This is a genomic window from Vreelandella jeotgali Hwa (assembly GCF_000334215.1).
Classification (GTDB): Bacteria; Pseudomonadota; Gammaproteobacteria; order Pseudomonadales; family Halomonadaceae; genus Vreelandella; species Vreelandella jeotgali.
This window is the reverse complement of record NZ_AMQY01000010.1, coordinates 172,053-225,908: the sequence shown is the minus strand read 5'-3', so window position 1 is coordinate 225,908 and position 53,856 is coordinate 172,053. Positions and strand designations below refer to the sequence as shown.

64 protein-coding genes, 1 pseudogene, 1 CRISPR repeat array and 1 riboswitch (2 of these 67 running past the window's edge) are annotated in these 53,856 nt (G+C 62.0%); of the genes and pseudogenes, 13 read left to right on the top strand and 52 right to left on the bottom strand.

Features of this window, described 5'->3' with window-relative positions; all coding sequences use genetic code 11:
- On the bottom strand, positions 1 to 268 hold the start of the coding sequence (locus tag C793_RS0103285; RefSeq protein WP_017429531.1) for a sodium-dependent transporter. It extends 1,073 nt beyond the left edge of the window; 268 of the gene's 1,341 nt are visible here — the first part of the coding sequence; it begins with the start codon at positions 266 to 268; the stop codon falls past the left edge of the window.
- A gap of 240 nt (positions 269 to 508) precedes the next feature.
- Between C793_RS0103285 and prlC the strand changes: the two genes are divergently transcribed.
- The 4 genes from prlC (at position 509) to C793_RS0103265 (ending at position 6,624) form a co-directional block, all read left to right on the top strand.
- Positions 509 to 2,557 carry an oligopeptidase A gene (gene prlC, locus C793_RS0103280; protein ID WP_017429530.1) on the top strand — a complete coding sequence of 683 codons (2,049 nt, stop codon included), beginning with the start codon at positions 509 to 511 and terminating at the stop codon, positions 2,555 to 2,557.
- 72 nt (positions 2,558 to 2,629) lie between these two features.
- On the top strand, positions 2,630 to 2,884 hold the full coding sequence (locus C793_RS0103275; protein WP_017429529.1) for a YheV family putative zinc ribbon protein: 255 nt from the start codon (positions 2,630 to 2,632) through the stop codon (positions 2,882 to 2,884).
- A gap of 490 nt (positions 2,885 to 3,374) precedes the next feature.
- Positions 3,375 to 4,349: a TAXI family TRAP transporter solute-binding subunit gene (locus C793_RS0103270; protein ID WP_156804873.1), complete on the top strand. Its 975-nt coding sequence runs from the start codon at positions 3,375 to 3,377 to the stop codon at positions 4,347 to 4,349.
- A gap of 94 nt (positions 4,350 to 4,443) precedes the next feature.
- The gene (locus C793_RS0103265) at positions 4,444 to 6,624 is read left to right on the top strand and encodes a TRAP transporter permease (protein ID WP_017429527.1); all 2,181 of its coding nucleotides are present in this window, start codon (positions 4,444 to 4,446) and stop codon (positions 6,622 to 6,624) included.
- A 96-nt stretch (positions 6,625 to 6,720) separates the two neighbouring features.
- Here the strand turns inward: C793_RS0103265 and metF are convergent, their stop codons facing one another.
- Positions 6,721 to 7,563 (bottom strand): methylenetetrahydrofolate reductase [NAD(P)H], encoded by an 843-nt coding sequence (gene metF, locus C793_RS0103260; RefSeq protein ID WP_017429526.1) that lies wholly within the window; start codon positions 7,561 to 7,563, stop codon positions 6,721 to 6,723.
- A gap of 258 nt (positions 7,564 to 7,821) precedes the next feature.
- Here metF and C793_RS0103255 point away from each other — a divergent pair, with 258 nt between their 5' ends.
- Positions 7,822 to 8,760, top strand: a complete 939-nt coding sequence (locus C793_RS0103255) for an AEC family transporter (protein WP_017429525.1) — start codon at positions 7,822 to 7,824, stop codon at positions 8,758 to 8,760.
- A 27-nt stretch (positions 8,761 to 8,787) separates the two neighbouring features.
- On the opposite strand, the gene pncB is transcribed toward C793_RS0103255, so the two are convergent.
- The 3 genes from pncB to C793_RS0103240 form a co-directional block, all read right to left on the bottom strand.
- Positions 8,788 to 9,987 (bottom strand): nicotinate phosphoribosyltransferase, encoded by a 1,200-nt coding sequence (pncB, locus tag C793_RS0103250; RefSeq protein WP_017429524.1) that lies wholly within the window; start codon positions 9,985 to 9,987, stop codon positions 8,788 to 8,790.
- 235 nt (positions 9,988 to 10,222) lie between these two features.
- Positions 10,223 to 10,582, bottom strand: a complete 360-nt coding sequence (locus tag C793_RS0103245) for a hypothetical protein (RefSeq protein ID WP_017429523.1) — start codon at positions 10,580 to 10,582, stop codon at positions 10,223 to 10,225.
- A gap of 261 nt (positions 10,583 to 10,843) precedes the next feature.
- Entirely contained in the window at positions 10,844 to 11,170 is a 327-nt protein-coding gene (locus tag C793_RS0103240; protein ID WP_017429522.1) for a GIY-YIG nuclease family protein, read from the bottom strand.
- 193 nt (positions 11,171 to 11,363) lie between these two features.
- Between C793_RS0103240 and C793_RS0103235 the strand changes: the two genes are divergently transcribed.
- On the top strand, positions 11,364 to 11,891 hold the full coding sequence (locus C793_RS0103235; RefSeq protein ID WP_017429521.1) for a YqiA/YcfP family alpha/beta fold hydrolase: 528 nt from the start codon (positions 11,364 to 11,366) through the stop codon (positions 11,889 to 11,891).
- 66 nt (positions 11,892 to 11,957) lie between these two features.
- Here the strand turns inward: C793_RS0103235 and C793_RS14555 are convergent, their stop codons facing one another.
- Positions 11,958 to 12,185 carry a hypothetical protein gene (locus C793_RS14555; protein WP_017429520.1) on the bottom strand — a complete coding sequence of 76 codons (228 nt, stop codon included), beginning with the start codon at positions 12,183 to 12,185 and terminating at the stop codon, positions 11,958 to 11,960.
- Here C793_RS14555 and C793_RS13475 point away from each other — a divergent pair.
- A pseudogene (locus tag C793_RS13475) lies at positions 12,081 to 12,826 on the top strand (ChaN family lipoprotein). The gene C793_RS14555 and the pseudogene C793_RS13475 overlap by 105 nt on opposite strands.
- A gap of 30 nt (positions 12,827 to 12,856) precedes the next feature.
- Here C793_RS13475 and C793_RS0103225 read toward each other — a convergent pair.
- The 10 genes from C793_RS0103225 to C793_RS0103180 form a co-directional block, all read right to left on the bottom strand.
- Positions 12,857 to 13,402 (bottom strand): DUF4124 domain-containing protein, encoded by a 546-nt coding sequence (locus tag C793_RS0103225; protein WP_026106082.1) that lies wholly within the window; start codon positions 13,400 to 13,402, stop codon positions 12,857 to 12,859.
- 18 nt (positions 13,403 to 13,420) lie between these two features.
- On the bottom strand, positions 13,421 to 14,827 hold the full coding sequence (gene glnA / locus C793_RS0103220) for a glutamate--ammonia ligase (RefSeq protein ID WP_017429517.1): 1,407 nt from the start codon (positions 14,825 to 14,827) through the stop codon (positions 13,421 to 13,423).
- A 197-nt stretch (positions 14,828 to 15,024) separates the two neighbouring features.
- Positions 15,025 to 16,151: direct repeats of the CRISPR family, unit length 29 nt; unit sequence CGGTTCATCCCCGCGAGTGCGGGGATCGG.
- Positions 16,152 to 16,261: 110 nt separating this feature from the next.
- Entirely contained in the window at positions 16,262 to 16,555 is a 294-nt protein-coding gene (gene cas2e / locus C793_RS0103215; protein WP_017429516.1) for a type I-E CRISPR-associated endoribonuclease Cas2e, read from the bottom strand.
- A gap of 4 nt (positions 16,556 to 16,559) precedes the next feature.
- On the bottom strand, positions 16,560 to 17,495 hold the full coding sequence (gene cas1e, locus C793_RS0103210) for a type I-E CRISPR-associated endonuclease Cas1e (RefSeq protein ID WP_017429515.1): 936 nt from the start codon (positions 17,493 to 17,495) through the stop codon (positions 16,560 to 16,562).
- A 9-nt stretch (positions 17,496 to 17,504) separates the two neighbouring features.
- The gene (gene cas6e, locus C793_RS0103205; RefSeq protein ID WP_017429514.1) at positions 17,505 to 18,194 is read right to left on the bottom strand and encodes a type I-E CRISPR-associated protein Cas6/Cse3/CasE; all 690 of its coding nucleotides are present in this window, start codon (positions 18,192 to 18,194) and stop codon (positions 17,505 to 17,507) included.
- Complete coding sequence (gene cas5e / locus C793_RS0103200; protein WP_026106081.1) at positions 18,194 to 18,946, bottom strand: type I-E CRISPR-associated protein Cas5/CasD; 753 nt, start codon at positions 18,944 to 18,946, stop codon at positions 18,194 to 18,196. Before cas5e ends, cas6e begins: the two co-directional genes overlap by 1 nt.
- Positions 18,947 to 18,958: 12 nt before the next feature.
- On the bottom strand, positions 18,959 to 20,047 hold the full coding sequence (gene cas7e / locus C793_RS0103195; protein ID WP_017429512.1) for a type I-E CRISPR-associated protein Cas7/Cse4/CasC: 1,089 nt from the start codon (positions 20,045 to 20,047) through the stop codon (positions 18,959 to 18,961).
- A gap of 55 nt (positions 20,048 to 20,102) precedes the next feature.
- A complete protein-coding gene (gene casB / locus C793_RS0103190; RefSeq protein ID WP_017429511.1) occupies positions 20,103 to 20,765 on the bottom strand; it encodes a type I-E CRISPR-associated protein Cse2/CasB in 663 nt (220 codons plus the stop codon).
- Positions 20,762 to 22,540 (bottom strand): type I-E CRISPR-associated protein Cse1/CasA, encoded by a 1,779-nt coding sequence (casA, locus tag C793_RS0103185; protein WP_026106080.1) that lies wholly within the window; start codon positions 22,538 to 22,540, stop codon positions 20,762 to 20,764. Before casA ends, casB begins: the two co-directional genes overlap by 4 nt.
- Positions 22,541 to 22,624: 84 nt before the next feature.
- The gene (locus C793_RS0103180; protein WP_026106079.1) at positions 22,625 to 25,285 is read right to left on the bottom strand and encodes a CRISPR-associated helicase/endonuclease Cas3; all 2,661 of its coding nucleotides are present in this window, start codon (positions 25,283 to 25,285) and stop codon (positions 22,625 to 22,627) included.
- 206 nt (positions 25,286 to 25,491) lie between these two features.
- Here C793_RS0103180 and C793_RS14260 point away from each other — a divergent pair, with 206 nt between their 5' ends.
- From C793_RS14260 to C793_RS0103165, 4 genes are read left to right on the top strand one after another with little or no spacing between them, the layout of a single operon-like run.
- Complete coding sequence (locus C793_RS14260) at positions 25,492 to 25,674, top strand: hypothetical protein (protein ID WP_083871889.1); 183 nt, start codon at positions 25,492 to 25,494, stop codon at positions 25,672 to 25,674.
- Positions 25,674 to 26,384: a metal ABC transporter ATP-binding protein gene (locus C793_RS0103175; protein ID WP_017429507.1), complete on the top strand. Its 711-nt coding sequence runs from the start codon at positions 25,674 to 25,676 to the stop codon at positions 26,382 to 26,384. Before C793_RS14260 ends, C793_RS0103175 begins: the two co-directional genes overlap by 1 nt.
- Entirely contained in the window at positions 26,377 to 27,258 is an 882-nt protein-coding gene (locus C793_RS0103170; RefSeq protein WP_017429506.1) for a metal ABC transporter permease, read from the top strand. Before C793_RS0103175 ends, C793_RS0103170 begins: the two co-directional genes overlap by 8 nt.
- 52 nt (positions 27,259 to 27,310) lie before the next feature.
- The gene (locus tag C793_RS0103165; RefSeq protein WP_017429505.1) at positions 27,311 to 28,270 is read left to right on the top strand and encodes a metal ABC transporter solute-binding protein, Zn/Mn family; all 960 of its coding nucleotides are present in this window, start codon (positions 27,311 to 27,313) and stop codon (positions 28,268 to 28,270) included.
- Positions 28,271 to 28,281: 11 nt separating this feature from the next.
- Here C793_RS0103165 and gloA read toward each other — a convergent pair whose 3' ends face one another.
- A complete protein-coding gene (gloA, locus tag C793_RS0103160; RefSeq protein WP_017429504.1) occupies positions 28,282 to 28,815 on the bottom strand; it encodes a lactoylglutathione lyase in 534 nt (177 codons plus the stop codon).
- Positions 28,816 to 28,939: 124 nt separating this feature from the next.
- Positions 28,940 to 29,040, top strand: a riboswitch (TPP riboswitch).
- 27 nt (positions 29,041 to 29,067) lie between these two features.
- Between gloA and thiM the strand changes: the two genes are divergently transcribed.
- Together thiM and thiE are read left to right on the top strand one after the other, a co-directional pair.
- The gene (gene thiM, locus C793_RS0103155; protein ID WP_017429503.1) at positions 29,068 to 29,886 is read left to right on the top strand and encodes a hydroxyethylthiazole kinase; all 819 of its coding nucleotides are present in this window, start codon (positions 29,068 to 29,070) and stop codon (positions 29,884 to 29,886) included.
- On the top strand, positions 29,876 to 30,544 hold the full coding sequence (gene thiE, locus C793_RS0103150; protein WP_017429502.1) for a thiamine phosphate synthase: 669 nt from the start codon (positions 29,876 to 29,878) through the stop codon (positions 30,542 to 30,544). Before thiM ends, thiE begins: the two co-directional genes overlap by 11 nt.
- Positions 30,545 to 30,551: 7 nt before the next feature.
- On the opposite strand, the gene C793_RS0103145 is transcribed toward thiE, so the two are convergent.
- The 35 genes from C793_RS0103145 to rpoC all read right to left on the bottom strand — a co-directional run.
- Positions 30,552 to 31,424, bottom strand: coding sequence for a DMT family transporter (locus C793_RS0103145; RefSeq protein WP_017429501.1), 873 nt, complete (start codon positions 31,422 to 31,424; stop codon positions 30,552 to 30,554).
- A 44-nt stretch (positions 31,425 to 31,468) separates the two neighbouring features.
- A complete protein-coding gene (locus tag C793_RS0103140) occupies positions 31,469 to 32,872 on the bottom strand; it encodes a serine hydrolase (protein WP_017429500.1) in 1,404 nt (467 codons plus the stop codon).
- A 156-nt stretch (positions 32,873 to 33,028) separates the two neighbouring features.
- Positions 33,029 to 33,412: a 50S ribosomal protein L17 gene (rplQ, locus tag C793_RS0103135; protein ID WP_017429499.1), complete on the bottom strand. Its 384-nt coding sequence runs from the start codon at positions 33,410 to 33,412 to the stop codon at positions 33,029 to 33,031.
- 39 nt (positions 33,413 to 33,451) lie between these two features.
- On the bottom strand, positions 33,452 to 34,447 hold the full coding sequence (locus tag C793_RS0103130; protein ID WP_017429498.1) for a DNA-directed RNA polymerase subunit alpha: 996 nt from the start codon (positions 34,445 to 34,447) through the stop codon (positions 33,452 to 33,454).
- 106 nt (positions 34,448 to 34,553) lie between these two features.
- Positions 34,554 to 35,174: a 30S ribosomal protein S4 gene (gene rpsD / locus C793_RS0103125; RefSeq protein WP_017429497.1), complete on the bottom strand. Its 621-nt coding sequence runs from the start codon at positions 35,172 to 35,174 to the stop codon at positions 34,554 to 34,556.
- Between the two features lie 12 nt (positions 35,175 to 35,186).
- Positions 35,187 to 35,573, bottom strand: a complete 387-nt coding sequence (rpsK, locus tag C793_RS0103120; RefSeq protein WP_017429496.1) for a 30S ribosomal protein S11 — start codon at positions 35,571 to 35,573, stop codon at positions 35,187 to 35,189.
- Between the two features lie 39 nt (positions 35,574 to 35,612).
- On the bottom strand, positions 35,613 to 35,969 hold the full coding sequence (rpsM, locus tag C793_RS0103115; RefSeq protein WP_017429495.1) for a 30S ribosomal protein S13: 357 nt from the start codon (positions 35,967 to 35,969) through the stop codon (positions 35,613 to 35,615).
- A gap of 135 nt (positions 35,970 to 36,104) precedes the next feature.
- Positions 36,105 to 36,218 carry a 50S ribosomal protein L36 gene (rpmJ, locus tag C793_RS14255; RefSeq protein ID WP_083871888.1) on the bottom strand — a complete coding sequence of 38 codons (114 nt, stop codon included), beginning with the start codon at positions 36,216 to 36,218 and terminating at the stop codon, positions 36,105 to 36,107.
- A gap of 47 nt (positions 36,219 to 36,265) precedes the next feature.
- The gene (gene secY / locus C793_RS0103110) at positions 36,266 to 37,597 is read right to left on the bottom strand and encodes a preprotein translocase subunit SecY (protein ID WP_017429494.1); all 1,332 of its coding nucleotides are present in this window, start codon (positions 37,595 to 37,597) and stop codon (positions 36,266 to 36,268) included.
- Positions 37,598 to 38,032, bottom strand: coding sequence for a 50S ribosomal protein L15 (gene rplO / locus C793_RS0103105; protein ID WP_017429493.1), 435 nt, complete (start codon positions 38,030 to 38,032; stop codon positions 37,598 to 37,600).
- Positions 38,033 to 38,035: 3 nt separating this feature from the next.
- Positions 38,036 to 38,218, bottom strand: a complete 183-nt coding sequence (gene rpmD / locus C793_RS0103100; protein WP_017429492.1) for a 50S ribosomal protein L30 — start codon at positions 38,216 to 38,218, stop codon at positions 38,036 to 38,038.
- A gap of 6 nt (positions 38,219 to 38,224) precedes the next feature.
- Positions 38,225 to 38,725, bottom strand: a complete 501-nt coding sequence (rpsE, locus tag C793_RS0103095; protein ID WP_017429491.1) for a 30S ribosomal protein S5 — start codon at positions 38,723 to 38,725, stop codon at positions 38,225 to 38,227.
- Positions 38,726 to 38,736: 11 nt separating this feature from the next.
- Positions 38,737 to 39,087, bottom strand: coding sequence for a 50S ribosomal protein L18 (gene rplR, locus C793_RS0103090; protein WP_017429490.1), 351 nt, complete (start codon positions 39,085 to 39,087; stop codon positions 38,737 to 38,739).
- Positions 39,088 to 39,096: 9 nt separating this feature from the next.
- Entirely contained in the window at positions 39,097 to 39,627 is a 531-nt protein-coding gene (gene rplF / locus C793_RS0103085) for a 50S ribosomal protein L6 (RefSeq protein ID WP_017429489.1), read from the bottom strand.
- 9 nt (positions 39,628 to 39,636) lie between these two features.
- Positions 39,637 to 40,029 carry a 30S ribosomal protein S8 gene (gene rpsH / locus C793_RS0103080; RefSeq protein WP_017429488.1) on the bottom strand — a complete coding sequence of 131 codons (393 nt, stop codon included), beginning with the start codon at positions 40,027 to 40,029 and terminating at the stop codon, positions 39,637 to 39,639.
- 33 nt (positions 40,030 to 40,062) lie between these two features.
- Positions 40,063 to 40,368, bottom strand: a complete 306-nt coding sequence (gene rpsN, locus C793_RS0103075; protein ID WP_026106078.1) for a 30S ribosomal protein S14 — start codon at positions 40,366 to 40,368, stop codon at positions 40,063 to 40,065.
- A gap of 11 nt (positions 40,369 to 40,379) precedes the next feature.
- Positions 40,380 to 40,919, bottom strand: coding sequence for a 50S ribosomal protein L5 (gene rplE / locus C793_RS0103070; protein WP_017429486.1), 540 nt, complete (start codon positions 40,917 to 40,919; stop codon positions 40,380 to 40,382).
- Between the two features lie 18 nt (positions 40,920 to 40,937).
- A complete protein-coding gene (rplX, locus tag C793_RS0103065; RefSeq protein WP_017429485.1) occupies positions 40,938 to 41,252 on the bottom strand; it encodes a 50S ribosomal protein L24 in 315 nt (104 codons plus the stop codon).
- Positions 41,253 to 41,266: 14 nt separating this feature from the next.
- Positions 41,267 to 41,638, bottom strand: a complete 372-nt coding sequence (rplN, locus tag C793_RS0103060; protein WP_017429484.1) for a 50S ribosomal protein L14 — start codon at positions 41,636 to 41,638, stop codon at positions 41,267 to 41,269.
- A 51-nt stretch (positions 41,639 to 41,689) separates the two neighbouring features.
- Positions 41,690 to 41,950: a 30S ribosomal protein S17 gene (gene rpsQ / locus C793_RS0103055; RefSeq protein ID WP_017429483.1), complete on the bottom strand. Its 261-nt coding sequence runs from the start codon at positions 41,948 to 41,950 to the stop codon at positions 41,690 to 41,692.
- A 1-nt stretch (position 41,951) separates the two neighbouring features.
- The gene (gene rpmC, locus C793_RS0103050) at positions 41,952 to 42,143 is read right to left on the bottom strand and encodes a 50S ribosomal protein L29 (protein WP_017429482.1); all 192 of its coding nucleotides are present in this window, start codon (positions 42,141 to 42,143) and stop codon (positions 41,952 to 41,954) included.
- Positions 42,143 to 42,556, bottom strand: a complete 414-nt coding sequence (gene rplP, locus C793_RS0103045) for a 50S ribosomal protein L16 (protein ID WP_017429481.1) — start codon at positions 42,554 to 42,556, stop codon at positions 42,143 to 42,145. The genes rpmC and rplP overlap by 1 nt, the downstream gene beginning before the upstream one ends.
- A gap of 15 nt (positions 42,557 to 42,571) precedes the next feature.
- A complete protein-coding gene (rpsC, locus tag C793_RS0103040; RefSeq protein ID WP_017429480.1) occupies positions 42,572 to 43,270 on the bottom strand; it encodes a 30S ribosomal protein S3 in 699 nt (232 codons plus the stop codon).
- Positions 43,271 to 43,281: 11 nt separating this feature from the next.
- Positions 43,282 to 43,614, bottom strand: coding sequence for a 50S ribosomal protein L22 (gene rplV / locus C793_RS0103035; RefSeq protein WP_017429479.1), 333 nt, complete (start codon positions 43,612 to 43,614; stop codon positions 43,282 to 43,284).
- Between the two features lie 17 nt (positions 43,615 to 43,631).
- Positions 43,632 to 43,907 carry a 30S ribosomal protein S19 gene (gene rpsS / locus C793_RS0103030; RefSeq protein ID WP_026106077.1) on the bottom strand — a complete coding sequence of 92 codons (276 nt, stop codon included), beginning with the start codon at positions 43,905 to 43,907 and terminating at the stop codon, positions 43,632 to 43,634.
- Positions 43,908 to 43,940: 33 nt separating this feature from the next.
- On the bottom strand, positions 43,941 to 44,774 hold the full coding sequence (rplB, locus tag C793_RS0103025) for a 50S ribosomal protein L2 (RefSeq protein WP_017429477.1): 834 nt from the start codon (positions 44,772 to 44,774) through the stop codon (positions 43,941 to 43,943).
- Between the two features lie 17 nt (positions 44,775 to 44,791).
- Positions 44,792 to 45,088 carry a 50S ribosomal protein L23 gene (rplW, locus tag C793_RS0103020; protein ID WP_017429476.1) on the bottom strand — a complete coding sequence of 99 codons (297 nt, stop codon included), beginning with the start codon at positions 45,086 to 45,088 and terminating at the stop codon, positions 44,792 to 44,794.
- Positions 45,085 to 45,690 carry a 50S ribosomal protein L4 gene (gene rplD, locus C793_RS0103015; RefSeq protein WP_017429475.1) on the bottom strand — a complete coding sequence of 202 codons (606 nt, stop codon included), beginning with the start codon at positions 45,688 to 45,690 and terminating at the stop codon, positions 45,085 to 45,087. The genes rplW and rplD overlap by 4 nt, the downstream gene beginning before the upstream one ends.
- A 14-nt stretch (positions 45,691 to 45,704) precedes the next feature.
- On the bottom strand, positions 45,705 to 46,343 hold the full coding sequence (rplC, locus tag C793_RS0103010; RefSeq protein ID WP_017429474.1) for a 50S ribosomal protein L3: 639 nt from the start codon (positions 46,341 to 46,343) through the stop codon (positions 45,705 to 45,707).
- Positions 46,344 to 46,503: 160 nt separating this feature from the next.
- Entirely contained in the window at positions 46,504 to 46,815 is a 312-nt protein-coding gene (gene rpsJ, locus C793_RS0103005) for a 30S ribosomal protein S10 (RefSeq protein WP_017429473.1), read from the bottom strand.
- 172 nt (positions 46,816 to 46,987) lie between these two features.
- A complete protein-coding gene (tuf, locus tag C793_RS0103000) occupies positions 46,988 to 48,181 on the bottom strand; it encodes an elongation factor Tu (protein ID WP_017429472.1) in 1,194 nt (397 codons plus the stop codon).
- A gap of 29 nt (positions 48,182 to 48,210) precedes the next feature.
- Entirely contained in the window at positions 48,211 to 50,334 is a 2,124-nt protein-coding gene (gene fusA, locus C793_RS0102995; protein ID WP_017429471.1) for an elongation factor G, read from the bottom strand.
- A gap of 135 nt (positions 50,335 to 50,469) precedes the next feature.
- Entirely contained in the window at positions 50,470 to 50,943 is a 474-nt protein-coding gene (gene rpsG / locus C793_RS0102990; protein WP_026106076.1) for a 30S ribosomal protein S7, read from the bottom strand.
- 174 nt (positions 50,944 to 51,117) lie between these two features.
- Complete coding sequence (gene rpsL, locus C793_RS0102985; protein ID WP_026106075.1) at positions 51,118 to 51,492, bottom strand: 30S ribosomal protein S12; 375 nt, start codon at positions 51,490 to 51,492, stop codon at positions 51,118 to 51,120.
- A gap of 160 nt (positions 51,493 to 51,652) precedes the next feature.
- Positions 51,653 to 53,856: the 3' portion of a DNA-directed RNA polymerase subunit beta' gene (gene rpoC, locus C793_RS0102980; RefSeq protein WP_017429468.1), read on the bottom strand. Its footprint extends 2,011 nt past the window's final position; 2,204 of the gene's 4,215 nt are visible here — the last part of the coding sequence; its start codon lies off the right edge, out of view — the gene reads right to left on this strand; its stop codon occupies positions 51,653 to 51,655.

Below are 53,856 nucleotides of genomic sequence, written 5' to 3'. Positions count from 1 at the left end.
AGTGGCGCGACGCGCCGGCCTCCACGGCCAGCGCCCCCAGCGAGCCCATGGGGCCGCGTCGTCCGGCGCGGCCGACAAGGATTTCCGCCATCATCACCGGAATCCCCAGCAGCAGCACAAACAGCACGTACACCAGCAAAAACGCCGCGCCGCCGTTCTCCCCGGCAATGTACGGAAAGCGCCAGATATTGCCCAGGCCGACGGCGGCTCCCGTCACGGCAAGGATGAAGGCACGCTTTGACCCCCAGCGCTCAAGCGTTTCGCTCATGACATGATTCCTTGTAAATGAATAGCTTGATAATGGATAACTCGATGATGGATAGCCGGTTAACGGCTCAAGGCAGCCGGCGCCTGCCGCTGCTCCGAACCGACCGTCGGGAGGGCTCGCAAGCCTAGCAGGCGCCCCGCCTCAGGCCAAACCGGGGATTGAAACCGGCCGGGGCCGCCCGCACGTTCAGGGACAATGCTTTCTATATAATGCCGCCCGCGCCGGCCAATCGAGGGACGTATGACCGCCAACCCGCTGCTTGAAACCCACACGCTGCCCCCGTTCGGCGAGATTCGCGCCGAGCACGTCGAGCCGGCGATTACCGCGCTGATTGACGAAAGCCGCGATGCCATCGAAGAGCTGGCCCGGCAGGCGCAGGAACTCCCGCCGACCTGGGACAACTTTGCCGCGCCGCTGGAGGCCATCAACGACCGCCTGGTTCAGGCCTGGGCGCCGGTCTCGCACCTCAACGGCACCATGAATACCCCCGAGCTGCGCGACGCCTACCAGGCCTGCATTGCCGGCCTGTCCGAGTTCAGCACCTGGGTGGGCCAGCACGCCGGGCTGTTTCACGCCTGGCAGGCGCTGCGCGACGGCCCCGCCTGGGAAACGCTGAATGAAGGCCAGCGCCGTACCGTGGACAACACCCTGCGCGAGTTCCGCCTCGCCGGCGTGGCGCTGCCGCCCGAGCCCAAGGCGCGCTACGGCGACATCCAGTCGCGGCTGTCCGAGCTCTCCAACCGGTACGCCAACAACGTGCTCGACGCCACCCAGGCCTGGCACAAGGATATTCAGGACGTCAGCGAGCTGGCCGGCGTGCCCCAAAGCGCGCTGGAAACGCTCAAGGCCACCGCTGACGCCAGGGGCGTGGACGGCTACCGCATTACGCTGGATTTCCCCTGTTTTTTCCCGGTGATGAGCCACGCCCACAGCCGCGAGCTGCGCCGGGAGGTTTACACCGCCTTTATTACCCGCGCCTCCGACCAGGGCCCCAACGCCGGCGAGTTCGATAACGCGCCGGTCATGGAGGAAATCCTCGCGCTACGCCACGAGCTGGCCGGGCTGCTGGATTTTGACACCTACGCCGATCTATCGCTGGCCACCAAAATGGCCGACTCTCCGAATCAGGTCATGACGTTTCTCAACGACCTGGCCAGCCGCGCCGTGCCCCAGGCCCAGCTGGAATTTGCCGAGCTGGAAAGTTTTGCCCGCCGCGAGCTGGACCTGGAAACGCTGGAACCCTGGGACATCGCCTACGCCAGCGAGAAGCGGCGCGAAGCCTGCCATGCGATTTCCGACGAGCAGCTGCGCCCCTACTTTCCCGCGCCCCGGGTCATCGACGGCCTGTTCAAGGTAGTCGAGCGCCTTTACGGCCTGCGCTTCGCCGAAAATACCCGGGTCCCGCGCTATCACGACGACGTGCGCTATTTCGAGATCCTCGAAGACGACACGCCGATCGCCGGCTTCTATCTCGACCTCTATGCCCGCGAAGGCAAGCAGGGCGGCGCCTGGATGGCCGACTGCCGAGTGCGCCGCCAAACCCCGGACGGCCTGCAGCTGCCGGTAGCGTTTTTAACCTGCAACTTCACACCGCCGATCGGCGAGGCGCCGGCGCTGCTGACCCACGACGAAGTCATCACGCTGTTTCACGAGTTCGGCCACGGCCTGCACCACATGCTCACCCGGCAGGACATCGCCGATATTTCCGGCATCAACGGTGTGGCCTGGGACGCCGTGGAGCTGCCCAGCCAGTTCATGGAAAACCTGTGCTGGGAGCGCGAAGGGCTCGACCTGATCGCCGGCCACGTCGACACCGGCGAGCCGCTGCCCGACGAGCTGTTCCAGCGCCTGCAAGGCGCCAAAAACTTCCAGTCGGCCATGGGCATGGTCCGCCAGCTGGAATTCTCGCTGTTTGATTTACGCCTGCACCTGGAGCATACCGCGCCCGGCGCCGACGATATCCAGGCGCTGCTGGACGATGTGCGCATGCGCGTGGCGGTTATTCCGCAGGCGCCATTCAACCGCTTTCAAAACGGCTTTGCGCATATTTTTGCCGGGGGCTACGCCGCGGGCTACTACAGTTACAAGTGGGCCGAAGTGCTGTCCGCCGACGCCTGGAGCGCTTTCGAGGAAGCCGGTCCGCTGGATGCCGCCACCGGCCGGCGCTTTCGCCAACAGATTCTCGAACAGGGCGGCGCCCGGGACGCCGCCGAGCTGTTTGCCGCCTTCCGCGGGCGCGCGCCCAGCATCGAACCGCTACTGCGCCACAGCGGCATTGCCGCCGCCTGAGCCGGTGGCGGCCCACTTTGCGGCGCGGCTGACTTCCATTTCGCCGCGCCGACACCTGCAGGAGAGTTGTCGATGTCATCCGTGAAACGCTTTATTGCCGGGGTGGTCTGCCCTCGCTGCGCCGCCATGGACCGCATTCGCGCCTGGGAACAGAACGGCATCCGCTACCGTGACTGCGTTAACTGCGACTTTTTCGAGCAGCTGCCCATTGATGACGAGCCCGCCGATGAGCTCACCACCCGCGTGAACGAGGTACGCGAAGAGCAGAAGCACCAGGACGACGTAGAGCCGGTGCGGATCCTCGACCCGGGCAAGTCCTCGCCCTGACGTCGGGCGCCTGGTCGCCTGCCCGTTTGCTCTTGCCCCCCTGACGGCGCCGGTTTTCTCCGGTGCCTTTCTCCAGTGCCTCTCTCCGTTGCCTCAACGTCCAGTGAAAAACGTCCCTTGAAAAACGTCTCGTGAAACTGTCTTGTGAACTGTCTCGTAAAAACCGTCCCGTGAAAACGCACTAGCCGTCGCCACTGTGCGGAAAGCCGCACAGTGGCGGGTTTTGTGCGTGTGGTTTACCGGACGGATGACGCGCTTCTGCCGTCGATACCGCCTGCCGCCTCGATTCACCTGCCCAAATAATAAATATAAGATGCTGTTTTATCTATATTGTTTACATACTGGCATGAAAATCGCACAGAATAAGGGTGCATTGGCACAGCGGCGCCATCAACGACTGCTACGCTGTGCCGGATGCCGGGCCATCTACAACGCTGGCCCATCCATCGGAATGCCATACCAACAGCGAAAAACGGGGAACCTCATGCGCATGACAAACAAGACAACCGCGCTGCTGCTTGCCGGTAGTGCCCTTTTCACCGCGTTCAGCGCCCAGGCCGACAAGTCCGACTGGCCGGAAAGCTTTACCGTGGGCACCGCCAGCCAGGGCGGCACCTACTACGTTTACGGCTCCGGCTGGGCGAACTTCATCGCCGACGAGCTGGATATTTCCGGCGGTGGCGAAGTAACCGGCGGCCCCAACCAGAACATGGCGCTGGTCCACAACGGCGATGCGGCCTTCGGCCTGACCACGATGGGACCGGCCGCCGCCGGACTCAACGGCGAAAGCCCGCTGGCCCCCGGGGTCAAGATGGACAACGTCTGTGCCATGTTCCCCATGTACGAAACGCCGTTTTCCATCACGACGCTGGCGGATTCGGGCATCGAGTCCATTTCGGACATTCCCGACGGCGCGAAGATCGGCTTTGGCCCGGCCGCGTCCACCTCGGACACCTACTTCCCCGAAATGCTCAAGACGCTGGGCGTCGACTTCGAGCGCCGCAACGGCGGCTGGTCCGACCTCGGCGGCCAGCTGCAGGACGGCCTGCTGGACGTGATCGCTTTCGCCGCAGGCATCCCGATTCCTGCCGTCAGCCAGCTGGAAGTCCAGACCGACGTCAACATCATCGAGTTCACCCAGGACGAAGTTGACACCGTGCTGGAAGACTACCCGGTGGCGGAATTCGATATTCCCGCGAGCACCTACTCCACTCTGGAAGAAGACTCCCGCGTGGTCTCCATGTGGAACTTCGCCATGACCAGCTGCGATATGCCCGACGACTTCATCTACGAAGTCACCAGGCTGACGATGGAAAACAACGACAAGATGCGTTCGATCCATCGCAGCGCGGAAACCACCGTGCCGGAAAACATCGACCAGAACACCGTACTGCCCTTCCATCCGGGCGCGGCGCGCTGGTACAAGGAAAACGGCTACGACATCGATGAGGACATGATCGACTAAACCCTGCCGCAAGCCCACACAGCCCTGCGCCGGTTCACCCCGGGCAGGGCTGTGTGCTGTTGCCTCCCTGTTCGTACTGCCTTGAGGGTGACGTATGAGTCACAACGCCAACCACACAAACGATGAGCGTGCCGCGGCCGAATCGTCCGAGGCCATTGCCGACGGCGTCGATGAAGACGCGGTGGAATCCAACCGCCGCCTGTATCATGGCTGGGCGCTATGGGGCTTTGCCGGCCTGGCCATCGCCTATTCGCTGTTCCACCTGATCTCGCTGAACATCTTTCCGCTGGAGACCTGGACCTACCGCATCATCCACATTGCCGGTGCGCTGGTGCTGGGCTACGGGCTGTATGCCGGCGCGTCCTTTGTCGAGAACGAGCGCGACGCCTCGCCCGTCTGGCTGAAATGGCTGAGCCTGGCGCTGCTGCTACCCGCCGGCTATGCGCTGTTGCAGGTGTTTTTCATGCACCAGACGCTCGACGGCAGCGCCATGCGCATCGAGCCGGCGATTGAAACCTTTCACTTCGGGTTGCCGCTGATGGCCGCCAGCGCCGCCGGCATCGTGCTGAGCTGGTTTTATCGGCAAACGCGCAGCCGTTTCAATCCTCCCGATCTGGTGCTTATCGTCTGCGCGCTGGCCAGCGCCAGCTATCTGATTCTGGTCTATAGCACCAACATCCGCATGTCCACCGGCACGTCGTTCGCTCCGCCGGGGATTTCCTGGGCGGCGATTGCCGGCTCGCTGCTGATTCTCGAGCTGACCCGCCGCGTGGCCGGTCTGGCGCTGGTCATCATTGCGGCGATTTTTCTCGGCTATGTGTTCGTCGGCCCCTACCTGCCGAGCTTTCTGGGCTATCCCGGGCTGTCGCTGCAGCGCTTTTTCAGCCAGGTCTACACCGATATCGGCATTCTGGGCCCAACCACGGCGGTGTCGTCGACCTATATTATCCTGTTTATTATCTTTGCTGCTTTCCTTCAGGCCTCGAAGGTCGGCGATTACTTCGTCAATTTCGCCTTCGCGGCGGCGGGGCGCGCCCGGGGCGGCCCGGCCAAGGTATCGATTTTTGCTTCCGGCCTGATGGGCATGATCAACGGCACCTCGGCGGGCAACGTGGTCTCCACCGGCTCGCTGACCATTCCGCTGATGAAAAAGGTCGGCTATCCCTCGCGTAGCGCCGGCGCCATCGAGGCGGCCGCGTCCACCGGCGGGCAGATCATGCCGCCGATCATGGGCGCCGGGGCGTTCATCATGTCGGAGATTACCGGCATTCCCTATACCGAGATTGCCATCGCCGCGATCATTCCGGCGGCGCTGTATTTCCTCTCGGTCTACTGCATGGTCGACTTCGAGGCCGCGCGCAAGGGCATGCGCGGCATGCGCAAGGACGAAATCCCGCAGTTTCGCCGCCTGGTCAAACAGGTCTATCTGTTTACCCCGATCATCATTCTGATCGTGGCGCTGTTCATGGGCTACTCGGTAATTCGTGCGGGCACCCTGGCCACCGCCTCGGCCGCGGTCGTGAGCTGGATTTCGCCCAACAAGATGGGCCCGGCGGCAATTCTCCGGGCGCTACAGCTGGCCGGCACCATGGCGATTCAGATTATTGCCGTGTGCGCCTGCGCGGGGATTATCGTCGGCGTTATTTCGCTGACCGGCGTGGGGGCGCGCTTTTCCTCGCTGCTGCTGGGCGTAGCCGGCTTCAGCCAGCTGCTGGCGCTGCTGTTTGCCATGTGCATTTCCATTCTGCTGGGCATGGGCATGCCCACCACCGCGGCCTATGCGGTCGCCGCATCGGTGGTCGCCCCCGGGCTCGTGGATATCGGCATTGACCCGCTGATTGCGCACTTCTTTGTCTTCTACTTTGCCGTGGTCTCGGCGATTACCCCGCCGGTGGCGCTGGCGTCCTACGCCGCTGCGGGCATTTCCGGGGATAACGCCATGGGCACCTCGGTGGCCTCGTTCAAGATCGGGCTGGCGGCCTTTATCGTGCCGTTCATGTTCTTCTACAGCCCGGCCATGCTGATGGAAGGCTCGATATTTCAGGTACTGCGCGTGGGCATCACCGCGACGCTGGGTATCGTGCTGCTCTCGGGCATGGTGCAGGCGTGGTTCTTCGGGCCGATCAAGGCATGGCAGCGCCTGGCCATGCTGGTCGGCGCCGTGTGCATGATCTACGGCGGCATCTATAGCGATGTGGCCGGGCTCGCACTGGGCGCCGCTCTCTTCGTGCTCCAGCGTCGGCATCACAGCGAAAACACCGTCGCCACCGGCTAGCGCCCGCGCGCCGATCGGCGGTACGAAAAACAAAACCCCCGCTTTACGCGATGTAAAGCGGGGGTTTTGCGCTGCATGCGGGGCCAAAAGCCAGGATCACTCCCGGAGATTATCGACAATCTTCAGCACCGGCGCCGACTGGTTGAGGGTATAGAAATGCAGCCCCGGCGCGCCGCCGTCGAGCAGATCCTGACATAGCCTGGAGACCACCTCGGTACCAAACTCGCCGATGGCGTCGCTGTCGTCGCCGTAGCTTTCCAGCTGCTTGCGAATCCAGCGCGGAATCTCGGCGCCGCAGGCATCCGAAAAGCGCGCCAACTTGGTGTAGTTCACGATGGGCATGATGCCGGGAATAATCGGCTGCTTCACGCCCAGCGCCCGGGCCTTGTCGACGAAGTGGAAATACGCCTCGGCGGTGAAGAAGTATTGGGTAATCGCCATATCGGCGCCGGCATGCATCTTGCGGGCAAAGTTTTCCACATCCCGATCCAGATTGGGCGCCTGTGGATGGGACTCCGGGTAAGCGGCCACGGCAATCTCGAAATGGTCGCCGGTTTCCTCGCGGATAAACGCCACCAGCTCGTTGGCGTAGCGCAGCTCGCCGATGCTCGCCATGCCCGAGGGCATGTCGCCGCGCAGGGCCACCAGGCTATCGATGCCTTCTTCGCGGTACTCGGCGAGCAGATCGCGCAGCTGGGCCTTGTCGCTGCCGATGCACGACAGATGCGGCGCGGTGGTAATGCCGCTTTCGCCGACGGCGCGAACGGCCTCACGGGTACGCTGCTGAGTCGAACCGCCGGCGCCGTAGGTCACCGAAAAAAAACGCGGCTGACGGCTGGCCAGCGCATCCCGCGCCTGGCAGAGTTTCTCCCGGCCGGCGTCCGTCCCGGGCGGGAAAAACTCGAAACTGAATCCCAGCGGATGTTGTGGGCTGCTCATACGTTGTCCTTGTGAATTGTCCTTGTGCATTGTCCTTGGGAATTGTACTTCGGGACTGTGCCTGGAAAATTGTGCCTGGGAACTGTGCCCGGGAACTGTGCCCGGAAAGTGCCCTCATCTATTGCCTGGTGGCATTGGCGGGCTTGTGCCGCTGAGGCTTTCGGCTATTCTGTGCGTTTGCCGCCGCATCGGCCAATGAAAGATTTCACGCCGGTGCTTCAATTCCGCTCATACAGCCACCGGATATCAGGAAATACGATGGATAATCTCGCTTTCGATGCGCTCGCCGGCCCGCTGTTCATGCTGCTGGGCTTTGTCGGGCTGGGTTTTATTGCCGCCCGCCGGCTGGCGGTCGATCCGCGTCCCATCGCCACGCTGCTGATTTACCTCATCGCCCCGTTCACGTTTTTCCGCGCGCTGATGAACGGCGGCCCCACGCCGGGCTATGTGCTGCTGACGCTGATTCTCTTCGCGCTCTCCAGCGCCATTGCCCTCACCGTGCGGGCGCTGACCCGCCACCGCTTCGGCGCTCAGGAAGGCGCGCTGCTGGCGTTTTCGTCGGGCACCGGCAATACCGGCTATTTCGGCCTGCCGGTGGCGCTGATCGTACTGCCGCCGGCGGGCGTCACCCAGTACCTGTTCTGCATCCTCGGCATCACTCTGTACGAGTTTACCCTGGGCTTCTATTTGAGCGCCCGGGGGCAGTTTTCCATTCGCCAGAGCCTGAGCAAGATCGTCCGGCTGCCGCTGGTGTATGCCTTTATCGCCGCGCTGGTGCTGGCCCAGCTGGATATCACGCTGCCCGAGCCGCTGATGGCCTCGCTGGATGTCTTTCCCGCCACCTACACGCTGCTGGGCATGATGATTATCGGCATGACCCTGAGCCACGTCACGCTGGCCGCCTGGGATACCCGCCTGATTCTCGCCTGCACCGCGCTGCGCTACGGCGTCTGGCCGCTGGCCACGCTGGCCACGGTGCTGGTCCTGCAGACGTTCTTCACGCTATCACCGGACCTGGCGATGGCGATTCTGCTGCTGGGCGTGGTGCCCATGGCCGCCAACGTGGTGGTGGTCGCCATGGAGCTGGGCATACAGCCGCAGAAAGGCGCGCTGGCGGTGCTGGTGACGACTCTGCTCGCCCCGCTGATCATCCCGCTTTATCTGACCGCCATGCTGCAGGCCGCCGGGCTGGCCTGAGGCCTCGACAGCCCCTGGTCGGATACCTCAGCGCACATTGAAGACGCTTTTGAGATAGTGGAGGTATTCCGGGTCGTGCGTTGCGGCCTTGCCCGGCTCGTCGGAAATCTTGGCCACCGGCTGGCCGTTGCACGACACCATCTTGATCACGATGTTCATGGGCTTAACGCCGGGCAGATCGCAGGTCAGGCTGGTGCCGATGCCAAAACTGGTCTGAATGCGCCCCGCCAGCCGGCTTTTGATCGTCATGGCGTCGTCAAAGGTCAGGCCGTCGCTGAAAATCAGCGTCTTGCTCATGGGGTCGATCCCCAGCGCTTCGTAATGGCGAATGCACTTGTCGGCAAATACCAGAGGGTCGCCGCTGTCGTGGCGCAGCCCGTCAAACAGCTTGGCAAAGTAGAGGTCAAAATCCGCCAGAAAGGCATCGATGTTGATGGTGTCGGTCAGCGCCACGCCCAGGTGGCCACGGTATTCCTGCACCCAGGCTTCCAGCGCGGCACGCTGGCTATCCACCAGCCGGCTGCCCAGCTGCTGGTGGGCCATGACCCACTCGTGCGCCATCGTCCCCATTGGCGCGAGCCCGTAGCGCCGGGCGATATCCACGTTGCTGGTACCCACGAACTGACCGGGAAACTCGTTGACCAGCACCTCGATAACGGCCTCGTGAACCGGCTGCGACAGCCGCCGCCGGGTGCCGAAATCGGCCAGGCGAAAATCCGCCAGCTGGTCCGGCGTATAGTCCCGGCGCAGCGCGGCAAACTTGTCGCGCAGCTGTGCCACCGCCTGATCCACGCTGGCGTCGGGGTAAAGCACGCGGTTACGCACCTCGCTGATAATCGCCAGAATCACGATCTCGAACAGGATGCTGTGCGTCCAGGGGCCGTCAATCACGATGCACAGATCACTGCCGTCCATATACATGGCGACATAGTCGGGACAGAAACGATACAGCTCGAGAAAGCGGATAAAATCCGGCGACATATAGGCAAAGCTGCCCAGGTAATCCGACTCCGCCGGCGTCAGCGCCAGCGAGCGCAGGCTGTCGACCTGGTCGCGTATCTCGTCGAGATAGGGGCTCAGGTCCTCGGCGTTACGGCAGCGAAACTCCCATACCACGCTGGCGTTGGCGTACTTGTGGTGTACGCCCTGCATCATGGTGAGCTTGTACCAGTCGGTATCCAGCAGCGAGGTAATAACCTGTTCCGGCGCGCGGTAGGTGGCTGCCATGCAAAAAACTCCCTGACAGGGACACGTTTAGGGCAAAAACGTCGTCAATAGCATAAAAACACGCATAACAATGCGCCATCGTGGTTCGACGAACAATGACGGATAGACCATGCGGCACGGAGAGACAACAAAGAGTGGAAGGTAAAAAGGTCAAAAAGGTAAAGACGCAAAGATGACAGCGAAAAACGCAAAATCCGCATCGCTACCGATGGGGCCCACGGCCACCGACGGCTGGCTAGCCGACGCGATGCCGCGGCGCGTCATCCAGCGCCCGAGCCGTTGACTGATGCGAGCCGCCGTCATGGCTGTCGGGCTTGCCGGCGGCCTCAACGGGCTCGCCGGTCAGCCGGTACCACTCGGCTTCATCCAGATAGCGCAGGCACCAGCGAGACAGATCGGCGGCGGCACTCTCGGCACTTTGGCGCTGGGTACGATAGCAGCCGGCAATATCCAGCAAATCCTGCCGAGCGGTACAGGCCCGGGACCGACCGCCGTGAACGTTCGCCAGAGGGCGGCGCGGGTCATACGCTGCATGGGTCAGCGCATCAAGCCAATAGCTCAGCTCGTGCGCTTGAATGCCACCGTAAACAGCCACCGGCCTGCCCTCCTTGTTTACCTGAATGTGTCCTGCCTGAATGTGTCCTGCTTGGATGTGTCTTACCTGAAAGCACCGCCCCGCAATGGCGCCCGGACAGCCTGCCAGCATGCCCGAAGCGGGCGCGATTGTCATCCCTGCGGCCCGGCGTGGCGCGCCCGGCGCCGACTCTACCCGGCGACGAAGCTGCCGCCTTACCTGATAGCGTAGCGGCAAGCCCGGCGAAGGCCAAACCCGGCAAGGCCGAGCGCCCGCTTGCCATCACTCGGGCCGGGCATCCTCGGGCCAGGGCCAGCGTTGCGCCCAGCCGCGTTTCTGCGCCGCACGCTGCTGCTTGAGCGCGTATTCCGCACGGCTGGCCGCGGCGCGGTCGGCAAACGGCCGGGCACCCAGCGGCGCTACCGGCGGATTGGCGCGGGTATAGCGCGCGCCCCTGCCGTCACAGTGAGCGCGATAGCGTCTGGCCAGGTCATTGGTAATGCCCACGTAGGTACCCCGCCGGCATTCCAGCAAATACACATACCAGACCCCGCCGGCGGCTGACGCCGTGTCACTCATGGCATCTTCTGACATGGCAGCTTCTAACATGACACCCCCTGACGGCCTGACAGCAAAATCATCTCTCGGGCGCACTGCCCGCGGCTCACCCGAACGCCATCAGCTCGGTAACGAAGCCAAAACCCCGCTTGGCAGCCTGCGACGAACCCGCTAGGGTTTGGGGCAAGCACCGGCGGCCGGATCGCCCGACGCCGGCTTATCGGCACCCACACGCGGGGCGACCATGATTAGTGTTTATCTGTCTCATGGCCTGGAAAGCGGGCCGGGCGCGCTCAAGGTGGACGCGCTCAAGGGCATGACCGAGAAGCTTGACGATGTTGACCCCGTCGTCATGGATTACCGCCATCTTCCCGACCCTCGGGCGCGGCTGGAGCATCTGCGCGACACGCTGCACCGGCGCGGTGACGATCCGGCCGGCTGCATCATGGCGGGGTCCAGCCTGGGCGGCTGGCTCAGCGCCATGCTCGGCGCCGAACACCCCATGCTGGGCTGTTTTCTCCTCGCCCCGGCGCTGGGGCTGGCCGACTATCCGGAAACCTCGCCCGTGCTCAGGGCGCGCAGTACCCATATCATCCACGGCTGGCGCGACGACGTTATCGCACCCGACCCGGTGATCGACTACGCCCGCCGCCAGCGCCTGTCGCTGCGGCTGCTGGACGACGACCACCGCCTGCATCAGAGCCTGCCGACGATCCTCGACGACTTCGAGCAGTTTTTACACCACTGCCAGGCCCTTGTCCGCTACGCCTGATGGCGCGGGCGCTGCCTGTGTCATACTCCTGCCGTTACGCACACCAGGGGACACGCCATGTATCGACTACGCCCGCTGCTGGCTCTGCTTCTGCTCCTCGCCGTTGCCAACGCCCACGCGGATAATCAACGCTGCCTGACACCGGGCGAGTGGTGGCAGGACGACCGCATCCTTTCCACGCCCGACCTCATGGCCCGGGCCGCAGACCGGCACGTCGTGCTGCTGGGCGAGCACCACGACCGCATGGCCGACCACCGCTTCGAGCTCCAGACCCTGGCCGGCCTCGCCGCCCACCGCGATAACCTGGTGATCGGGCTGGAAATGCTCCCGCGTAGCCGGTGCTCGATGACTGGGTCGCCGGCAAGCTCAGCGAGGAGCAGCTACTCAAGCAAAGCCGCTGGCGCGAGGCCTGGGGCTACGACCCGGCCCTGTACATGCCGATTTTTCACTTCGCCCGCATGAATCGCATCCCCATACGCGCCCTGAACATCGCCCCGGCGCTGCGCCGCCGGCTCGCGCGCGAGGGTTTTGACGCCGTTCCCGCCGACGAGCGCCACGGCATCGCGCCGCCGTCCGCTCCGCGTCGGGCTTACCGCCAGCGCCTGCGCCGGATTTACGACGCCCATCCGGCCGGCCAGGTATTCGACACCTTCCTCCAGGCGCAGCTCACCTGGGATGCCGCCATGGCCGACGCCCTGGCCGGCGCCAGCGACGACGACCGGCTGGTGGTGGGGCTGATGGGCACCGGGCACCTGCGCCACAACAACGGCGTAGCGCACCAGCTGGCCCAGCACGGCATCAACAACCCAATGACGCTATTGCCGCTGGCGTCGGACCGCTGCCAACCGGCAACGCCCGGGCTGGCCGATGCTCGCTACGCGCTGGAAGCCGCGCCCCAACCAATAGACTTCATGGAGCGGCTGGAAATCCGTTAACCGCCCGGCCTTGTTAATCGCCCGACCCTGTTAACCGCCCGAGGATGCCCGATCGCTGTCGACCACTCGCACCTCGACCACCGGGGTGCGATGGCGCACCTTCCCGGCGGCATCCAGCAGCTCGGCTTTCAAGCGGTGCCGGCCCGGCGCCAGACGCGGTACCCAGAACGCCTCGCTATGCAGCGCCGACTGGCTAACGCTGCCGTCCACCACCAGACGCGCCTGGTGGTCGTCACGCAGCGCCGGGCTGACGTCGATATTCACGGCAAAGGGCCTGGCGGGCAGGCGCGCCTCGCCCGACGGCCGGGCAATGGCAAAACGATCGTAGGGCATGAACGGAGACGACGGGGCGGCAGTATCCGACGACCTGGACGACTTCGACGATGGCGCCGCCGACGACGTTATCGTCTGCAACGGCTCCAGCGTCATCTCGCGGCCGCCGCTAGCGGCATCGTCGGTAAAGGTGACGTTGCCCGCGTCGTCTTCCACGCGGTACACGCTGTCGGCAGCTGCTGGCGTGGCCACCATCGCGGCCAGCAACACCCCTCCAACCCCCGCCAAACGCTGTGGTGTCATGGCGTACCGATCATCGATTCAGCAGCTGTAGTACATATCAAACTCGACGGGATGCGTGGTCATGCGCAGATAATCCACTTCCTCCTGCTTGACGCCGATATAGGCATCGATCATCTCCTCGCTGAACACCCCGCCTTCGGTCAAAAACGCGCGGTCTTCATTGAGTGACTGCAGCGCCTGCTCCAGCGTATTGGCCACCGTGGGCACCTGCTTGCCTTCTTCCGGCGGCAGGTCGTAGAGGTTCTTGTCCATGGCATCGCCGGGATGAATCTGGTTCTTGATCCCGTCGATGCCCGCCATCAGCATCGCTGCAAAGCACAGGTAGGGGTTGGCCGTGGGGTCGGGGAAGCGCAGCTCCACCCGCTTGCCCTTGGGGCTGGCAGTATACGGAATGCGGATCGACGCCGAGCGGTTGCGCGCGCTGTAGGCCAGCATCACCGGCGCCTCAAAGCCCGGCACCAGGCGCTTGTAGGAGTTGGTCGAAGCGTTGGTAAAGGCGTTCAGCGCCCGGGCGTGCTTGATAATACCGCCGATGTAGTACAGCGCCATTTCCGACAGCCCGGCGTATTCATCGCCGGCAAACTGGTTCTCGCCCGCCTTCCAGAACGACTGGTGAACGTGCATGCCCGAGCCGTTATCGCCCACCAGCGGCTTGGGCATGAACGTCGCCGTCTTGCCGTACGCGTGCGCCACGTTGTGGATCACGTACTTCATTTCCTGAACTTCGTCAGCCTTCTTCACCAAGGTGTTGAACTTGACGCCGATCTCGTTCTGCCCGGCGGTGCCGACCTCGTGGTGGTGCACTTCCACCGTCTGGCCGATGGCTTCCAGGGTGTTGCACATTGCCCCGCGAATATCGTGGAAGCTGTCCACCGGCGGGACCGGAAAGTAACCGCCCTTCACCCGCGGCCGATGGCCCAAGTTGCCGCCCTCGATGGCGTGATCCGCCGACCAGGCGCCTTCCTCCGACGTGATCTTGTACATCGAGCCCTGGATATCGGTCTTCCAGTGGACTTCATCAAAAATGAAATACTCCGGCTCGGGGCCGAAAAACGCCGTATCGCCCAGGCCGGTCGACTGCAAAAACGCCTCAGCGCGCTTGGCGATCGAACGCGGGTCGCGGTCATAGCCCTGCATGGTCGCCGGCTCGATAATGTCGCAGCGCAGCACCAGGGTCGCGTCCTCGGTAAAGGGATCCAGATAGGCCGTGCCGTCTTCCGGGCGCAGCACCATGTCGGACTCGTTGATGCCCTTCCAGCCGGCCATCGACGAGCCGTCAAACATCTGACCGTCCTCGAAAAAGTCTTCATCCACGTCCCGCGCCGGAATCGTGACGTGCTGCTCCTTGCCGACAGTATCGGTAAAGCGCATATCGATCCATTTCACATCATGCTCTTCAATCAGGGCGAGCGTTTTGGCTGACATTAGCGTCTCCGGGGTAAGCGTAGCTGAGCTTAAAAACGCGCCTATTGTTTCAGGTGCTTCAAAAAATTGCACGTTGGGGCGCCAACCGTCAAAGGCAGCCTGCCCGTAGCAGCCAGTGCCCCTGAGCATCAACCCTGACACGCACCCCGCAGGTGCGGGGATCGGCCCAGACACAGCAAAGCCCGCTCAATGGCGGGCGGTTCATCCCCGCAGGTGCGGGGATCGGGCACAACTATCAGGAACAAATGACCTGTTAAACGGTTCATCCCCGCAGGTGCGGGGATCGGATAATCCTTTTAAGCAAATCTATAGCTTCACTCGGTTCATCCCCGCGGGTGCGGGTATCGGACGCCCTGATTGTGGCCTATCTGTATGACGGGCGGTTCATCCCCGCGGGTGCGGGGATCGGCACCATGCTGGTGACCTTGCGGCCCCGGCTGGCGGTTCATCCCCGCGAGTGCGGGGATCAGTTTTCCATCATGCGCCACGTACCCATCACTGACGGTTCATCCCCGCGAGTGCGGGGATCGGTCCACGTACACCTTGCTGCCCTTGCGGCAATACGGTTCATCCCCGCGAGTGCGGGGATCGGCATAGCGGCTTGCGCCTCATCAATCAGGTGTGCGGTTCATCCCCGCGAGTGCGGGGATCGGCGGCTCAACGCCATCGAACAGGACGACTCGGCCGGTTCATCCCCGCGAGTGCGGGGATCGGGCGCAGCGCTGGCGGAGAGCTGGTCGTTCTTGCGGTTCATCCCCGCGAGTGCGGGGATCGGGGTATTTCTCCGGCTGGGTCGCTTCGTTCTACCGGTTCATCCCCGCGAGTGCGGGGATCGGGAATCGCCCCATACGGGCAGAGCGCCACGTTTCGGTTCATCCCCGCGAGTGCGGGGATCGGTTTTCATTGCCCCCGGGGCTGTTCTTATCTGAAGGTTCATCCCCGCGAGTGCGGGGATCGGCCGGGAGACGCTGTTGCCGCTGCTCTCGCGGGCGGTTCATCCCCGCGAGTGCGGGGATCGGGCGCCCGAAACGGTCTGGTATTGCTGCCCGGTCGGTTCATCCCCGCGAGTGCGGGGATCGGGGCCATGAAAACCAACGCACCCGCCAAAATGTCGGTTCATCCCCGCGAGTGCGGGGATCGGGTTGTACCGACTGCCGGCACCAACACTGCGCACGGTTCATCCCCGCGAGTGCGGGGATCGGCTGATGGCATCCATCGAGGAAATGGGCGACGACGGTTCATCCCCGCGAGTGCGGGGATCGGGACCGAGGTGAAACCCACGCATGTACAGAAGCCGGTTCATCCCCGCGAGTGCGGGGATCGGACTAATTATAGTCATCTGTTTTACAAAGGAAAATGAGCCGGCAGAAATTTCACCGGCTATTTTGCCCCTTTTTTCATTAAGCTGAATTATTAAAGATTTTTTTAAAACAGCTAGTTACGCTCTTCCGGAAGAAATCGCACCAGCCTTAATCCATCATAATCAATGGGTTGCCGTCTATTACTGCCGTATGTTTGAAACTCGAAGCCCGATTCATGCGAGCTCGCCCAGGCCATAACGACGTTGCCATCTTCGGCAAGTGTCAGTACTTGCTCCCAGATCATTTCCCGAATGCGCTTGTTGACGTCTCCCACGTAGACACCGGCTCGCACTTCCAACAACCAGATAGCCAGGCGGCCGCGCATACGGGGAGGTACCGCTTCCGTCACCACAACCAGCATTGCCATTGCATCAACTCCGGTGGCCGGCATCGCCAATAGCAGGCGGCTCGGGGATGGCAGGCGGCTCGGGGATGGCAGGCGGAACGGCTTCGGGCGGGGGTAGCGGCGGATCGATCTCGCCGGCGCTCAGCACTTCTTCAATCATGGGAATCAAGCGCTGGAGAAGGCGCGCCTGCTTGAACGCATCCCGGCAGGCCACGCGCACCTCTCGCTCCGGTTTGGGCGGATTGCGTGCCGCCACTCGAAAAGCGGCGGGCACCACCGTTTCAAACTTGACGATATCAGCAATATCATAGACAAAACTTAGCGGCTTACCCGTGTGTAAAAAACCAATTGCCGGCGCATAGCCGGCGGCCAGAATCGCCGCTTCGGTAATGCCATAAAGGCAGGCAGTGGCAGCCGAAAGGCACTGATTGGGCACGTCAGACGCGCTCCAATCCGTTTGACTATAGCGTCGCCCTTGCCATTTGACGCCGTATTGCCTAGCTAACAGCTGGTAGGTTTTACGTACCCGCGAGCCCTCGATACCGCGTAACTGTTCGATGCTACGTCGCGATGGCGGTTCTTCACCAAAGCGCAGCTCGAACATTTTGCGCACCACTTTTAGCCGCAGGGAATCATCCAGCGCCAGCCTGGCCTGATACAGCAGTTTGTCCGACCGAGCGCCCCCGGGCTGGCCGGTACTGTATAGCCTGACCCCGGCATCCCCGACCCAAATCAAAAGCGTACCGACCGTTGCCGCCAGTTTGACAGCGGCGTGTGAAATACGCGTGCCGGGCTCCAGCAGCAAACACGCTACCGAGCCCACGGGAATATGCATGCGTTCGCTATTGACATCGTCAATCACCACAAACGCGCCGTCACGCACATCAATTTGCCCCATCCCGATAAAAATAATCGACATGCGATCTTTCTCGGGGATGGGCTTTAGCGGTATAAAGCCCATGCTGTCTCCTCAGGGTCGACGCAGCAGAAACAGCCCGCAGCCAAATGCCTTGGCACGACCCAGCCCGTTTGCCAACGTCTCCATGAGAGCGGCGGGGTCTTGCACTTCAAGTAAGCCCTCATAGTCCACGGAAGAAAACTGCACCTGCTGATCGCCTCCCTTGTTCAACACATGCTGACGATAGGCGCCCAGTTCGGGCTTCACGGGAAGGGTAAAGCCGGCACCTGATGCACGCTGGGTGAGCCAGGCCCTGGCGGCATCGTCCATGGCCTGCCGACACTCCAGGCTTTTGCGTTGATCACGGGAAAAAGGCTTTTTAGCGGCCATGAGTACATCGGCGCGGTGCCCACGCTTGCCGTTTACTGCCTTTGCTACGGTGGGGTTGGCACGCAGGCGAAAAGCCAGCCGATCCCCTACCCTCAAATCGGGAGCGAAGGGTTTGCTTTCAACGCTCAGCAACCCCTCAACAGACACCGGCTCTTTTGGCGAAAGCACATAAAACAACGGCAACCCTTTGGGTACGGACTCGTGTTCGGTCTCGTCCATTTCCTGACGAAACAGAAACGGGCGCTCTCCATCATGCTCGGGAAACAGCCGCCACAATAGCTGGTGGGCGCTATAGGCCTCTCCGGCCATGACGTTGAACAGCATGGAACGAGAGAGGTTATTCAGGTCGACCCTGACGCGCGAAAGATACATCAGCAACTCTCCTTGTCCTGCATGGCTCGACGATATTCGAGCCTCGGGCCAAACTGCCAGCGACGGCGGTTCAGCGGCATATCCCAAATATCGTTGTACTCCACGCCTTCCGCATTGCCGTCAAGGTGATGGATATCGCCTTCCCAGGCGTACAAGGCACGCCCCGATAGCCGTAAGGCTTTTTCGACGGCCTCATTACGGCCATTCAGCGGTGGAAATTCGCTATCCAGCGCGTCTTTCAGGGTTGAGCAGGCGACGACTTTCGGCGCCAGCGGTGCTGCCGGCGGGCATGCCTTGCGACCCAGATAAAGACAAAAGTGCGGCATTTCCAACGCTTGCTGAAGTTCAGCTAGCGTCCAGCGGGACTCAGGGGTTAGCCAGCATGCTACGGTCCAAAGGCCATCGCAGCGATAATCCCGCGCCGAAAGTATCGGATTGAGGTCACTCTTTGGGGCGCTCAGCTCGTCCTTGCGCGTGCTGTAACGCACCTTTGCTTTTGTCGGCGGCACTTGCACTGTGTGGTAATCGCGCATCAACGTACCTTCCGAGCGCTGCTTTACCGCGACCGAAAAACTTTCACGCAGTGCCTTTTGCCCTGCATCGTCTTCACGGCGAACCCCTAGCGCTGCGCCGATCAGTCCGAGCAACGCACTCTTTCCCGGGTAGGTCGACGTAGGCCACGTTTCACCGACGGCGGCTTCTCCCCAGCTTGCCAGGGGGGCATAGAGCCGAAATACCAGATATTCCGTCATATCAGCCTCGTTTTACTGGTCGCGCAAAAAAGCGAGCAGTTCTTCAAGGCTGCCCTGCCTGGCATTGCCGGTCAGCTGGGTGGCGCTGTAGGCGGGTTCCGCGGATACGATAAAACGGCTATCAGCGCCGGCACCGTAGGCGTTATCAAACGCCTGGGCCTGAGCTTCAAGCCGCTGGATGGCATCCAGCGACTGATCCTGGCCGTTAACCGGACGCAAATAGGCAATGGAAAGCGAGCGCGGCTGTTGACCGCCCTTCTCAGCCAACACGTAGCTGGCACGCGCCCGAGAACCAAAGCTGTTTTGCTTGCCCTTGGGTGATGTCTTGACAGCGGCTTCCACCAGCGCGGCGATCGCCTTGTCAGCCAGCTCCTGATTATTATTCAGGTTTTCGACCAGCTGCTGACAGTCAATGCAAACATAGGTATAAAACAACCCGGCACCGAATCCGGCCTCGTCGATATACGCCGCGCCGCGGTCTTCATCACCCATGTTCAAATCGTCCACGGCGGCAAAGTAGTCGTCTTCTACCTCGGCGGCATGCACGGTAATCGCATGGGACACCTGGCAGGCTGCGTCTACGTTATATTTGGGCACGGCGGCCAGCATGCGGCCAAACAGCGCTACGTCTGCTGCGGCTGGCCTGTGGCGCAAAAGCTCAAGCTCGTCGCCTTCCGGCTCACGACCTTCAGCCACCAGAGTAGCGATTAGCTGACTGACCGCTTCCCGCTCTTCCGGCCCGACGTGAACCAGCTGCTCGATTTCAAACTCGTGAGCTTCATCCTTGCCGGCTTTGCGCAGCTTGCCGAACACGCCGGCAATTTTTTTCGCGCTGGCGGCGGCCGTTTTAGTTTTAACACCTTTCTCAACCAACTGACCGTATGCTTCTTTACCCAGCCGCTTGGTGCGGGTGCCCACATGGCCGGCCAGCGCTTCTTCGAACAGGTCAGACGTGCGCCAGGTACGTTTCAGGCTCTGCGAAGACACCCGCAGTCGTTTGGCACCGCCCATCAGCGCGGTTTTAGGCCGCCCCAGGTCGTCACGGTTGAGGTTGGCGGGTGGGTAGGAGGTCAGTAAATGCAACTGGATAAAATGGCTCATGGTTCACTTCCTGTGGAATAAAAGAACAAGATAGAAATAATCTCGCTAAAGCGGGTTACGTATCCTCATGGTGATAGCCCGCCGTTGCGCCGAAGTAGTCGTTGGCCAGGATGAAGCCGAAGCGATGGGTGGGCCGCGCTGAAAACCCGCTGCGATATTCGCGCCACCAGAGGGCCACAACATCGGCCAGTCGGACGGCGCTCACTTCGCTGCGCCCGGCCAACGCCAGCGCACGCCTTAAACGCTGCACCAACTCGTCCGGCGTGCGGCAGGCCAGAATTTGCTGAAAGCGCAACTCACTCATAATGGGCTTTCCGGTAGGTGCCTGCTGACCCAGCCTTGCCGCCAGGGCTTTATTCGGCGTTTCGGCACGCAACTCGGCAAGCACTAATGCGATGGAGCTCCACTTCTCCAGATTGGCATCCATAAAAGACGCCTCTCTCGTTGCCTCCGGCAATATGCGCCACAATTCGCGAAAGGCTTGGGTCAGCAAAGCGGTATCGAGCGTATCGCAGCGGCGAAGACCAGCTCGTACGCCTCTGGGCAGACCTGGCTGCGGCGTCAGTTGTTCCAGTTCCACGGGAGAAAGCGCTAGCCGCTGCCACCAGCGGCGTACAGCGACGGCTTCATCAAGCGACAGCGCCGCCAGCGATTTAAGCTCCTGCTCGCCGACAATGCCCCGCTCCTGCGGGCTATCAGCTTCGGCCGTTTCACTCATGCCGCACCTCCTTGCGTTAACGATGTTTTATCCGCTTTGGCCGTCGGCTCAAAGCCATGCTGGCTGATGAAATCCTTGACCGTCTTGCTGCCTTTACTACGGCCGCTTAAAAAGCCTTGCAGTTGACGGCGTGCGCCCGTTGCGCGCTGCCAGTTCATGTTTTCCTGGGCGCCGCTCAGTGCCTGGTCATCAAATATTGCGAAAGCCTGACGGCGCAGGGACAAATACCAGCTCTGGGCAATGTCTGCCGGTATAGCAGTCGTCTCTGCCTCTTCCTGCAAGATGGTAGCCAGGCGCGACACCGTGTGGAAAAAGGCATCATGGGTGACCGAGAAAAACTGCTTATCGACCTGTCTCATATCACCCTTGGCCTTGGCCTTGGCCTTGGCCTTGGCCTTGGCCTTGGCCTTGGCCTTGGCCTTGGCCTTGGCCTTGGCATCGGCATCGGCATCGGCATCGGCAGGACGCTTGAACCAGGCCGCTTTTATCTGCTTTCGCGTGTCGCTTGCCACCTGCTGCGATAGTCCGGTCAGCTGCTGAACCCATGCCCGCAAGATGTCCTGGCTCGATGGGGGAAGATTAATCAGCGGCATTTCCACGCTGTACCAGCCGCGGGGCTTCATATTTTCCATATCATATCCGCTGGCCCAGATTCGCATCTGTTTTAACAGCCCCGGCACATCATCGCCCCAGCGGTACGATTCATCGACCAACTTTTGTTTATGGCTGATGTAATCCGTGACTACGGCGGCCGGCAGCGCGCCACTGCCGTCATAGTCACTCAGTACAAAGCTTGACCAGTGCCGATAGCCCAGACCGTCGCGCTGGGCTTTTTTTGACCAAGGCGGCTTCGCTGGCTTTTTGGGATCACGCCGGTACGGCGTTAGCGGGTGCTGCCAGGGGCCGTCGTAGTTGGCGCCCTGATTTATGCTGCGTACCTGCCTCACTATCTGGTCAACTTCGCGTCCGCAGAGATCGCACCTACACTCGTCCTGTTCAAACAGCAGCCGAAAACGCCGCGGCACTGACCAGTAGGCATGCAGCGGATGCACCTGCTCAGGCAATACTTCGGTGCCTTTTTTGTCGCTGATGCGGGTATCGGCTATCCAGAAGAACAAATCAGGGTCTTCCGGGTGCGGCGTAGTCCAGTTTTGCCCTTGCTGAATCAGCTTTTTTGAGGGCACTACGTTGAGCCAAAGGCGCTTCCATAAGCTAGCATCGGCGGATTCGGGCATCACCAGGGTGGTCAGCGGCCCGCCGCCTCTGAGACCAACTCGGTGACACCTCCCACCGGCAGGCGCACTGGCCTGCATGGTAAACAGCGCCAGCGCCGCACAGGCTTCACACATCACATCTACCCGGCCGCGTTTGACAAAAAAGTCTTTATTATTTTTAAGCGTGTTTTTCCCAGGCGCGTCGATCAGCAGGGCGCTGACCGTGGTGGCGTTTCCGTCTTCCAGCGGATCTTTATCCTGCATGAAACGCGGGCCGTCGCCGTCCAGCTCAAAGGCGCTCTCCAGCGGCGCAAACGCTTCCTGTAACGCATCAGGGCTGGGCGGTTCAATCAGGTAGTCCAGCCACTCGCCGTGATCGGCAAGGGGCAGCGCCGTTTGCAAGAGTCCCAGCAAAAACTGGTAGGCCCCCGCCTGAAAATCTGCCCGGGGGCAGGCCAGGTTGATAACGTCAGGATTCGCCATATCCGCTGGCGGCCGATACTCCACCGTGCCGTCGCGCATTAGGCATGGTAGCCAGCACGCACCATTGAGCAGATTCATAGTTTTCCTTGTTCATTAAGGTTCAAAAAGGTTCTTGCTACCGTTCCCAGCGCCACCGGGGATTTTGTTCAGCTGTTCAATCGGCTAGCTTCCCAGGCGCAAGCCCCACTGCACGCTGTAGGTACAGCTGTCGTCGGCTTCAACAAGCCAAGGGCGGGTGTAATGCAGCACCTTATGCTGTTCCTGTAGCGCCTCCCACTGCGGCTGATAGTGCGCCGGGAGTACCGCAAGCTTTTCCGCCTGGCTCTGGCGTAGCTTGGCCTGGCTGAGCATGGCAGCGTGACGCTCGCCGCAAGCCCAAAGTTGCAAACAGCCGTCAGCAGTGTGCGTCAACAACGCGACATTAACTGTCGGCTCGTCAATCAGACGCGTGCCTATTTCCTGCTCCTCCTGCCACTGCTGGCCGCTGACATAGCCGTCTTCGAGCCTGAGAGCGTTGAAGTTGGCCATGGAGGCGGCCATTTTCTGCATGCCTTTCTGCTCGAAGCGCGCGTCCTGCAGCCCATCGGGCACCAGGTCGATCACGGCTCCATAAACGCTTTCGAGTAAATGACGCGCGTCATCCGGCATCCGCAATGCGCCGGTCTCGCGTAACACGCGCTGGGTCAGCCACATAAGAGAGGTATCGCGATACACCGCCTGAGTTCCCGGTAGCATCCGCTGTAGCCATTTGGCATCCGGCGCTTCCGACCACTCAGGTGCCAGAATCTGTAATAGTGGCTTTCCACGAGTGCCACGCGCGTGGCGCTGCAAACGCCCGGCGCGCTGGATCAGCAGGTCAATCGGCGCAATATCGCTGATCATCAGGTCCACGTCGCAATCCAGGGATTCCTGAAACACCTGGGTGCTAATCAGCACCTGACCCCGGCGAGTATCCGGCGTTGAGTGCTTACCCAAGCGTTGGATAACATCCGCTTCAATACGCTGGCGGTCGCACATGGCAAATCGGCTGTGAAACAGCAGGCAGCGCGCGGCATCGGGGTGGCGATGCGCCACGGCCTCAAAAGCACGGATCGCGTCGTCAACGGTGTTACGCACCCAGGCGACGCACTCCCCTCTTTCGACCGCTTCCAGTACGGCTTCAACGCACTGCTCTTCATCAGTTAGCCAGCCGATGTTCACAGAGCGGGCGACTTCCGGCCGCGTGGCCAGCGGCGTCTCGGTAACGCCCTGGGTGCCTGCGTGAGTCAGCAAAGGGAAGTCACGCTGTTTTGAACCTTGTGGTTCCGCATCCAGGCCTGCTTGCCAGGCATGAAGAAGCTCATCGCGCATACGTAAAGGCAGGGTTGCCGTCAGCAAAATGGCACTGCCACCCTGGCGGGCGTGATGGGTTAATAGCTGCCCCAGCAGCCCTTGCATGTAATGGTCATAGGCGTGCACTTCATCGACTACCAACACCTTGCGCGCCAGCCCGTAAAGCCGGAGCGATTGATGCCTGAAAGGCAGCAGCGCCATTAGCGCCTGGTCAATAGTACCAACGCCCACATCGGCTAACAGCGCTTTTTTACGCGAATCAGCAAGCCAGCGATTACATCGGCTGGAAGCGGTCATATCGTTGGCAGCATATTCATGGTCTTCCGGCTGGGCATCGTCTACAGATCCCATGAACTCATCGTTGAGATCCCGAGCACCGTGGGACAGCACCAGCGATGGCTCTGAATCGGCCGTAAAAAAGTGTCGATGTAGATTGCCCATTCGGGAATACATGGCGTTGGAAGTCGCCATGGTGGGTAAGGCAAAGTACAGGCTGTCGCCGTGCCCGGCGGCCAGCAGCCGCTGGGTGAGGATACCGGCGGCCTCGGTCTTGCCGGCACCGGTCACGTCCTCAAGAATGCACAGCTGCGAGCCGTCGGAAAGCGCCAGCTCTTCTGCTGCTTTTTGCAAAGGAGTTGGCGTTATATTGGCACCGCCAAACCAGCTATCCATGCCGCTATACGGCAGTGGCCGTAGCGGTGATATAAAGCCGGTGCCCTCAAGCACGGCCTCGGCGCGGGATAGCGCCAGCGGCCAATATTCCGCTAGCGGCATACGTTCCTGGCAATACGGGAAATATTCACGGCTGGAGCCCAGCCAGTCACTCAACGTGGCCCAGCCGGCAACGGTCCAGCTTAACGCTTGCAGCGCGCCACACCATTCAGGGGATGCCAGCTTTTCGATTGCCCAAACCGGCGAGACAACGTCTCCCCAGTCGGCAATAAACTGCCGAGCAGCTTCAGTATCATTGCCGATATTATCGTGGATGAAAAATGACTCAACTCGGCACTGGCCACTTTCTACCGGCTTGCCGTGGTGACCAAAAAACGGAGTAGCCAGTATGGTCAATGTTTTACCCAGCTGCCTCCGCTGCTCCCGGCTCAGCTTGCCTTGAGGCCACTGCAAGGTGCCGTCTTGTAGCCACTCGATCCAGTTTGCCTCCCAGAGTATGGCACCCAGGCGATCATGCCGCTCGGTGTAGGCCGGCGAGTTGGCTGTCGGCACCAATGCAGCACGCAATGGCTGAAAAAGCCCCTGAAACGCCCGGGAAAACTTGCCCAGATCGTGAATCCCGAGCCAGAAAACCAGCAGATTCCGTAATGTATCCGGCTCAAGCCCAAGGCGGGCAGCCAACTGCTGGGTCAACTCTTTTTCCGGCGCCAGCAAACACCAGCCAACAGCTGCTACATCCAGGCTGTGGTAAGGCAATAAATGACACTCTGCGTTACCGTCATCAGAAGCTGCTTTTCCCCAGTATAAAAAATACGCCATAACAGTCCTTGCCCCGTCAAAGTTACCTTTATCCAATCATCGACCCGCACCCCGATCATTGATGCACATCATGCCTGTCACCCTGAGCCAACAGGGCTTCCTCTGGCAGGGGCGTAATACACACGCCATGCCGGAATCGTTTTTGTTATGCTACGCCTTTATGTATTGTCCGCCGGCCCAACGGCCGGACTCCCTAGGGAAACACCATGCCAACCCATCCTTCCAGCGCCGGGGCGTCGTCTTCCCGGGCGCCCGCCCATCAACACAACCGTGAGGGGCCGTGCCACTTTTCGCTGATGTCGTTGTCCGCGGGGCGGCGGCTGGCGCTCTGTGTCGTGCCGCTGTTGGTCTTGTGGGCGCTGGTCGCCTGGGCGACGGGGTGGCTGTGATGGCGCGGGCGTCAACGCTCCGGCTGGACGATCTGCACCTGGCGCAGGGGCAACGTAGCGTGCTGGAAGGTGTCAGCGGCACGGTGGCCGGCGGCGCGGTGACCGCGCTGATCGGTGCCAACGGCGCGGGCAAGACCACCCTGGTGAAGGCGCTGATGGGCGAGCTTGATCCGCTCGCCGGCCGCGTCGAGTGTACGGTGCCCCGAGCTCGGCGGGCCTGGCTGCCACAGCAGCTGGCGCTGGATTTGTCCTTCCCCATGAGCGTGGAGGAGCTGGTGATGACCGGCACCTGGCCCAGCCACGGGGCGCTGAAAGGCTATTGCGCCGCGCACTATCGTCGTGGCCGGGAGATCATGGCGCGGCTGGGTATTTCCGGCGTGGCCCACCGGCCGCTGGGCGAGCTGTCCGGCGGCCAGCGCCAGCGCGCGCTGATCGGCCGGACGCTGATGCAGGAGGCCGAACTGCTGTTGCTGGACGAGCCCTTTGCCAATATCGACGCCAAAACGGTGGATATACTCATGCCGATTATCCGCCAGATGGCCGACGACGGCGCCACGGTGATTGTGGTGCTGCACGATATGGATCACCTCAAGCGCCTGGCCGACGATGTGCTGCTGCTGCGCGACGGCGGCGGCGAGTGGCTGTCGCCTGCGGCCATCGCCGCGCCGGGATCGCCAGCCCACGCCGCCGGGGGGGCGCCCCATGCTTGATCTGTTGCACGCCTGGCTGATTGCGCCGTTCGACTATGGCTTTATGCGCCGGGCGGTAGTCGGCGGGCTGGCGCTATCGCTGGCCGCACCGCCGCTGGGGGTGTTTCTGATGCTGCGCGGCATGAGCCTGATCGGCGACGCCATGGCCCATGCGATTCTGCCCGGGGTGGCGCTGGGTTTTCTGTTGGCGGGATTTTCGCTGCCGGCGATGAGCCTGGGCGGTGTGCTGTTCGGCCTGGCTGTGGCGCTGCTGGCCGGTGCGGTGTCGCGCATGGGCGGCCAGCGTGAAGACGCCGCGATGGCGAGCTTTTTTATTATCTCGCTGGCCGCGGGGGTCATGCTGATCTCGCTGGGGGGTAGCAGCGTGGATCTGACCCACGTGCTGTTCGGCTCGGTGCTGGCGATCAATTCCACCGCGCTGGTGCTGATTGCGGGGATGACCAGCGTGATTGTGGTGACGCTGGCGATAATGTTTCGCGCGCTGGTGGTGGAGTGCCTGGACCCGCTGTTTTTGCGCGGCCAAAGCCGATACAGCGGCTGGGTGCATAGCGTTTTTCTGGGGCTGCTGGTATTGAACCTGACGGCCGGCTTCCAGACGCTGGGCACGCTGATGGCGGTGGGGCTGATGATGCTGCCGGCGACTTCGGCGCGCTTCTGGAGCAAGCGGCTGGAGGGGCTGATCGGCCTTGCCATTGTGCTGGCAATGCTGTCGAGCACCGGCGGGCTGCTGCTCTCGTTTCACCTGGATTTGCCGTCCGGACCCAGCATTATCCTGCTGGCGGGAGCGGGCTATCTGGTCTCGGCGCTGTGTGGCCGCTACCACAGTCTGGCGGCGCGTTTCCGCCGCCGCGCCCGGCCGCTCGAACGCCCCTGACCCGCCGCTTACGCGGCATACAAGGGAGAGCCCTTGATAAGGAGAGATAGTGATGAATCCATCAGCCGGTCGATACCGTCCGAGTCAGCTGACGCTGGCTGCTCTGCTGCTGGCAGCGAGCGCGCTGTGCCCTGCTGTCGGGGCGGCCGAGCGGGTTCAGGTCGTGGCGAGCTTTTCCATTCTGGCGGATATGGTCGACAACGTCGGCGGCGAGCATGTCGACGTAACGCCGCTGATCGGAGCAGACAGCGATGCCCACAGCTATTCACCCAGCCCAGGCGACGTGCGCGCGCTGTCCGGCGCCGACCTGGTGGTCTTCAACGGCTTGAACTTCGAGGGCTGGATGGATCGCCTGCTGGAAACCAGCGACTACCGGGGGCCCCGGGTTACGGCGACCCGCCATATCACGCCGCTCAGGCACGCAGGCCAGCATCATCACGACCGCGATGACGCCTCCCGCGAAGCCGACGACCGTTCAATACCGGAGGGGGTGGCGGACCCGCACGCCTGGCAGGATATGACCCGGGCGGGCACTTACGTGACCAACATCCGCGACGGGCTGATTGACGCCGACAGCGCGCACGCGGCGGACTACCGGGCCAACGCCGAGGCGTATCTGGCACGACTGGACCGCGCCGATAACGCCATCCGCGACCAGCTGAATGAGCTGGACGACGAAGCCACGATCATTACCGGCCACGATTCCTTCGGCTATTTTGCCGATGCCTACGGGCTGCACTTTCGCGCCCCCGAGGGGATGGCCACGTCGTCGGCGCCCGGTGCTGCCCGCATGGCCGCGCTGGTGGATACCATTCGGCAGCGGAACGTGGAAGCGCTGTTTTACGAGAACATGACCAGCCCGGGCACGGTGGACCAGCTGGCTGAAGAAACCGGCCTGCCCGTGGCCGGCACGCTCTACGCCGATGCCCTGGCCGACGACGGCGAGGCGTCGAGCTACATCGGCATGATGCGCCACAACGCCCGGCTACTCCACCGGGCGCTGGCCGATTAGCCGACCCGGGCTCAGTCGCCCTTGCCGGCCATGCGGTCGGCCTGGATGACTTCGATCCAGTAGCCGTCGGGGTCCTTGATAAAGATGACGTCTTTCATCCCGCCCTGATCGGCGCGCTTGATGAAGGTGACGTCGTGAGCGTCAAACCACGCCTGCGCGGTTTCCAGCTGGGGCACGCTGATGCAGATGTGGCCAAACCCCTGGGGCTCGGCGTTGCCGTCGTGGTAGGCAAAGTCGGCGTCGTTTTCGGTGCCCCAGTTGTGGGTCAGTTCAAGCATGCCGGTCTGGCTGAAGGTCCAGGCGGTGCGCGCTTCCACGTCGTCGGGCACGTCCTGGGGGTCCGGCACATGGGCAAGAAAATACAGCGAAAAATTCATTGCCTCGAAGTCCAGCCGGCGCATCACCTGCATGCCCAGCACGCCGGAATAAAACGCCAGCGAACGCTCGGGATCCCTGATACGCAGCATGGTGTGGTTAAACCGAAAACCCTGAGTTTCCGGCGGTGTGGGCGTAATGCCGGGATGTGCCTCACCGTGAAACGACATGCGCTGTCTCCTTGTGGATGCCGGCCGTGCGGCAAAATTTCCGCTTTATTTTACCAGCCGCATCGCAACAGCGCACCGGCCATCGCCCCGGGCTTTACACGCTCGGCCTCAGCGCGGATAGTGGCCGCCACGGCAGGGGCGCTCAACGTAACCCGTTGTGCTGAGACGCACCCTTAATCACCTGAACCGGACAATGCCGGCGTAGGGAGTCGTGGTAGCTGCCTACCGCCTCTCGCCGCCGGGAGGAATGCCATGCCCTTACCCACTACCGGGCGTTACCTTCACGCCCTGCACCGCCGCGCGCCGCTGGTGCACTGCCTCACCAACCTGGTGGCCATGAATACCAGCGCCAATATCCTGCTCGCCCTGGGCGCGTCGCCGGCCATGCTCCACGCCCGCGAAGAAGCCGGCGAATTCACCGCGCTGGCCGATGCCCTGTCGATCAACATCGGCACCCTCAGCCCCGAGTTTGCCGACGCCATGCTGGATACCACCCGGGTAGCCCGCGACAACGCCACGCCCTGGGTCCTCGACCCGGTGGCCGTGGGCGCAACGGCCTACCGCCAGCGACTCTGCGCCGAGCTCATGGCGCACGCGCCGACGCTGATCCGCGGCAATGCCTCGGAGATTCTGTGCCTTAACGGCATCGCCGGCTCGGGGCGCGGCGCGGACAGCACCGCCGGCGCCGATGAAGCCCGAGGAGCCGCCGTGGCGCTGGCCGAGCGGCAGCAGTGCCTGGTGGGCGTCACCGGCGAGACCGATTTTATTACCGATGGCACGCATGGCGTCAGCGTGCGCGGCGGGCATGCGCTGATGCCGCGAATTACGACGCTGGGGTGCGGGCTGAGCGCGGCCGCAGCGGCGTTTCTGAGCGTAGCGGATGACAGCCGGGAAAGCCGCCTGAACGCGGTGGCGGCGGCCTTCGGCAGCTTTGCTCTGGCGGGCGCACGCGCCGCTGCTGACGCCGCCGGCCCCGGCAGCTTTACCGCGCCGTTTCTGGACGCGCTTTACCAGCTGACGCCCGACGACCTGGAGCGTCATATGACGCTGGAGGTCGCCGATGTCTCTTGATCTATCCGTTTACCTGGTGACCGACGCAGACGGGTGCGGCGCCTATGGCGTTGAGCGCACCGTGGAAGAGGCGATTGCCGGCGGGGCAAGTTTCGTACAGCTGCGCGACAAGCACGCCGACGACGCGGCGATGATTCAGCAGGCTCGGCGCCTGAAGCTGAGTCTGGACCAGCATGCCGCGCGTACCGGCCACCGAGTACCGCTGATTATCAACGACCGTCTGAGGGTCGCGCGGGAAAGCGGCGCCGACGGCCTGCATGTAGGCCAGAGCGATACCGCCGTGCGCGATGCTCGGCGGGTGCTGGGCGCCGACGCTATCCTGGGGCTGTCTATCAATAACCGCGAACAGCTGGCTGGCGCGCCGCTGGAGCTGCTGGATTACATAGGGCTGGGACCGGTATTTGCCACGCCCAGCAAGGCCGACCACGCCGCACCCATCGGCCTTGACGGTCTGGCTTCGCTGGTCAACGCCTGCCCGCTGCCCGCCGTGGCGATCGGCGGTATCAAGGCGGAGCACGTCGAAGCGGTCAGGCACAGCGGTGCCCGGGGCATGGCGGTGGTCTCGGCGATTTGCGGCCAGGCTTCGCCGCGCCAGGCAGCCGACAGACTGGCAGCGAGGTGGCGTCAGGCGCCGGGCCCGGCGCTGACGGCGGAGTGAGCCCCGATCAGCTCGGGCGGCGATTCAGGCTGGTACGGCGGTCGTGGTAGGCGATGGCCAGACCGCTGGTAATAATCAGCACGCTGCCGGCCAGCACCCAGATATCCGGCAGCTCGCCCCAGACCCACCAGCCCAGCAGGGCCGCCCAGATCAGCGCGGTATAGTCGAACGGCGCGGCAATCGCCGCCGGGGTATAGCGGAACGCCAGAGTAATAAAGCCGGTGGAACCGACGCCCAGGATGCCGGCAGCGAGAAAGGCCGGCCAGTGCCAGGGGTCGGGCATCCGCCATACCCAGGGCAGCGTGGCGGCGGCGACCAGCATGGGCACCAGCGAAATATAAAACACCAGCGCCCAGAAGCTCTCGCGCCCGCCGTAACGCCGGGCGGTAATCATGGTCAGCGCGTAGCACAGCGCCGCGGCGACCATCGACAGCGCGCCGGCGTTGAAGGCGTCACCGCCCGGGCGCACCACGATGACCACGCCAACAAAGCCCAACGCCGAAGCCGCCAGCACCGGCCGCGCGATACGCTCGCCCAGCAGCGGCACCGACAGCAGCGTGACGAACAGCGGCGCGACAAAGGCAATCGCCGTGGCTTCGGCCAGCGGCAGCATTGTCAGCCCCAGCACGAAAAAGCCCATGGTGCCGGTATAGATAAGACCGCGCAGCAAGTGCACCCCGGGGCGCCGCGTGCCCAGGGTGCGCAACCCGCCGCCGAAGTGGGCGAGCACCGCAATCAACGGCAGCGCGACCAGGGTGCGGAAGAAAATAATCTCGAACGGCGAGTGCACCTCCCCCAGCCATTTGGCCACGGCATCACCCAGTGCCAGAAACAGCACGCCGATGCACATATAGCCCATGCCCTTGATCGAGGCCGTCATTGCGTTCTCCACGGATGGTCTGCCGATGATCGGCGGTAATTCACTCAGCGGCTGGCATCAACCACCATGCAGTCCATGCCGCTGGCCTTGAGCCGCCGGCAGGCCTGGTGCGCCTGCGTTTCGCCCAGCGCCACCAGCCGCGCGCGGAACACCTGACGAGGACCGCTCAGGGCATCCACCGACACCTGGCCACCGACGTTTTGCGGCAGGGTACTCGCCGCCTGGTTGGCCAGCCGACGCGCATGGTCCGATTCGCTGAACGCGCCGACCTGAATCCCCCAGCCGCCGGCGGCATCGCCCATCGCCGGCGTTTCAGCGGCCATCAGCGGTTTGAGCGGGTCTTGCGCGTCCGTCGAGGCGTCCTGCGGCGCCGGGGTGTCGGCATGCGGTGACGGATCGGGAGCGGCCGACGGGCGGCTCACCTTGCCGGTGTCCACGGCCGCGAGCATGGGCCGTGACGCCGCCGGTTGAGGATGACTCGGCACGCCGGGGTCCACCAGCCCGCCAAACGCCATGTACTCCCGGGAAAACCCGGTATCTCCCAGCCAGCCGGAACGCTCCCGCAGCCTGGCGCGGGCAAAGCTGCGATCGAGCAGGTCGGCCATGTGGGTATCCCGGGACTGCCCAGTAAAACCGCCCATGACCACGCCCATCATGCGGCGGCCCTGGTGCACGGCGGTGGTCGCGACGTTGAAGCCCGAGGCGCTGATAAAGCCGGTTTTCAGCCCGTCGACGCCGGGGTAGTCATCCAGGAGATTATTGTGACCGTCGTAGGTCCTGCCGTGGAAGTCGAACGACGAAAGGCCAAAGTAGTGATAATAGCCGGGAAAATCCTTCATCACATGAACCGAGAGGGTCAGTAGATCCCGGGCGGTCGTAACCTGCTGGTCATCGGGCAGGCCCGACGCGTTGCGGAAGGTGGTGTCGTGCATGCCCAGCTCGCGGGCCTTCTGCGTCATCTGCCGGGCGAACGCCGTCTCGCTGCCGCCCAGCGCCTCGGCCAGCACCACGGCGACGTCGTTGGCCGACTTCACCACCAGCGCTCGGATGGCCTTGTCCACGGAAATATCGCTACCCCGGGACAGCCAGAGTTTGGAGGCCGGCATGGCGGCCGCCGCCCGGGAGACCTCAAGCGGCTGGCCAGGGGTGAGCCGGTTATCCTCCAGCGCTTCAAACGTCAGGTAGAGGGTCATCATCTTGGTCAGCGAGGCAGGATAGCGCGGCGCATCAGCGTTTTCCGCGTAGAGCACCTCGCCGTTCTCCATATCCACCATCATGCCGGCGTAGCGCGGGTTGGCCGCCTGGGCCGGGGTAGCCGCGAGGGCCGCCAGCAGTATCGCGCAGACGACGGCCAACGTCAGCGCGCCACGTAGCAACGAGGCAGAACGACGAGCGCATGGGGCAAAAAACGGCGCAGAAAATGGCGCAGAGAACGGCAAGTAGGACATGATAACTCCCTGTCTTCCTGCCGGGGCAGGACGACGCAATAATCCGGTGATGACCGTATCTAAACGCAAAAAAACCGGCCGGACAATCCAGCATGGTACCAGGACCACGGGAAAGTACCGACCGGTTTTGACGCGAGGCAGGCTCGGCGCAGCGTTTTAGTCGTCTGCGGCGGCTTCCACCTCGGGGCGATCAACCAGCTCGACGTAGGCCATGGGCGCGTTGTCGCCGGTGCGGAAGCCGCACTTGAGGATACGGACATAGCCGCCCGGACGCTCGGCGTAACGCGGCCCCAGCTCGCTGAACAGCTTGCCCACGGTAGCATTGGACCGGGTGCGGGCAAACGCCAGACGACGGTTGGCGACGCTGTCCTGCTTGGCCAGGGTAATCAGCGGCTCGATGACGCGACGCAGTTCCTTGGCCTTGGGCAGGGTTGTCTTGATGATTTCGTGCTCGACCAGCGAGGACGACATGTTCTTGAACATGGCCTTGCGGTGCGAGCTGGTGCGGTTCAAATTACCGCCACTCTTGCGATGACGCATGGTTGTGATTCCTTACCAAACTGGGACTTGAGGCGACGCTCACGCGGAGGTCTTGTCGTCCTTGAGGCTAGCGGGTGGCCAATTTTCCAGCCGCATACCCAGCGACAAGCCGCGCGCTGCCAGAACATCCTTGATTTCATTCAAGGACTTTTTGCCGAGATTCGGGGTCTTCAACAGCTCTACCTCGGTGCGCTGAATCAGATCACCGATGTAGTAGATGTTTTCGGCCTTCAGGCAGTTGGCGCTGCGGACGGTCAGCTCAAGATCGTCTACGGGGCGCAGAAGAGTCGGATCCACCTGATCCTCTTCTTCCTCGACTTCCTGCTCTTTGTCGGCTTGTAAATCGACGAAGGCGGCCAGCTGCTCCTGCAGGATGGTCGCGCTGCGGCGGATCGCCTCTTCCGGATCCAGGGTACCGTCGGTTTCCAGGTCGATGATCAGCTTGTCCAGGTCGGTCCGCTGCTCGACACGCGCGGCTTCCACCGCGTAGGAAACCCGGCGTACCGGGCTGAAGGTGGCATCCAGCTGCAGGCGACCAATGGCCCGCGTCTCCTCGTCGGAATCGCGGACGTCGGCCGGCTCGTAGCCACGCCCCAGCGCCACCCTGAGCTGGACATCCAGCTCGGCACCTTCATTGACGTGCGCAATGACGTGGTCCGGGTTGACGATGTCGACGCTGTGATCAAGCGCAATGTCGCCAGCGGTGACGACGGCCGGGCCCTGCTTGTTCAGCGAGAGCACCGCCTCGTCGCGGCTGTGCATCTTGATCGCAACATCTTTCAAGTTCAGGAGAATCTCGATGATATCCTCCTGCACCCCTTCAAGCGCACTGTATTCGTGCTCGACGCCTTTGATCTCGGCCTCTACCACGGCGGCGCCGGGCATGGACGAGAGCAGAATGCGGCGCAGTGCATTCCCCAGGGTATGACCAAAGCCGCGCTCGAACGGTTCGAGCACGATTCTGGCGTGATGTGCGTTGATTTCCTCGACCTTGATATCGCGTGGACGAAGAAACTCTGTCACTGAACGCTGCATAAGAACACCTTTCAGGCTGCCAAACGGATACGTGGTACTCGGCTGCCCGGCCTGCACCTGTGCGGCAGGGCTCCGGGCAGCGGAAGCAGGCGGTCAGGTACCGCGCTTACTTCGAGTACAGCTCGACGATCAGGTTTTCGTTGATGTCGGCAGACAGGTCACCGCGTTCAGGCAGAGCCTTGAAAGTGCCTTCCATCTTCTTGGCGTCGGTTTCGATCCACTCCACGTCGCCACGGTTGGCCGAGATGGCCAGGGCGTTCTGGATCCGCGCCTGGTTTTTGGCCTTTTCACGCACGGCTACAACATCGCCCGGCTTTACCTGGTAGGAAGCGATGTTGACGGTTTTGCCGTTCACGGAAATCGCCTTGTGGCTGACCAGCTGACGCGCTTCGGAGCGCGTGGAGCCGAAGCCGATGCGGTAGACGACGTTGTCCAGTCGGCCTTCCAGCAACTGCAAAAGCACCTCGCCGGTCGCGCCCTTGACGCGGGCGGCGTGCTTGTAATAGTTGCGGAACTGCTTTTCGAGTACGCCATACATGCGGCGGACTTTCTGCTTCTCGCGAAGCTGCAAGCCGTAGTCGGAAAGACGCTGACGACGCTGGCCGTGTACACCCGGGATCTGCTCGGATTTACACTTCTTCTCGAAGGGGGTCACGCCACTCTTGAGAAAGAGGTCCGTGCCTTCACGACGAGACAATTTGCACTTAGGTCCAATATAACGGCCCATGAATCTCTCTCCTTAAACGCGGCGTTTCTTCGGCGGACGGCAGCCATTGTGGGGAATGGGCGTCGCGTCGGTGATGCTCTGCACACGGAAGCCGGCGGCATTCAGCGCGCGCACGGAGGATTCACGGCCGGGACCGGGGCCCTTGACCAGCACGTCGACGTTTTTCACACCATACTCGGCTGCAGTGTTTGCTGCACGTTCACTGGCGACTTGTGCCGCGAACGGGGTGCTCTTGCGAGAACCACGAAAACCCGAACCACCGGCAGTTGCCCATGAAAGAGCATTGCCCTGGCGGTCTGTGATCGTCACGATCGTGTTGTTAAAAGAGGCATGGACATGCGCAATGGCATCCACTACCTGCTTTTTCACCTTTTTACGGTTACTGCGCGGGTTAGCCATGTTGATGTTTCTTCCTGTCTTTACGCCATAACGTGCGTATTATTTGCGGATCGGCTTGCGCGGGCCCTTGCGGGTACGCGCGTTGTTCTTGGTCCGCTGACCACGCAGCGGAAGACCACGACGATGACGCAAACCACGATAGCAACCCAGATCCATGAGACGCTTGATGTTCAGCGTCGTGTCACGGCGAAGGTCGCCTTCTACGGTATAGTTGCCAACTTCGGCCCTCAGGGTGTCGACTTCTTCAGAAGACAGTTCCTGGACCTTGGCTGTCGGCGCGATACCCGTCGCAGCACAGATGTCCTGCGCGCGAGTCCGGCCGATCCCGAAGATATAGGTCAGCGAGATCGCCGCATGCTTGTTGTCCGGGATATTGACGCCTGCAATACGGGCCATCAGCTTACTCCGAAATGTGAGCGGCTTGCTCGTTGTTCATCATTAAAGGGCGCAACAGCATACCCCGTTCACCGCCTGCGTGCAATAACGCAGGCCACGGGGCATGCCGGCACCCGACTGCATCAGCCCCGGGGATTACCCCTGGCGCTGTTTGTGCCGCGGTTCGCTGCAAACGACGCGGACGGCGCCGTTGCGACGAATGATCTTGCAGTTACGGCACATCTTCTTGACGGAAGCTCGAACTTTCATCGTTCTTTCTCCAATACGGCTGCGTCCAGAACGGCTGCGACGCGCCTTTAGCGCGTGATGCCGCCGCTACCGTAGCCTTTCAGGTTGGACTTCTTCATCACCGAGTCATATTGATGCGACATGAGATGCGACTGCACCTGGGCCATGAAGTCCATGATCACCACCACCACGATCAAAAGCGAGGTACCGCCGAAGAAGAACGGCACGTTCCACGCCACGATGAGGAACTGGGGCATCAGGGAAACCGCAGTGATATACAAGGCACCAAACAGGGTCAGACGCGTCATGACCTTGTCGATATAGCGAGCGGTCTGCTCGCCGGGTCGAATCCCCGGCAGAAACGCCCCCGACTTTTTCAGGTTGTCGGCCACGTCCTTCGGGTTGAAGACCAGCGCTGTGTAAAAGAAGCAGAAGAATACCACCGCAAGGCCAAAAAGCAAGATGTAGAGCGGCTGCCCGGGCCCCAGGGCCTGGGATGCACGCTGCAGCCATTCCATGCCGTCGCCGGCACCGACCCACTGGCCGATGGATGCCGGGAACAGCAGAATACTGGACGCGAAAATGGCCGGAATCACACCGGCCATGTTCACCTTCAGCGGCAGATAGCTGCTCTGGCCTGCATACATCTTGTTACCGACCTGACGACGCGGATAGTTCACCTTGAGGCGGCGTTGGCCGCGCTCGATGAACACCACGAACGCCACGGTCGCAATACCCAGCGCCGACAGCCCCAGCAACGGCAGCACGTTCCACGCGCCTTCGTTGCGGGCCAGCTCGAATGCCTGCCCTACGGCGCTGGGCAGCCCGGCGACGATACCCGAGAAGATCAGCAGCGAAATACCGTTGCCGATACCCTTCTCGGTAATCTGCTCGCCCAGCCACATCATGAACACCGCACCGGCCACAAAGGTGATGACCGCGGTGAAGTAAAAGCTGATGTCAGCGCTGTAGGCAATGCCCTGGCTCGCCAGGCCGACCGACATGCCGGTGGCCTGAACCAGAGCCAGCGCTACCGTGCCGTAGCGGGTATATTGGCTGATCTTGCGGCGGCCGGCTTCCCCTTCCTTCTTGAGCTGCTCAAGATGGGGCGAAACCGCCGTCATCAGCTGCATGATGATCGACGCCGATATGTAGGGCATGATGCCCAGGGCGAGAACACTCATGCGCTCCAGCGCACCACCCGAGAACATGTTGAACATGCCCAGGATGGTGCCCTGTTGCTCCTTGAACAAGGCAGCAAGCTGGTCAGGATTGACGCCGGGAATGGGAATGTGGGCACCGATGCGGTACACCACGATGGCGAGCAGAACGAAGCGCAGACGCGCCCAGAGTTCACTCAAACCGCTACCCTTCGCCGGCATGTTTCCTGACTTGGCCATTTAGTCCTCTACCTTGCCGCCGGCGGCTTCGATTGCGGCCCGGGCACCCTTGGTGACCTTGAGACCGCGAACGTTGACCGCCTTGTTCAGTTCGCCGGACAGGATAACCTTCGCGTGGCGCGTGGCATCCTTCAGCACGTCGGCCTGCTTGAGGGTCTCAAGCGTGACGTCGTCACCGGCCACCCGGGCCAGTTCGCCCAGACGGACTTCTTCCGACACCAGCGACTTGGCCGAGGTAAAGCCGAACTTCGGCAGCCGACGCTGCAGCGGCATCTGGCCGCCTTCGAAGCCGGGCTTGACGCTGCCGCCGCTGCGTGACTTGAGGCCCTTGTGGCCACGGCCACCGGTCTTGCCCAGACCGGAGCCGATGCCACGACCGACACGCTTTTCCGCGTGCTTGGAGCCCTCGGCAGGGCTCAGGCTGTTAAGTTTCATGGATTACTCTCCCTCTACACGCACAAGGTAGTTGACCTTGTGGATCATGCCGCGAACGGCGGGGGTGTCTTCCAGCTCAACCGTATGACCGATGCGGCGCAGCCCCAGACCGGTCATCGTGGCCTTGTGCTTGGTCAGTACGCCGATGGTGCTACGGACCTGGGTAACCTTGATCAAAGCTGCCATTGTGAATTACCCCGTGATCGCTTCGACTGACAGGCCGCGCTTGGCCGCCACGTCTTCCGGCGAACGCATGTCGGCGAGGCCATTGACCGTCGCGCGAACCACGTTGACCGGGTTGGTGGAGCCGTAGCACTTGGCCAGGACGTCATGGACGCCGGCAAGCTCGAGAACCGAGCGCATGGCACCGCCGGCGATAATGCCGGTACCTTCGCTGGCCGGCTGCATGTAGACCCTGGACGCCCCGTGACGGGCCTTGACCGGGTACTGCAGCGTCTGGCCGGCGAGGCTGACGTTGACCATGTTGCGACGCGCCTGATCCATCGCCTTCTGGATTGCGACCGGCACTTCACGCGCCTTGCCGCGACCAAAACCGATACGGCCGTTGCCATCGCCCACGACGGTCAGAGCGGTAAAGCCGAAAACACGACCCCCCTTGACCACCTTGGCGACACGGTTGACCTGCACAAGCTTTTCCTGCAGGTCTCCGTTTTGCTGTTCGTTCTTCGCCATCGTAAAACCCTTTAGAATTCCAGGCCGCCTTCACGGGCGGCGTCGGCCAAAGCCTTCACGCGGCCGTGAAACTTGAAACCGGCACGATCAAAGGCTACCTGGGTGATGCCTGCTTCCCTGGCGCGCTCGGCCACCATGGTACCCACTTTCGTGGCCGCCTCGACGTTGCCGGTCGCTCCTGCGCGCAGCGCCTTGTCCAGCGTTGATGCGCTGGCCAACACCTTGCCACCATCCGGCGAGATAATCTGCGCATAGATGTGACGCGGCGTGCGGTTGACGCACAGGCGGAACGCGCCTAGCTCGCGCATCTTGGCGCGAGCACGGCGGGCACGACGGAGACGGGATTCTTTCTTCGCGTTCATAACCCTGCCTTACTTCTTCTTGGCTTCTTTGCGACGCACCTTCTCGTCAGCGTAGCGGACACCCTTGCCTTTATACGGCTCGGGCGGACGGAAGGCACGGATCTCCGCAGCGGCGTGACCCAGCTTCTGCTTGTCCGCGCTTTTCAGCACGACCACGGTGTTTTTCGGCAGTTCCGCCGTGACACCTTCAGGCAGTTCGTAGTCGACCGGGTGCGAGAAGCCCAGTGAAAGATTGAGCGTCTGGCCCTGTACCTGGGCACGATAACCGACGCCGTTGATTTCGAGGGTCTTGGTAAAGCCCTCGGATACGCCCGTGACGAGGTTCTGCACCAGCGCACGGGTTGTGCCGGCCATTGCCCAGTTTTTGGCGGATTCGCTCGGGGCGAACGTCAGCTTGCCGTCTTCCTGGCCGACCACCACGGTGGGATGGATGGCCATGGAGAGGCTACCCTGACCGCCCTTGACGGTCAGCTGGTCGCCTTCAATGTTGACGTCGACGCCGGCGGGCAGTGTAACCGGATATTTCGCTATGCGGGACATTCCAGCCTCCTAGAATACGGTGCAGATGACTTCACCACCGACACCCGCCTGGCGCGCGGCGCGATCGGTCATCACCCCGCTGGAGGTAGTGACGATCGCGATGCCCAGACCGTCGGCAACCTTAGGCAAGCTGTCCTTGCCCTTGTAGCTGCGCAGCGACGGCTTGGAAGCCCGCTGGATGTGGTCGATAACCGGCTTGCCCTCAAAGTACTTGAGAGTCACGGAGAGTTCGGGCTTGGTGCTTTCATCGGCCGCGTAATCGGCGATGTAGCCCTCTTCCTTCAGCACGCGGGCCACTTCCACTTTGAGCTTGGACGACGGCATGCTTACCGTCTCCTTGGTGGCCATCTGCGCATTGCGGATACGGGTAAACATATCCGCCAGAGTATCTTGCATGCTCATTTAATGTGCGCTCCTGATGAGACTACGTGGCTTTTACCAGCTGGACTTGCGAAGTCCGGGGACGTCGCCACGCATGGCGGCTTCACGCAGCGTGTTACGGGCAAGCCCGAACTTTTGATACACACCGTGCGGACGGCCGGTAACGCGGCAGCGGTTACGCTGGCGTACCGGGCTGGAGTCGCGCGGCAGCTGTTGCAGCTTGAGCTGCGCCTCGAAGCGCTCTTCGTCAGAAGCGTTCACGTCGGTGGTCATCGCCTTGAGCTCGGCGCGCCTGGCCGCGTACTTCTCGACCAGTTTGGCACGCTTCAGCTCACGCTCTACCATGCTTTTCTTTGCCATGATCCCAGCCCTTATTTCTTGAACGGGAAGTTCAGCGCACGCAATAGTGCACGACCTTCCTCATCGGTGTTGGCAGTCGTGGTGACAGTCACATCCAGCCCCCGGACACGATCGACCTTGTCGTATTCGATCTCGGGGAAGATGAGCTGCTCACGCACGCCCATGGAGTAGTTGCCGCGACCGTCAAAGGACTTCGGGTTGAGACCACGGAAGTCACGCACGCGAGGAATCGCGATGTTTACCAGACGGTCCAGAAAGTCCCACATGCGCTCGGCGCGCAGCGTGACCTTGATACCGATCGGCCAACCTTCGCGCACCTTGAAGCCCGCGACGGACTTGCGTGCCTTGGTCACCAGCGGCCGCTGCCCGGAGATCTTTTCCAGGTCGCCGATGGCATTGTCGATCAGCTTTTTATCGCTGACCGCGTCGCCGATGCCCATGTTCAGGGTCACTTTCGTGATCTGGGGCACCTGCATTACGTTGGCGTAGCTGAAATCCTGCTGGAGTTGAGCTACGACCTCGTTTTGATAACGTTCTTTCAAGTTCGCCATTTTGCTACCCGACTCACGTTAGGCGTCGATCTGCGACTGCGTCGACTTGTAGATACGTACCTTGGTACCGTCTTCCTTTACCTGGAAGCCGACGCGATCCGCCTTACCGGTCTCCGAATTGAAGATGGCTACGTTGGACGCGTGAATCGGAGCCTCGCGCTCGACGATACCGCCCTGATTTCCCGCCATGGGATTTGGCTTGGTGTGACGCTTGATCATGTTCACACCGGACACCACGAAGCGATTTTCCAGAACCCGCTTGACGGTGCCGCGCTTGCCCTTGTCCTTTCCGGCGAGGACGATGACTTCATCGTCACGTTTGATCTTTTGCATATCCGCCTCGCTCCTTACAGCACTTCAGGCGCCAAGGAAATGATCTTCATGAACTTTTCGTTACGCAGTTCACGAGTGACCGGCCCGAAAATACGGGTACCGACCGGCTGTTCGTTGATATTCTGCAACAGAACCGCCGCATTTCCATCGAAACGGATCAGCGAGCCGTCGGGACGACGGACGCCGCTTTTCGTACGCACGACTACCGCTTTCATGACCTGGCCCTTCTTGACCTTGCCACGCGGAATCGCTTCTTTCACAGATACCTTGATGACATCGCCAACGCGAGCGTAGCGGCGGTGAGAACCGCCCAGCACCTTGATGCACTGCACCCGGCGCGCCCCGCTGTTGTCAGCGATATTCAGCATTGTCTGAGTCTGAATCATCGGTTTTCTCCAAACCTAATCTGACTGCACGGATTTGAACAGGCGCAGAACCTAGCCCTTGGCCTGCTCGACCACTTCGGTCAGTGTCCAGGACTTCTTCCTGGACAGCGGACGGCACTCCTGAATGGAGACCGTATCGCCGGCCCGGGCCTGGTTTGACTCGTCATGAGCGTGCAGTTTAGTGGAGCGCTTGACGTATTTTCCGTAGATCGGGTGGCGCTCACGGCGTTCGATCATCACCACGATGGACTTGTCCATCTTGTCGCTCACTACCTTGCCGGTGAACGTGCGTGTTTTCTTTTCTTCGGCCATCTCAGTCACCTGCCTTCTCGTTGAGCACAGTCTTCACACGGGCAATGTCCCGACGGACCTGCTTGAGCAGATGAGTCTGGCTCAGCTGGCCGGTGGCCTTCTGCATGCGCAGGTTAAACTGCTCGCGAAGGAGCTCAAGAAGCTGGTCCTTAAGCTCTCCGGCGGATTTTTCACGAATTTCCTGGGCTTTCATCACATCACCGTCCGTTTCGCAAAGGTGGTGGATACAGGCATTTTCTGTGCCGCAAGGTCGAACGCTTCGCGCGCCAACTCTTCGGAAACGCCTTCAATCTCGTAAAGAACCCGGCCCGGTTGAATCTGGGCGACCCAGAGCTCGACGGAGCCCTTGCCTTTACCCATACGCACTTCCAGCGGCTTCTTGGAGATCGGCTTGTCCGGGAATACGCGGATCCAGATCTTGCCGCCACGCTTGACGTGGCGCGTGATCGCGCGACGGCCGGCTTCGATCTGGCGCGCGGTAACGCGGCCACGACCGGTAGACTTCAGGCCGTAATCCCCGAAGCTGATCCTGCTTCCGCGGTGTGCCAGGCCACGATTGCGGCCTTTCTGCACCTTGCGGAATTTCAAACGCTTGGGTTGTAACATCGAATCGCTCTCCCCTTACCTGGAACCTTTCTTCTTGGGTGCGTTGCCCGCCGGCTGTTTGGCCCTGGCACGGACTTCCTCGATACCGCCGAGGATCTCACCCTTGAAGATCCACACTTTGACGCCGATGACGCCGTAGGTGGTGTGAGCTTCGTAAGTGGCAAAGTCGATGTCCGCCCGCAGCGTGTGCAGCGGTACGCGACCTTCGCGGTACCATTCGGTACGTGCGATTTCGGAACCACCCAAACGACCCGACAGCTGAATCTTGATGCCACCGGCGCCCAGGCGCATGGAGTTCTGTACCGCGCGCTTCATGGCACGACGGAACATCACCCGGCGCTCGAGCTGGCCGGCGACGTTGGCCGCCACGAGCTTGGCGTCCAGCTCCGGCTTGCGAACCTCTTCGATGTTCACATGGACCGGCACGCCCATCAGCTCGGTAAGATCCCGGCGCAGACGATCGACGTCTTCGCCTTTTTTGCCGATCACGATACCCGGGCGAGCCGTGTGAATCGTGACGCGAGCGTTGTTTGCCGGACGCTCGATGTTGATGTTGCTCACGGAGGCGTTCTTCAGGCGCTCGGCCAAAAAGCTACGCACTGCGAGATCGTTGTTGAGCTTATCGGCATAGGCGCCGCGCTCGGCATACCAGACAGAGGCATGGTCCTTGACAATGCCCAGCCGAATGCCTACTGGATTGACTTTCTGACCCATCTGGTCGACTCCTACTTCTCGGCTACCTTGACGGTGATGTGGCAGGTGCGCTTCAAGATACGATCCGCGCTGCCCTTGGCGCGCGGCTTGATACGCTTGAGCGTCATGCCCTCATCGACGCAGATGGTCGAGACACGCAGCTCGTCGATATCCATGCCGTTGTTTTCTTCCGCGTTTGCAATCGCGGACTGCAGCACCTTGTGAACCAGCCCGGCGGCCTTCTTCGGCGAGAAGGCCAGCAGGTCGAGTGCTTCGTCGACCGGTTTTCCGCGCACCTGGTCAGCCACCAAACGGGCCTTTTGGGCGGATAACCGGGCGCCACGCAGCTTTGCTGTGACTTCCATCTTGAATCCTCTCTGGCTTACCGTTTGGCTTTCTTGTCCGCCATGTGCCCGCGATAAAGACGGGTGGCAGCGAACTCGCCCAGCTTGTGACCAACCATTTCCTCGGACACGTGGACCGGGACATGTTGGCGACCGTTATGCACTGCAATGGTCAGGCCTACCATGTTGGGTAGCACCATGGAACGACGCGACCAGGTCTTGATCGGCTTACGATCGTTCTTTTCCGCTGCAGTCTCGACCTTCTTCAAAAGATGAAGGTCAATGAAGGGACCTTTCTTTAGTGAACGTGGCACAGCCGTTACCTCTTGATATCTTGGCGTTGGATCTTACTTCCGCGCCTTGCGGCGACGAACGATAAGTGCGTCGGTGCGCTTGTTCTTGCGAGTCTTGTACCCTTTTGTCGGCACACCCCAGGGAGTGACCGGGTGACGACCGCCGCTGGAGCGACCTTCACCACCACCGTGCGGGTGGTCAATCGGGTTCATGGCGACACCGCGAACGGACGGACGCAAGCCTCTCCAACGCTTGGCACCGGCCTTGCCCATCTGGCCCAGGCTGTGCTCGGAGTTGCCTACCTGCCCCAGCGTTGCCCGGCACTCGGCCAACACCTTGCGCGTCTCGGTGGAGCGCAGGCGCAGCGTCACGTAGTTGCCTTCGCGGGCAACCAGCTGTGCGCCGGCGCCGGCGCTGCGGGCAACCTGTGCGCCCTTGCCCGGCTTGAGCTCGATACCATGAACGGTGGAACCCAGCGGGATGTTGCGCAGCGGCAAGGCGTTGCCTTTCCTGATCGGCGCGTTGACGCCGGATTCGAGCACATCACCGCTGTTCACGCCGCGCGGGGCGAGAATGTAGCGACGCTCGCCGTCGGCGTACTTGAGCAGCGCGATGTGGGCACTGCGATTGGGGTCGTACTCCAGGCGCTCGACGGTGGCGGGAATGCCATCCTTGTTGCGCTTGAAATCGATCAGACGATAGTGATGACGATGACCACCACCGATGTGACGACTGGTGATACGACCGTTGTTGTTACGCCCACCGGTACGGGACTGCTTTTCCAAAAGCGGCGCATAGGCGCGGCCCTTGTGCAGATCCTCGCGCACGACCTTGATGGCGTGGCGACGACCGGCAGACGTGGGGTTGGTCTTCTTGACGATTGCCATTATCCGTACTCCTGCCCTTATTCGGCGCCAGCGAAGTCTTCGAGCGTTTCGCCTGCGGCCAGGGTTACATACGCCTTGCGATAACCTTTACGCAGGCCGGCACCGTGTGCCGTGCGCGTGGTTTTGCCCTTGACGTTCAGCGTCTGGACACCAGAGACCTTCTTGTCAAACAAGGCTTCGACGGCCTTCTTGATTTCCGGCTTGGTAGCGTCGCTCGCCACTTTGAAAACGTACTGATTGTGCTCTGCTGCCATCGCGGCCTTTTCGGTCACGTGCGGGCCGAGCAGAATCTTGAATACGCGCTCCTGGTTCATGCCAGCTTCTCCTCGAATTGACGCAGGGCGGAGACGGTGACCAGCACCTTGTCAAAGGCCACCAGGCTCACCGGGTCAGCGGCAGCAACGTCCACCACATCAACGTGGGGAAGGTTGCGCGCAGCCAGATAGAGCTTCTCATCGATGTCTTCGGTGATGATCAGCGCCTTGTCCAGCTCGAGCTCCTTGAGCTTGCCGGCGACCTGCTTGGTCTTCGGCGCATCCACGGCGAACTCTTCCACGACGACCAGACGTTCCTGGCGGACAAGCTCGGACAGGATGGCGCGCATCGCGGCGCGGTACATCTTGCGGTTGACCTTCTGGCTGTGGTCCTGGGGACGAGCCGCGAAGGTGGTACCGCCGGCGCGCCAGATCGGCGAGCGAATGGTGCCGGCGCGGGCGCGACCGGTACCCTTCTGACGCCACGGCTTCTTGCCGCCGCCGCTGACGTCAGAGCGGTTTTTCTGTGCACGAGTGCCCTGGCGGTTGCCGGCGAGATAGGCCGTGACAACCTGGTGAACCAGCGCCTCGTTGAATTCTTTGCCAAAGGTGGCATCGGCTACTTCGACGGTACCCGCGCCTGCAGCAAGATTCAGATTCATCGGTAATATCCTCTTCAGCCAGCTTTGACGGCGCTGCGCACGATAACGTCGCTGCCGGTGGCTCCCGGAACAGCGCCCTTGATCAGCAGCAGGTTGCGCTCGGCGTCGACACGGACGATCTCAAGGCTCTGCACGGTGCAGCGGGCGTTACCCATCTGACCGGCCATCTTTTTGCCCTTGAATACGCGACCCGGCGTCTGGCACATGCCGATGGAACCCGGCGCGCGGTGAGCCAGCGAGTTGCCGTGGGTCATGTCCTGGGTGTTGAAATTCCAGCGCTTTACGCCGCCCTGGAAACCCTTGCCCTTGGAGGTGCCGGTGACGTCGATGGACTGTCCGGCTTCGAAGAGGGATACGGTGAGTTCGCCGCCAACCTCGGGAGCGTCTTCGCCGTCTGCCAGGCGAAACTCCATGAGGGAACGGCCGGCCTCGACACCCGCCTTGGCAAACTGTCCAGCTTGCGCGCGCGAGAGGTGCTTGGCCTTGCGGGAGCCGGTTGTTACCTGAACCGCTGCGTAACCGTCGGACTCGACCGACTTGACGCGTGTGACGCGGTTAGGATCAACCTGGATCACGGTTACGGGCACGGAGGCACCGTCTTCGGTAAAGACACGGGTCATCCCGGACTTGGTACCGACCAAACCGATAGTCATTCTCAGTTCTCCTATAGTGTACGGGGCTATCACCCGCTATGGCTGCCCTTTCCAGAGCATTCCACTAGCACGTTGTGTGGCGCCTCACGGCGCGGTGGCTGCTGTTTACCGGCGGCGACAAAGGTCGCGGCAAACGCTGGGCCACGAGTGTCTAGTGTGATTAGTCGAGCTTGATCTGCACGTCAACGCCGGCGGCGAGATCGAGCTTCATCAAGGCATCAACCGTTTTCTCAGTCGGCTCGACAATGTCCAGCACGCGCTTGTGAGTGCGAATCTCGTACTGGTCACGGGCGTCCTTGTTGACGTGCGGCGACGTCAGTACGGTATAGCGCTCGCGATTGGTCGGCAGCGGAATCGGCCCGCGAACCTGAGCCCCAGTACGCTTGGCGGTATCAAGGATCTCCGCCGTGGACTGATCAATCAGGCGGTGGTCGAACGCTTTCAACCGAATGCGAATCTTCTGGTTCTGCATTTGCCCTGTACTCCAATGGATGTCGACGGCGCGAGCCGTCTACCCACGCATTCAAAGGATGCGCATTATAGGTACGCAGACAGGAAGTGTCAAACACTTCCCGTCCTGCGTACGCTTTGCGTAGAAAAGGGGCTCTTGCGAGCCCCTTTCGGAACCCCGGAAGGTTCTCGACTTACTTGATGATCTTGGCAACGACGCCGGCACCCACGGTACGGCCGCCTTCTCGAACCGCAAAGCGCAGGCCTTCGTCCATGGCAACCGGAGCGATCAGGTCGACCGTCATCTGGACGTTGTCGCCCGGCATGACCATCTCAACGCCGTCGGGCAGTTCACAGGTACCGGTGATGTCGGTGGTACGGAAGTAGAACTGCGGACGATAGCCCTTGAAGAACGGCGTGTGACGACCGCCTTCTTCCTTGGACAGCACGTAAACTTCGGCTTCGAAGTTGGTGTGCGGCGTGATGGTACCGGTCTTGGCGAGTACCTGGCCACGCTCGACGTCGTCACGCTTGGTGCCACGCAGCAGCGCGCCGATGTTCTCGCCGGCACGACCTTCGTCGAGCAGCTTGCGGAACATTTCAACGCCGGTAACGGTGGTCTTGGCGGTTTCGCGGATGCCCACGATCTGGACGTCTTCGCCCGCCTTGACGATACCGCGTTCTACACGGCCGGTAACCACGGTACCGCGACCGGAGATAGAGAACACGTCTTCGATCGGCATCAGGAACGGCTGATCGATCGGACGCTCCGGCTCCGGAATGTGCGAGTCGAGCGATTTGATCAGGTCGGCAACGGCGGTGGTACCCATGCCGTTGTCGTCCTTGCCTTCCAGCGCCATCAGCGCAGAGCCGGTAACGATCGGCGTGTCGTCGCCCGGGAAGTCGTACTCGTTGAGCAGCTCACGGACTTCCATTTCGACCAGCTCGAGGAGCTCCTCGTCGTCGACCATGTCGGCCTTGTTGAGGAACACAACGATGTACGGAACGCCAACCTGGCGAGACAGCAGGATGTGCTCGCGAGTCTGCGGCATGGGGCCGTCGGCGGCAGAGCAGACCAGGATAGCGCCGTCCATCTGAGCGGCACCGGTGATCATGTTCTTGACGTAGTCGGCGTGCCCGGGGCAGTCAACGTGCGCGTAGTGGCGCTCTTCCGACTGGTACTCCACGTGAGACGTGGCGATGGTGATACCGCGCTCCTGCTCTTCCGGCGCGTTATCGATGGCCGCGAACTCGCTCCAGTCGCCGCCGAAAACTTCGGCGGATACGCGAGTGAGTGCTGCTGTCAGCGTGGTTTTACCATGGTCGACGTGACCGATGGTGCCGACGTTGATGTGCGGTTTGGAACGTTCGAATTTTTCCTTAGCCACTGCTATAACCTCTTTACGTTAGCTAACGGTTACCCGTTTTGGTTGATGACGGCTTCTACGATGCTGGAGGGTGCCTCCTCGTACTGCGCAAACTCCATGGTGTAGCTTGCGCGGCCCTGGGTTTGTGAGCGCAGATCGGTTGCGTAACCGAACATTTCGCCCAGCGGCACCGTGGCGCGGATGATCTTGCCGGCATTGGTATCATCCATGCCCTGCACCAGACCGCGACGACGGTTCAGGTCGCCCATGACGTCACCCATGAATTCCTCGGGGGTCACGACCTCGACCTTCATCACCGGCTCCAGCAGCACGGCCTTGGCCTTTCTGGCGCCTTCTTTGACTGCCATGGAAGAGGCAATCTTGAACGCGGTCTCGTTGGAGTCCACGTCGTGGTAGGAACCATCAAACAGCGTGACCTTGACGTCAATCATCGGGTAGCCCGCGATAACGCCGTTCTGCAGCTGCTCATAGGCCCCTTTCTCGACGGCAGGCACGTATTCCTTGGGAACCACGCCGCCAACGATTTCGGATTTGAACTTGAAAAAGATCTCGTCGTCGCCTTCGCCCTTCTCCTCGGCGGGGAGCGGCTCGATGCGCATTTCGACGTGACCGTACTGGCCGCGGCCACCGGACTGGCGGACGAACTTGCCTTCCTGTTCGACGCTGCCGCGGATGGTTTCGCGGTAGGCGACCTGCGGCTTGCCAATGTTGGCATCAACCTTGAACTCGCGGCGCAGGCGGTCCACCAGGATGTCCAGGTGCAGCTCGCCCATGCCCGAGATGATGGTCTGCGCGGTCTCTTCGTCGGTGCGCACCTGGAAGGAAGGATCTTCCTGGGACAGCTTGCCCAGCGCGGTGCCCATTTTTTCCTGGTCGACCTTGGACTTGGGCTCTACCGCGACCGAGATAACCGGATCGGGGAACTCCATGCGCTCCAGCACGATCTTGTCGTTCAGATCGCAGAGGGTATCGCCCGTGGTCACTTCCTTCAGGCCGATGCAGGCGGCGATGTCGCCGGCGCGCACTTCCTTGATCTCCTCGCGGGAGTTGGCGTGCATCTGCACCAGACGGCCAATGCGCTCTTTCTTGTCGCGCACGGAGTTGTAGACGCTGTCGCCGGAGTTAAGCACGCCGGAGTAGACGCGGATGAACGTCAGCGTCCCCACGTAGGGGTCGGTGGCGATCTTGAACGCCAGCGCCGAGAACGGCTCCTTGTCATCGGCCTCACGGGTCGCCAGCGTGCCTTCGGCGTCGTCCAGCTCACCTTCGATGGCCTTGACCTCGGTGGGCGAGGGCAGGTATTCGACAACCGCGTCGAGCACGGCCTGTACGCCCTTGTTCTTGAACGCCGAGCCGCACGTTACCAGTACGATCTCGTTGTCCAGAGTGCGGCGGCGCAGCCCGGCCTTGATTTCGGCTGCGCTCAGGTCGCCTTCCTCGAGATACTTGTCCATCATCTCTTCGGAGGCTTCCGCCGCGGACTCGACCATCTGCTCGCGATATTTTTCCGCGGTTTCCTGGAGCTCGGCCGGAATGTCCAGCAGCTCGTAGGAAGCACCGAAGTCGTCCTTGTTCCAAAGGACGGCCTTCATTTCGATCAGGTCGATAACGCCCTTGAAGTCTTCCTCGGTGCCCCAGTTGATCTGGATCGGCACGGCGTTGGCGTTCAGGCGCGTGCCCAGCTGCTCGACCACGTTGAAGTAGTCGGCGCCGGTGCGGTCCATCTTGTTGACGAACACCAGACGCGGGACTTCGTACTTGTCGGCCTGGCGCCAGACGGTCTCGGTCTGGGGCTGTACGCCGGAGCTGCCGCAGAGTACGACAACCGCGCCGTCCAGCACGCGCAGCGAACGCTCGACCTCGATGGTGAAGTCGACGTGCCCCGGAGTGTCGATGATGTTGATGCGGTGATCATCGAACTGGTGGCTCATGCCTTTCCAGAAGGTCGTCACGGCCGCCGAGGTAATGGTGATGCCGCGTTCCTGCTCCTGGGACATCCAGTCGGTGGTCGACGCGCCTTCGTGCGTCTCACCCAGCTTGTGGTTGATGCCGGTGTAAAACAGCACGCGCTCGGTCGTGGTGGTCTTGCCGGCATCGACGTGGGCGACGATGCCCAGGTTACGGTAGCGATTTAGCGGAGTCTTGCGTGCCACGGTGGAAACTCCCGTTTGTTGGCAATGCTCGTTAATCCAGCCAGCAGCGCCTGAAGGCAGACCGACGCTGCCGCCCGTGAGCAGCAGCGCCCTGCTTCATAACGCGAAACCGGTGGGTTTCGCTCAGCGCCGCTATCAGAAGCGGAAGTGAGAGAAGGCCTTGTTGGCTTCTGCCATACGGTGTACGTCTTCCCGCCGCTTCACGGCAGAACCCTTGCCATCGGCGGCGTCCAGAATCTCACCGGCCAGACGCTGCACCATGGTTTTTTCCCCGCGGCGACGCGCGGCATCGGCCAGCCAACGCATGGCCAGCGCGCTACGGCGCGACGGGCGAACCTCGACCGGCACCTGATAGGTCGCACCGCCAACGCGGCGCGACTTGACTTCGACCATGGGCTGGATAGCTTCCAGCGCCTTTTCGAAGCTGTCCATCGGCTCTTCATCTTTCTTACGCTCGGCAACCTTGTCCAGCGCACCGTAGACGATGCGCTCAGCTACGGACTTCTTGCCGTGGACCATCAGGTGGTTCATGAACTTGGCGAGGCGCTCGCTATGGAACTTGGGATCCGGGAGGATCTCGCGCTTCGCTACAACCTTCCTTCTAGGCATGATAAGCCCTCTGTAAAGGATCCTTCAGGTAAACCCGGAACTCGCGCCGCGCGCTTCATGGCGCTGGCGGCACCGCCCGACCTTACTCTTATCAGACCGTTGTCAAAATATCGTCATGCGGCAGCGTTATCGCCGCTGCCCGGCGCTCGCGTCGTGATGTAACCGAGGGCTATATCAGGACTTCGGGCGCTTGGTGCCGTACTTGGAACGGCCCTTGCGGCGGTTCTGTACGCCGGAGGTGTCCAGCGCGCCGCGAACGGTGTGATAGCGCACACCCGGCAAGTCCTTGACCCGGCCGCCGCGGATCAATACCACGGAGTGTTCCTGAAGGTTGTGGCCTTCACCGCCGATGTAGGATGCCACCTCGTAGCCGTTGGTCAGGCGCACGCGGCAGACCTTACGCAGGGCCGAGTTGGGCTTTTTCGGGGTGGTGGTGTAAACGCGGGTACAAACACCGCGTTTTTGCGGGCAGGCCTGCAGCGCCGGCACGTCATTTTTCTTGACGGCGCGCTTGCGCGGCTTGCGCACTAGCTGATTGATCGTTGCCATAGTAAGTAGCTGACTCCAATGGTTGCCTGGCTTCAACAGCAGCGCCGGGCGCACCGGCCCCACTGTTAAAGGTGGCGCATTCTAATGTCTGATCCAGCGCGGCGTCAAGCACTATGGGCTTTTGCCCGCTCTGACGCCGCGCCGGGACCAGTGCCTCGGGCTAGAGCTCGTCGTCGGAATCCAGCGCGGTCAACTGGGCGCCGAGCTCCTGCTCGACTTCCGTCGCCGACGGGTTGAACGGCTGCTCGATGTCGTCGCGCTTGCGCCGACGCTCGGCGTGGTGGGTCAGCCCGGTACCGGCCGGAATCAAACGGCCGACCACCACGTTTTCCTTCAGGCCGCGCAGGTAGTCGCGCTTGCCGGTCACTGCCGCCTCGGTCAGCACGCGGGTGGTTTCCTGGAACGACGCCGCGGAGATGAACGATTCGGTGGCCAGGCTGGCCTTGGTAATGCCCAGCAGCTGACGCTGGTACTTGGCCGGGAACTTGCCTTCCTTCTCCAGGCGCTCATTCTGTTCCAGCACGCGCACCAGCTCGGCCTGGTCGCCGGTGATGAAGTCGCTATCGCCGGCGTCGGTGATTTCCACCTTGCGCAGCATCTGACGCACGATCACCTCGATGTGCTTGTCGTTGATGCCCACGCCCTGCAGGCGATAAACGTCCTGCACCTCGGCGGTGATGTACTTGGCCAGATCGGCTACGCCGAGCAGACGCAGAATATCGTGCGGGTTGCTCGGACCGTCGGAAATGACCTCGCCTTTCTCGACGCTTTCGCCCTCGAACACCGCAATCTGGCGCCACTTGGGAATCAGCATTTCGAACGGATCGGCGTCTTCCGGGGTAATCGTCAGACGACGCTTGCCCTTGGTCTCCTTGCCGAAGCTGACCATGCCGCTGGTCTCGGCCAGAATCGCCGATTCCTTGGGCTTGCGCGCTTCGAAGAGGTCGGCCACACGCGGCAGACCGCCGGTGATGTCCTTGTTGCCCGAGGCCTCGACCGGAATACGCGCCACGACTTCGCCCACGCCGATGCTGTCGCCATCGTCGGCGGAGATAATCGCCTTGCCCGGCAGCAGGTACTGCACCGGCGTGGTGGAGCCGGCAATCGCCACCGTTTCACCGGCGTCGTCCTTGAGCATGATCATCGGGCGCTTGTCGCGGCCGGCCATGGGCCGCGCGGCGGATTCGATGACTTCCATGGATGACAGCCCGGTCATCTCATCCACGCTTTCGTGCATGGTCACGCCTTCGTCGAGGTCGATAAACTGCGCCCGACCTTCGACTTCGGCGACGATGGGGTGGGTGTGCGGATCCCACTTGGCCACCGTGGCGCCGGCATCGACAACGTCGCCGTCGCGCACGTCGAGCTCAGCGCCGTAGGGCAACTTGTAGTACTCGCGCTCGCGACCCTGCTCGTCGGCCACGGCCAGCGCGCTGGAACGCGAGACCACGACCAGCTTGCCGTCGGCGCGCTCCACGTGCTTGATGTTGTGCAGGCGTACGCTGCCGCCGTGCTTCACCTGAACACTGTCCACCGCCGAGGCCCGCGATGCGGCGCCGCCGATGTGGAAGGTCCGCATGGTCAGCTGGGTACCCGGCTCGCCGATGGACTGCGCGGCGATTACGCCGACCGACTCGCCGACGTTGACCTGATGGCCCCGGGCCAGATCGCGGCCGTAGCACGCCGAGCAAACGCCGTGGTTGGTGCCACAGGTAATGGTGGACCGCACGATGATTTCGTCGACGCCCATGGTTTCCAGCGCCGCGCACCAGGCTTCGTCGAGCAGCGTATTGCGCTCGATCAGCACCTCATCGGTACGCGGATCGATGACGTCCTGAGCAACCACACGGCCCAGCACCCGCTGGGACAACGGCACGATAATATCGCCGCCTTCGATGATCGGGTGAAGCGTCAGGCCGTTTTCGGTATCGCAGTCGGGCTCGGTAATCACCAGGTCCTGCGCCACGTCGACCAGACGGCGGGTCAGATAGCCCGAGTTGGCGGTCTTCAGCGCGGTATCCGCGAGACCCTTACGCGCGCCGTGGGTGGAGATGAAGTACTGGAGTACGTTCAGCCCCTCACGGAAGTTGGCGATGATCGGCGTTTCGATGATCGAACCGTCCGGCTTGGCCATCAGGCCGCGCATGCCCGCCAGCTGGCGAATCTGCGCGGCGCTGCCCCGGGCGCCGGAGTCAGCCATGATGAAGACGCTGTTGAACGAGTCCTGCTCGACGTCGTTGCCTTCGCGGTCGGTGACGGTCTCCTTGGAGATACCCGTCATCATTTCCTTGGCTACCCGGTCGTTGGCCCGCGCCCAGATGTCGATGACCTTGTTGTACTTCTCGCCGGCGGTCACCAGGCCCG

Bases quoted from the DNA above. Each gene is read 5' to 3' on its own strand.
- prlC (WP_017429530.1), top strand. From the start codon at position 509: ATGACCGCCAACCCGCTGCTTGAAACCCACACGCTGCCCCCGTTCGGC.
- C793_RS0103275 (WP_017429529.1), top strand. From the start codon at position 2,630: ATGTCATCCGTGAAACGCTTTATTGCCGGGGTGGTCTGCCCTCGCTGC.
- C793_RS0103270 (WP_156804873.1), top strand. From the start codon at position 3,375: ATGACAAACAAGACAACCGCGCTGCTGCTTGCCGGTAGTGCCCTTTTC.
- C793_RS0103265 (WP_017429527.1), top strand. From the start codon at position 4,444: ATGAGTCACAACGCCAACCACACAAACGATGAGCGTGCCGCGGCCGAA.
- metF (WP_017429526.1), bottom strand. From the start codon at position 7,563: ATGAGCAGCCCACAACATCCGCTGGGATTCAGTTTCGAGTTTTTCCCG.
- C793_RS0103255 (WP_017429525.1), top strand. From the start codon at position 7,822: ATGGATAATCTCGCTTTCGATGCGCTCGCCGGCCCGCTGTTCATGCTG.
- pncB (WP_017429524.1), bottom strand. From the start codon at position 9,987: ATGGCAGCCACCTACCGCGCGCCGGAACAGGTTATTACCTCGCTGCTG.
- C793_RS0103240 (WP_017429522.1), bottom strand. From the start codon at position 11,170: ATGTTAGAAGCTGCCATGTCAGAAGATGCCATGAGTGACACGGCGTCA.
- C793_RS0103235 (WP_017429521.1), top strand. From the start codon at position 11,364: ATGATTAGTGTTTATCTGTCTCATGGCCTGGAAAGCGGGCCGGGCGCG.
- C793_RS0103225 (WP_026106082.1), bottom strand. From the start codon at position 13,402: ATGACACCACAGCGTTTGGCGGGGGTTGGAGGGGTGTTGCTGGCCGCG.
- glnA (WP_017429517.1), bottom strand. From the start codon at position 14,827: ATGTCAGCCAAAACGCTCGCCCTGATTGAAGAGCATGATGTGAAATGG.
- cas2e (WP_017429516.1), bottom strand. From the start codon at position 16,555: ATGGCAATGCTGGTTGTGGTGACGGAAGCGGTACCTCCCCGTATGCGC.
- cas1e (WP_017429515.1), bottom strand. From the start codon at position 17,495: ATGGGCTTTATACCGCTAAAGCCCATCCCCGAGAAAGATCGCATGTCG.
- cas6e (WP_017429514.1), bottom strand. From the start codon at position 18,194: ATGTATCTTTCGCGCGTCAGGGTCGACCTGAATAACCTCTCTCGTTCC.
- cas5e (WP_026106081.1), bottom strand. From the start codon at position 18,946: ATGACGGAATATCTGGTATTTCGGCTCTATGCCCCCCTGGCAAGCTGG.
- cas7e (WP_017429512.1), bottom strand. From the start codon at position 20,047: ATGAGCCATTTTATCCAGTTGCATTTACTGACCTCCTACCCACCCGCC.
- casB (WP_017429511.1), bottom strand. From the start codon at position 20,765: ATGAGTGAAACGGCCGAAGCTGATAGCCCGCAGGAGCGGGGCATTGTC.
- casA (WP_026106080.1), bottom strand. From the start codon at position 22,540: ATGAATCTGCTCAATGGTGCGTGCTGGCTACCATGCCTAATGCGCGAC.
- C793_RS0103180 (WP_026106079.1), bottom strand. From the start codon at position 25,285: ATGGCGTATTTTTTATACTGGGGAAAAGCAGCTTCTGATGACGGTAAC.
- C793_RS14260 (WP_083871889.1), top strand. From the start codon at position 25,492: ATGCCAACCCATCCTTCCAGCGCCGGGGCGTCGTCTTCCCGGGCGCCC.
- C793_RS0103175 (WP_017429507.1), top strand. From the start codon at position 25,674: ATGGCGCGGGCGTCAACGCTCCGGCTGGACGATCTGCACCTGGCGCAG.
- C793_RS0103170 (WP_017429506.1), top strand. From the start codon at position 26,377: ATGCTTGATCTGTTGCACGCCTGGCTGATTGCGCCGTTCGACTATGGC.
- C793_RS0103165 (WP_017429505.1), top strand. From the start codon at position 27,311: ATGAATCCATCAGCCGGTCGATACCGTCCGAGTCAGCTGACGCTGGCT.
- gloA (WP_017429504.1), bottom strand. From the start codon at position 28,815: ATGTCGTTTCACGGTGAGGCACATCCCGGCATTACGCCCACACCGCCG.
- thiM (WP_017429503.1), top strand. From the start codon at position 29,068: ATGCCCTTACCCACTACCGGGCGTTACCTTCACGCCCTGCACCGCCGC.
- thiE (WP_017429502.1), top strand. From the start codon at position 29,876: ATGTCTCTTGATCTATCCGTTTACCTGGTGACCGACGCAGACGGGTGC.
- C793_RS0103145 (WP_017429501.1), bottom strand. From the start codon at position 31,424: ATGACGGCCTCGATCAAGGGCATGGGCTATATGTGCATCGGCGTGCTG.
- C793_RS0103140 (WP_017429500.1), bottom strand. From the start codon at position 32,872: ATGTCCTACTTGCCGTTCTCTGCGCCATTTTCTGCGCCGTTTTTTGCC.
- rplQ (WP_017429499.1), bottom strand. From the start codon at position 33,412: ATGCGTCATCGCAAGAGTGGCGGTAATTTGAACCGCACCAGCTCGCAC.
- C793_RS0103130 (WP_017429498.1), bottom strand. From the start codon at position 34,447: ATGCAGCGTTCAGTGACAGAGTTTCTTCGTCCACGCGATATCAAGGTC.
- rpsD (WP_017429497.1), bottom strand. From the start codon at position 35,174: ATGGGCCGTTATATTGGACCTAAGTGCAAATTGTCTCGTCGTGAAGGC.
- rpsK (WP_017429496.1), bottom strand. From the start codon at position 35,573: ATGGCTAACCCGCGCAGTAACCGTAAAAAGGTGAAAAAGCAGGTAGTG.
- rpsM (WP_017429495.1), bottom strand. From the start codon at position 35,969: ATGGCCCGTATTGCAGGCGTCAATATCCCGGACAACAAGCATGCGGCG.
- rpmJ (WP_083871888.1), bottom strand. From the start codon at position 36,218: ATGAAAGTTCGAGCTTCCGTCAAGAAGATGTGCCGTAACTGCAAGATC.
- secY (WP_017429494.1), bottom strand. From the start codon at position 37,597: ATGGCCAAGTCAGGAAACATGCCGGCGAAGGGTAGCGGTTTGAGTGAA.
- rplO (WP_017429493.1), bottom strand. From the start codon at position 38,032: ATGAAACTTAACAGCCTGAGCCCTGCCGAGGGCTCCAAGCACGCGGAA.
- rpmD (WP_017429492.1), bottom strand. From the start codon at position 38,218: ATGGCAGCTTTGATCAAGGTTACCCAGGTCCGTAGCACCATCGGCGTA.
- rpsE (WP_017429491.1), bottom strand. From the start codon at position 38,725: ATGGCGAAGAACGAACAGCAAAACGGAGACCTGCAGGAAAAGCTTGTG.
- rplR (WP_017429490.1), bottom strand. From the start codon at position 39,087: ATGAACGCGAAGAAAGAATCCCGTCTCCGTCGTGCCCGCCGTGCTCGC.
- rplF (WP_017429489.1), bottom strand. From the start codon at position 39,627: ATGTCCCGCATAGCGAAATATCCGGTTACACTGCCCGCCGGCGTCGAC.
- rpsH (WP_017429488.1), bottom strand. From the start codon at position 40,029: ATGAGCATGCAAGATACTCTGGCGGATATGTTTACCCGTATCCGCAAT.
- rpsN (WP_026106078.1), bottom strand. From the start codon at position 40,368: ATGGCAAAGAAAAGCATGGTAGAGCGTGAGCTGAAGCGTGCCAAACTG.
- rplE (WP_017429486.1), bottom strand. From the start codon at position 40,919: ATGGCGAACTTGAAAGAACGTTATCAAAACGAGGTCGTAGCTCAACTC.
- rplX (WP_017429485.1), bottom strand. From the start codon at position 41,252: ATGCAAAAGATCAAACGTGACGATGAAGTCATCGTCCTCGCCGGAAAG.
- rplN (WP_017429484.1), bottom strand. From the start codon at position 41,638: ATGATTCAGACTCAGACAATGCTGAATATCGCTGACAACAGCGGGGCG.
- rpsQ (WP_017429483.1), bottom strand. From the start codon at position 41,950: ATGGCCGAAGAAAAGAAAACACGCACGTTCACCGGCAAGGTAGTGAGC.
- rpmC (WP_017429482.1), bottom strand. From the start codon at position 42,143: ATGAAAGCCCAGGAAATTCGTGAAAAATCCGCCGGAGAGCTTAAGGAC.
- rplP (WP_017429481.1), bottom strand. From the start codon at position 42,556: ATGTTACAACCCAAGCGTTTGAAATTCCGCAAGGTGCAGAAAGGCCGC.
- rpsC (WP_017429480.1), bottom strand. From the start codon at position 43,270: ATGGGTCAGAAAGTCAATCCAGTAGGCATTCGGCTGGGCATTGTCAAG.
- rplV (WP_017429479.1), bottom strand. From the start codon at position 43,614: ATGGAAGTCACAGCAAAGCTGCGTGGCGCCCGGTTATCCGCCCAAAAG.
- rplB (WP_017429477.1), bottom strand. From the start codon at position 44,774: ATGGCAATCGTCAAGAAGACCAACCCCACGTCTGCCGGTCGTCGCCAC.
- rplW (WP_017429476.1), bottom strand. From the start codon at position 45,088: ATGAACCAGGAGCGCGTATTCAAGATTCTGCTCGGCCCGCACGTGACC.
- rplD (WP_017429475.1), bottom strand. From the start codon at position 45,690: ATGAATCTGAATCTTGCTGCAGGCGCGGGTACCGTCGAAGTAGCCGAT.
- rplC (WP_017429474.1), bottom strand. From the start codon at position 46,343: ATGACTATCGGTTTGGTCGGTACCAAGTCCGGGATGACCCGTGTCTTT.
- rpsJ (WP_017429473.1), bottom strand. From the start codon at position 46,815: ATGCAGAACCAGAAGATTCGCATTCGGTTGAAAGCGTTCGACCACCGC.
- rpsG (WP_026106076.1), bottom strand. From the start codon at position 50,943: ATGCCTAGAAGGAAGGTTGTAGCGAAGCGCGAGATCCTCCCGGATCCC.
- rpsL (WP_026106075.1), bottom strand. From the start codon at position 51,492: ATGGCAACGATCAATCAGCTAGTGCGCAAGCCGCGCAAGCGCGCCGTC.